This window comes from Comamonas sp. (assembly GCF_036643215.1).
In the GTDB taxonomy this organism is placed as follows: domain Bacteria; phylum Pseudomonadota; class Gammaproteobacteria; order Burkholderiales; family Burkholderiaceae_C; genus Comamonas.
Genome location: NZ_JAVXSJ010000005.1, coordinates 114,492 through 160,377 on the forward strand (window position 1 = coordinate 114,492; position 45,886 = coordinate 160,377).

The window sequence follows — 45,886 nt, forward strand, 5'->3', positions numbered from 1 at the left end:
CGAGAAGCACGTCAGCAAGATGGTCTTCATCGGCATCGACCTGCCTCAGGACATCCTGCGCCAAGGCCTGGATCAGTGCCTGGTGTAACTGCTTGAGAGCGAGGCTGGACCAGCAGTCCGGCATTGCTGACAATGACTGACGGCCTGCATTGCAGGCCGTTTTTTTTGTTTGAAATTTCTCGCAAACTGCTCTGGATATGGACGACGTCAGTTTTTGAAATTGTGGGGTATGTGCAACGGTTGGAGGATGAGTCGGCGGTCGTGGCTACAATGCCGCCCCTAAAGAGGGTGTTAGTGCAATCTTGCTCTGCAAGGACACTGTACTGTGAGGAGACAGGACATGAACACTGTGAAAACCAAGCAACCCAAGGCTGCGGCCAAAGCCGCGGCCACTGCTTTGCACACTGGTGATGCCGGGTCCTCTTTGGCGGGTATGGCTGCGGACAAAGCGCAGCTGGCACCCGGGGCACAGGGGAACTCTTCCAGCTCACCCCAACCCAAACGATCTGCAACGCTTCCTGCGCGGCAGCCTGAAACAGATGTTCCGCCCCTGGCTCCAATCAGCGCCAAGGCAGCGGTAACCCAAAGTGATAAGAAAGCTATGACCAACACAAAGCAAGCCGCGATCAAGAAGGATCCCAAGCTGGCCAATGCCTGGAAAACCAAGTCGGTGGAGGAATTGACCGATGCTGAGGTGCTGGCCATGTCTGACGACGACTACATGAACGATGCCCAGCTGGCTTACTTCCGCCGCAAGCTGGTCACGCTCAAGAACGACATGCACACGAATGCCGGTGAAACCGCAGAAAACCTGCGTGAAGACACCGTGGTGGTCCCCGACCCAGCAGACCGTGCCACGATCGAAGAAGAGCATGCTCTGGAGCTGCGTACCCGCGACCGCGAGCGCAAGCTGCTCAAGAAGATCGATCAGTCCATCGCCCGTATTGATGCAGGCGATTACGGATATTGCGACGAAACTGGCGAGCCTATCGGTGTAGGTCGACTGCTGGCACGTCCCACGGCTACACTGTCGCTGGAAGCCCAGCAACGCCGTGAACTCAAGCAGAAGATGTACGGCGATTGATTTGCATCAAATGTTGATGGGGCTGCAGGCATCAAAGTAGAGGACCATGGCTAAAGAAGAAAACAAATCGGGAGGATTGCTGTCCAAGGTGGCGCGCTTTGTGCGTCACCCGACCGTCAATTGGTCCGAATTGGAGAATCTGGACCAGGACAGCGACGAGAGCCAGTACAGCAAGCAGGCGCTCAAGGAAATGCTGGAGCGCAAGCGCCAGAATGACTTTGTGCGCAAGCGTGAATTTGAGCAGCTGCGCAAGATGCGTCAGGCGCAGCTGTCCAAAGCATCGGTTACCGCCAGAGCTCCGCTTGAGACGCCGACCCCATTAGCTGCATCGAGCTTCTTGCAGACTGCGCAAAACTCCATTCTTGGAGAGCGAGCAGACACCATCAAGAAAATTGATGAAATCGAAGCGCAGATGGCCCAGCAATGGTGGCGCGGCAAGCAGGTCGCAGACGCGGCCACCATGCCGCTGCAGTTGCCAGAGGGCGGCAACGCCATGCCTTCGATCTTCAAGGCACAGCCTCCCGTGCCGGAAAGCTCACTGCCCATGCTCAGTGATGCCTTGCCCAGCGATTTCGCGCTGCCTCTGCCCGGTAAAGGCATCAAGCCTTTGCGCGGCGACACAGATTTTTCCCCTGGCTTTGCATCGACCGAGGTCTCCGCCCCGGCAGAAGTCGGCATGGTTCCGCCTTCCTTTGTGCGTTTTGAGCATGATGCGGAGCTGGAAGATGCGGCCATTGTTTTTGCCAGCGGCGATAACGAAGGGGCCGAGGCCAGCCTCAAGGCCCTGATTGCCCAGCGTACCCAGGGCGCGCCTTCGCAGTTGCCGGTATGGCTGGCTTTGCTGGACATGTACCGTGCGGCGGGCATGCAGGCTCAGTTTGAAGACGCGGCCATGGACTTTGTGGCGCGCTTTGGACGCTCCGCACCGCAATGGTTTGCCATGCCGCAGCAGGCAGGCAAGCTCAGCGAAACAACACCAGAAGCACCTCAGGCAGGCTTTCACTGGCCTGCGCCAGTGCAACTGAGCGAATCCAGCCTCAGGGCTTTGCAGGTCAGCAAGGCGCGCAGCCCTGGCCCGTGGGTCATGGACTGGAGCGCCCTTGAGGTGATTGACCCAGCCGTGAAGGCTCCGTTGCTGGAAGCCGCCGAGGAATGGTCGGCTCAAAAGGGTCAACTGGTTTTTGCAGGCCATGAGCGACTGCTTTCCGTGCTTGGCAAACATGCTCCTTCGGGTGACCGTGCGGTTGATCAGGACTGGTGGCATTTGCGACTGGCCATGCAGCGCCTGATGCATCTGCAAGATGATTTTGAATTGACGGCGCTGGATTACTGCGTGACCTACGAGCTGTCGCCGCCATCCTGGGTTGACCCTGTCTGCGGCTATGCGAACGAAGGCCAGGATCAAAAGCGTGCCTATCAGGACAGTCTGTTGATGGGCCCTGAGACGATTCAGCCGAACATGCTCTGGAAAGAGCGCAAGCCACGCTTTGCGCTGCAGGGTGTGATTGACGGCGATGCTCTGCCCTGGCTCAGTGAAGTGCAGGGCAAAGCCAAGCTGGGCGAAGCCCTTGCCATTGACTGTGCACGACTGGTACGCATGGACTTTGCGGCCGCAGGATCGGTGCTGAACTGGGCTGCGCAGATGCAGGAGCTGGGCCATGTGCTGCAGTTCAGCCAGTTGCACCAGTTGCTGGCCGTGTTCTTCAATGTCGTTGGCATTCAAGAGCACGCGCAGGTGATTCCTCGAAAAGACTGACACCCTCTGCGGCGTTTTGCGCCGTCCCCCTTTCGCGAAGGGGGCGCCATCGCCGCGAGGCGGCTCTGGTGTTACGCAGCGCCGTTTTTGGGTGGGCACTTGCTTCAAATTTAATTTATTTTGGCTCTTGAGGTCGCCGTAGCTTGCCCCATCTGCAGCAGATGGAACAGTTTCACGGCACCACCATCATTAGCGTGCGCCGCCAGACTCCCGAGGGCGTACAAGTCGCTATCGGTGGTGATGGTCAGGTCACATTGGGTCACATCGTCATCAAGGGCACGGCGCGCAAGGTACGCAAGCTCTATCACGGCAAGGTGCTGGCGGGTTTTGCGGGTGCGACCGCAGACGCTTTCACGCTGTTTGAGCGCTTTGAAGCCAAGCTGGAAAAGCACCAGGGCAATCTGACCCGCGCAGCGATTGAGCTGACCAAGGAATGGCGCACCGACCGCGTGCTGCGCAAGCTCGAAGCCATGCTGGCCGTGGCCGATGCCACCACCTCCCTGATCATTACCGGCAATGGCGATGTGCTTGAGCCCGAGCAAGGCATTGTGTCCATCGGCTCCGGCGGCGCCTATGCGCACTCGGCCGCCAAGGCTCTGCTCAACAACACCGAGCTGTCGGCCGAAGACATTGTGCGCAAGTCGCTGGCGATTGCCGGTGAGCTGTGCATCTACACGAACATGAATCACACGATTGAGACGCTGTAAGCGCTTTATCTATCTAATTTGATAGCTGCTTGCGCTTTATTGATAAGCGCTAGCGGCCATTTGACTGAGAAAATCCCATGTCTTCTGCCATGACTCCCCAGGAGATCGTCTCCGAGCTGGATAAGCACATCGTCGGCCAGCACGGTGCCAAGCGTGCCGTGTCGATTGCGCTGCGTAACCGTTGGCGCCGTCAGCAGGTGCCTGATGGCCTGCGCCAGGAAATCACGCCCAAGAACATTCTGATGATTGGCCCCACCGGCGTGGGCAAGACTGAGATTGCTCGCCGACTGGCTAAGCTGGCGGACGCTCCATTCATCAAGGTTGAAGCAACCAAGTTCACTGAAGTCGGCTATGTGGGCAAGGATGTGGACGCCATCATTCGTGATCTGGCCGAGGTCGCTGTCAAGCAGACCCGCGAGTCGGACATGAAGAAGATGCGTGCCCGCGCCGAAGATGCGGCCGAAGATCGCATTCTCGATGTGCTGGTGCCGCAAGCCCGCACCGGAGAGGTGACGGCCGATAACACCGCCCGCCAGGTTTTCCGCAAAAAGCTGCGTGAAGGCCAGCTCGATGACAAGGAAATCGAGATCGATATCGCAGAGCAATTGCCCCAGGTGCAGATCATGGGTCAGCAGCCGGGCATGGAAGAAATGGCCGAGCAGCTGCGCGGCATGTTCAGCCATATGGGCCAGGAAAAGCGCAAGACCCGCAAATTGCCTATTAAAGAGGCGCTGAAGCTGCTGACCGACGAAGAAGCCGCGAAGATGGTGAACGAGGAAGATGCCAAGACGCGCGCCATCGCCAATATGGAGCAGAACGGCATCGTCTTCATCGACGAAATCGACAAAGTTGCTACGCGCCAGGAAACCAGTGGCTCTGATGTTTCGCGCCAAGGCGTGCAGCGTGACCTGCTGCCATTGGTGGAGGGCACGTCGGTGTCCACCAAGTACGGCGTGGTCAAGACCGATCACATCTTGTTCATCGCCTCGGGTGCGTTTCATCTGTCCAAGCCCAGTGATCTGATTCCTGAGCTGCAAGGGCGTTTCCCCATTCGCGTGGAGTTGGAATCGCTGTCGGTTCAGGACTTCGAGGCGATTCTCATGCAGACTCACGCCTCGCTGGTCAAGCAGTATCAGGCGCTTCTGGCGACTGAAGGTGTGACGCTGGAGTTCAAGCCTGACGGTATCACCCGCCTGGCCACGATTGCCTTTGATGTGAATGAGCGTACCGAGAATATTGGTGCGCGCCGTCTGTCAACGGTGATGGAGCGTCTGCTCGACGAGGTCAGCTTTGATGCGGCCAAGCTTTCGGGTCAGACCGTGACCATTGATGCTGCTTATGTGAATCAACGTCTGCAGGTGCTGAGTCAGGACGAAGATCTGTCGCGCTTTATTCTTTGAAGTCCTGAGCGCTTGATTCGAGCTGCCCGCCTGTGCGGGCAGTTTGCATTTGTAGGAGAAGGAGCAGAGTTAATCAGTTCCTTACATTGAATTGCTTGGTTGCAATTGACGCACCGAATGAGAGTCCACATGCATTGAGTTTGCTAAGTGCTTGTAAAGGAAAGGTATTTTCAAAATGAGCCTTTTCTTTTTCACTCTAAGTGCTTGATTTCATTGCAAATAATTGTTCCTTTGCGTTTGGAATACCCTGAAATTGCTGATACAGTGCAAAAAAGTGCAATTAAGTGGTGAAAGCTGCCCTCGTACCTGCTTTTTAAGGAACGAGTGGCTCCAGATGACCGGAGTAATTAGCCGTGTTTCAAGGGGCGTCTTCGCTGAATATCGATGGAAAGGGGCGGCTGTCTGTGCCGACCCGGCATCGTGACGCCCTTTTGTCGATGGCTGAAGGTCAGGTCACCTTCACCAAGCATCCCGATGGTTGTCTGTTGCTGTTTCCGCGGCCTGAGTGGCTGCAGTTTCGCGAACGTGTCGCGCAACTGCCGATTACCGCTCAGTGGTGGAAGCGCATTTTTCTGGGCAACGCGATGGATGTGGATATGGACGCGACCGGCCGACTGCTGATCTCGCCTGAGTTACGTGAGGCTACAGGTCTGACCAAAGAGGTCTTGATGCTGGGCATGGGGGCGCATTTCGAGGTCTGGGATAAGACCACTTATGAAATGCGCGAAGCGGAAGCGCGCCAGCAACCGATGCCGGCGGCTTTCCAGGATTTTGTTTTGTAGGAAGAGCTTGTGAATCAGCCGTTGCAACATATCACCGTCTTGCTTGACGAGGCCGTGGACGCCCTGTTAGGTGGTGCTGCTCAGCCGCCCGCGGGCCAATGGGTGGATGCAACGTTCGGCCGGGGAGGTCATTCCCGGCTCATATTGCAGCGATTAGGGCCGGATGGCCGACTGGTTGCGTTCGACAAAGATCCGGACGCAATCGCTGAAGCGGCGCGCATCACCGATGCGCGTTTTTCGATTCGGCACGAAGGATTCAGTCACCTCAATGAACTGCCCGAAGGCAGCGTGCAAGGGGTGTTGATGGATCTGGGCGTGAGTTCGCCCCAGATTGACAACCCGGACCGGGGCTTCAGCTTCCGCTTTGATGGCCCTCTCGATATGCGCATGGACACCACCCGTGGCCAGAGCGTGGCCGAGTGGCTGGAAGACGCGGAAGTGCAGCAGATTGCGGAGGTGATACGTGATTACGGCGAAGAACGGTTTGCTGGCCCCATTGCAAAGGCGATTGTTGCTAGGCGCGAAAGCCAGGGGCCATTGCGCACCACCGGTGAGCTTGCCCAGCTCGTGGCTGGCCAAGTCAGGACCCGCGAAGCTGGGCAGAATCCGGCTACACGGACCTTCCAGGCTCTTCGGATTTTCATCAATGCCGAACTTCAGGAGCTTGAACAAGCGCTAGAAGCAAGCCTGCGCGTGCTGGCACCCGGCGGGCGTCTGGCCGTGATCAGCTTCCACTCACTGGAAGACCGCATCGTCAAGCAGTTTATCGCCAAGCACTCCAAGGAGGTCTATGACCGCCGTGCTCCGTTTGCACTGCCCACTCCCATGCGCCTGAAGGCGCTGGACCGCATCAAGCCCAGCGCTGCTGAAGTCGACGGCAACCCGCGTTCACGCTCTGCCGTGATGCGTGTGGCTGAGCGCACCGAGGTGCCTGCATGATGCACCGCCATGCCGCTCAGTGCATGGCTGCGGGAGGGCTGCCGTGCTGCGCATAAACCTGCTGCTGCTGCTGGCGGTGATGATGAGCGCCATTTTTCTGGTGCATACCCAGTATGAGTCGCGTCGGCTTTTTACCGAGCTGGATCGTGCCGAGAATGAGTCGCGCCGTCTGGCAACAGATCAGCTGCGACTGCAGGTGGAAAAACGTGCGCAGGCCACGCCTCAGCGCATCGAGACACTGGCGCGTGACAAGCTGCAGATGAAGCAGGCTTCGCCAGCTATTACCCAGTACGTGCAGGAAGGCTCCGCAACCGGAGCCACGGTGCAATGACGCGCAGTGTTCTCTACACCACCAGCCCTTTGCTGGCATCCAAGACTCCGCTGTGGCGCAGCAAGTTCATTGTGGCTGCGCTGGCGCTGGGCTTTGTGGGCCTGGGTGCGCGCGCGGCCTATGTGCAGGTGTATGCCAACGATTTCTTCAAGCGCCAAGGCCTAGTGCGCTTTGCGCGCACGCTGGAGTTGCCGGCCAACCGTGGCCGCCTGCTGGATCGCAATGGCCTGATTCTGGCGTCCAGCGTCCCTGCGGCCAGCATCTGGGCTATTCCTGAAGATTTGGACCTGAAGGACCCCGAGGTTCAGGTAAAGCTCAAGGACGTGGCCAAGCTCATGGACATGCCCCTGAAGACTTTGATGGAGAAGCTTGACGTTGAGGACAAGTCCTTTGTCTGGGTCAAGCGGCAGCTGGACTGGGATGTGGGCCAGAAGATTGTGGCGCTCAATATCAAGGGCATCTACAACCGCAAGGAATACAAGCGCCAGTACCCCGAAGGGGAGTCGGCTGCGCACATCGTTGGCTTCACCAATGTGGAAGACCATGGTCAAGAAGGCATGGAGCTGGCCTTTGACAAGGATTTGGCCGGCAAACCCGGCTCGCGCCGCGTTATCAAGGATAGGCTGGGCCGCGTGGTCGAAGGCGTGGGCGATGAAGTGCCGCCGCAGGATGGTCAAGACATTCAGCTGTCCATCGACAGCAAGGTTCAGTACTACGCCTACCAGAAGCTCAAGCAGCAAGTTGAAGTGAGCAAGGCCAAGGCTGGCAGCGTGGTAGTGATGGATGCACACACCGGCGAATTGCTGGCACTGGCCAACTATCCCAGCTACGACCCCGGACATCGTAAGAATCTGACGGGCGAGCAGTTGCGCAACCGCGCGCTGACCGATACGTTTGAGCCCGGCTCGACCATGAAGCCCATTACCGTTGCGGCGGCGTTGGAGCTTAAGCGAGTCAAGCCTTCCACCATTATTGATACCGCACCCGGCCGCTATACGGTGACGGGATCGACCATCACCGACACGCACAACTATGGCGCGCTGACGGTGGAGGGCGTGATCCAGAAGTCCAGTAACGTGGGTGCGACCAAGGTCGCGCAAAAGCTCTCGCCACAGGAGATGTGGGAGTACTTCAGCGCTCTTGGCTTTGGCCAGAAGCCACAAATCCAGTTTCCCGGTGCGGTCTCAGGCCGCCTGCGTGCCTGGAAGACCTGGAAGCCGATTGAGCAAGCCACCATGTCTTACGGCTATGGCTTGTCGGCCTCGCTGTTCCAGATGGCACGCTCGTACACCGTGTTCTCCAATGACGGGAACGTCATTCCATCCACGATTCTGAAAACGAACGAACCGCCCGTGGGCGTGCGCGTGATCTCTAAAGAAAATGCGGCCGCCGTGCTGCACATGCTGCGCCTGGCGGCAGGCCCTGGCGGAACAGGCCAGAAGGCTCAGGCCGAGGGCTACACCATTGGTGGCAAGTCCGGTACGGCCCGCAAGCAGGTCGGTAAAAACTATGCAGCCGGCAAGTACCGCGCCTGGTTCACTGGCATCGCCCCTATCGACAAGCCTCGCATCATCGTGGCCGTGATGGTGGATGAGCCCACCGCTGGTTCTTACTACGGTGGTACCGTCGCCGGCCCTGTTTTTGCCGATGTAGTGCAGCAGACGCTGCGTTTTATGGGCGTACAGCCCGACAAGGAAGTCAAGCCTCTGATCGTGGCTGCGCCGCCTGAGGAGCCTGTGCTATGAGCACTCTGATTCAAACACTGAACAACGCAGCCGAGGCCGTAGCCTGGCTGCGTACCCGCGTGCAGGGCGACCTGCAGACTGATAGCCGCAAGGTCAAGGCGGGCGATGCCTTTATCGCCTGGCCGGGCGCTGCCACCGATGGCCGTGCTTATGTCGCCAAGGCACTGGAGCTGGGCGCTGTCGCCGTGCTGGTAGAAGCCGATGGCCTTGAAGCCTTTGATCTGAGCAGCGACAAGGTTGCCGCACTCAAGGGCTTGAAGGCAGCCACCGGCCTGATTGCCGACGAATGGTTTGCGCACCCCAGCCGCGAATTGGACGTGCTGGCCGTGACCGGCACCAATGGCAAGACCACCACGGCCTGGTGGCTGGCTCATGCACTATCAAAAGTGAAGCTGAATGCGCGCACTGGCTGTGCGCTGGTGGGCACTTTAGGTGTTGGCGTGCCGCCTGCACTCGAGTCGACGGGTATGACCACGCCCGACCCGGTGCTGCTGCAGCGCGTCTTCCGCAGTTATGCCGATCAAGGCTTGGCTGCCTGCGCAATTGAGGCTTCGTCCATTGGCATCGTCGAGCATCGCCTGGACGGCAGCCAAATTCGCGTGGCGCTGTTCACCAACTTCACCCAAGACCATCTGGACTACCACGGCAGCATGGAGGCCTACTGGCAAGCCAAGGCCCAGTTGTTTGACTGGCCGGGTCTGCAGGCTGCAGTGGTCAATATTGATGATGCCCATGGCGCTAAGCTGTGGGCTAAGTTGCAGGCCAAGCCGCTGGATGTGTGGAGTGTCTCCATTCAAGGCCCGGCACGTCTGCAGGCCAAGGACATTGGTCTGGGTGATGAAGGCCTGAACTTCACCGTGATGGAAGCGGGTCATAGCCTGCGCATGAATACGCGTCTGGTTGGCCAATACAACGTCTCCAATCTGCTGGGTGTGCTGGCGACCTTGCGCAGTCTGGGTCTGTCTCTGGAAAAGGCCGTGGCCGCCTGCGCCGATCTGGAGCCCGTGCCTGGTCGCATGCAGCAAATTGCCAAGCCCGATCTGCCGCTGATTGCCGTGGATTACGCCCACACCCCCGACGCTCTCGAAAAAGCCTTGCGTGCGCTGCAGCCTGCGGCGCAGCAGCGCGGCGGCAAGCTCTGGTGCGTGTTTGGCTGTGGCGGTGACCGCGATAACAGCAAGCGCCCCTTGATGGGACAAGCTGCGCAGGCGAATGCCGACTGCGTGTTCGTCACCAGCGATAACCCGCGCAGCGAAGTACCTGAAAGCATCATCGACCAGATCTTGGCCGGCATGCAGCAGGGCGAGACATTGCATGTTCAGGCCGATCGTGCAGCGGCCATTGCTCACGCCATTGCTCAGGCCGACGCGCGCGACGTAGTGCTGATTGCAGGCAAGGGACATGAAGATTACCAGGAGACGAAGGGCGTTCGCCAGCCGTTCTCCGATATGGCCGAAGCGCAAAAAGCGCTGACAGTCCGTGAAGGAAAGATACGGTCATGATGACCCTGGCAAAAGCGCTGGAGCTGATCCAGACGCATATCCCCCAAGCACGCCTGATCGGCGACGGCAAGGTTGTGCTGACGCGCGTGCACACCGATACGCGCACGCTGCAAAGCGGGGATTTGTTCGTAGCCCTGAAGGGCGAGCGTTTTGACGCCCATGATTTTCTGCCGCAGGCTAAAGGCTCGGGTGCTGTAGCAGCGCTGGCCAGTCATGGTCTGGCGCAAGCGGGTCTGTCCGGCATTGAAGTGCCCGACACCTTGCTGGCGCTGGGCGCACTGGCACGCGCATGGCGTGCACAGTTTGATCTGCCGCTGATTGCCGTGACCGGCAGCAACGGCAAGACCACCGTCACACAGATGATTGCCTCCATTCTGCGCACGCATGTGGGCGGGACGGGGGACGCAGCGCTGGCCACGCGTGGCAACTTCAACAATTCCATCGGCATGCCGCTGAATCTGCTGCGCATGTCGGGTGAGCACCGCATTGCCGTGCTGGAAATGGGCATGAACCATCCCGGTGAAATCGCCGAGCTGGCTGCCATTGGCCAGCCCACGGTGGCGCTGGTGAACAATGCCCAGCGTGAGCACCAGGAATTCATGCACACGGTGGAAGCCGTGGCGCGTGAAAACGGCTCGGTACTGAGCTTTCTGCCCCAAGATGGCGTGGCTATCTTCCCCGCAGGCGATGAATACACGCCGCTGTGGACTGAACTGGCCGCAGGCCGTCCCTGCCTGATGTTTGGTGAAGCCGCCGATGGCGCGCAGGTTTTTGCCACGGATGTGGCATGGAAAAACGGCGCCTGGAGCTTTTTGCTGAACACCTCGCAAGGCAGCGCCGCAGTGCAGCTGCACATTGCAGGTCGTCACAACGTGGGCAATGCGCTGGCCTCAGCCGCTTGCGCCCATGCCGCCGGCGTGCCGCTGGCTGCTATTGCGCAGGGTCTCTCAGGCTTTGAGCCGGTGACGGGTCGCTCGCGTGCGCTGGCGGTGCAGATCAATGGCCAGAGCGTGACCGTGGTGGATGACACCTATAACGCCAACCCCGACTCTGTGGCGGCAGCGATTGCCGTGCTGGCCGAGCTGCCCGCACCGCGCCTGCTGGCGCTGGGTGACATGGGCGAGGTGGGTGACAACGGCCCGCAATTCCACACCGAAGCGGGTGCGCTGGCCAAGCAGGCTGGCATTGAATATTTGTACACGCTGGGCGCACAAAGCGCGTTTGCAGCTACTGCCTTTGGCAGCGGCGCTCAGCATTTTGAGAGCATGACTGCCTTGCAACAGGCGGCATGCGAGGTCTTGCCCAGTCTGGGCAGTGTGTTGGTCAAAGGTTCACGGTTCATGAAGATGGAGCAAGTGGTGCAGGCTGTGCAAGCCTGTGCAGACAAGGAGCAGGGCAACTGCGGGGAGAAAACTGCATGCTGCTGATGCTCGCTCAATGGTTGCAGGGCATCTCGCCCGAGTTCGGTTTTCTGCGCGTCTTCCAGTACCTGACGCTGCGCGCAGTGCTGGCCGCCGTCACGGCCTTGCTGATTGGTTTGATCATCGGCCCCAAGGCGATTCGCATGCTGACCGCACTCAAGATCGGTCAGCCCGTGCGTGGCTACGGCATGGAGACGCATCTGGTCAAAAGCGGCACTCCCACTATGGGCGGCGTGCTGATTTTGTTCTCTATCGCTGTCTCTACCCTGCTGTGGTTTGACCTGTCCAACCGCTTTGTCTGGATTGTGCTGCTGGTCACACTGGGCTTTGGCGCAATTGGTTGGGTGGACGACTGGCGCAAGGTCGTGAACAAGGACCCCGAGGGCATGCGCTCGGGTGAAAAGTATTTCTGGCAGTCCGTCATCGGTCTGTTGGCTGCGCTGTATCTGGTGTTCTGTATTTCCGAGAACAACAATGCCGAAGTCTTCGGCTTGTTCATCTCCTGGGTACAGTCCGGCTTCTCTATGGACTTGCCGCCCAAGGCGGGTCTCATGGTGCCGTTCTTCAAGGAAGTCAGCTACCCGCTGGGTGTGCTGGGCTTTATCGTCATGACCTATCTGGTCATCGTGGGTGCCAGCAATGCGGTCAATCTGACTGACGGCCTTGATGGTCTGGCCATCATGCCGGTCATCATGGTGGGCACGGCGCTGGGCATTTTTGCCTATGTGACGGGTAACGCCACTTATGCCAAGTACCTGCTGTTCCCCAGCATTCCCGGCACGGGCGAGCTGATGGTGTTCTGCGGCGCCATGGCCGGGGCCGGTCTGGCCTTCCTCTGGTTCAATGCTCACCCCGCTCAGGTTTTCATGGGTGACGTGGGTGCTCTGGCACTGGGCGCCGCTTTAGGCACCATCGCCGTGATCGTGCGCCAGGAAATCGTGCTGGCCATCATGGGCGGCATTTTTGTGGCCGAAGCCGTGTCCGTGATGCTGCAGGTGATGTACTTCAAATACACCAAGAAGCGCTATGGCGAAGGCCGCCGCCTCTTGAAGATGGCTCCTTTGCACCACCACTTTGAAAAGAGCGGCTGGAAGGAAACGCAGGTTGTGACCCGCTTCTGGATCATCACCATGCTGCTGTGCCTGCTGGGTCTGTCGACCCTGAAGCTGAGGTAATCGCCATGCAGGACGAAGACCTCAAGCACGGCGATCAGGCTCTGATGCAGGAGTCGGATGATGCTATGCAAATGCAAGCACCTGACGCTCATCTGCAAGCGACTTCAGAGGCAATTGCTGCTGAAATGAATGAATTTGAGGCGGTGGCTGCTACTGAAGTTGAAGCAGTGCAGGTGGCTCCAGCCGTCGCTGAAGGTCTGCGCTCGGCTGTAGATGCCGAGCCGATTCCTGATATCTCCACCTTGACGGCCGCCAGAGATGCTGCGGCTTTTGTGGCTCAAATTTTTGCCGACCCCAGCATCTCCGATGCAGCAGACGGCGAAGTCACGCAGGCCCAAGAGGAGCCCGAAGTGGCTGAAGCTGAAGTGGTCGATTTGCCGCCCGTGCCTGCGCTGTGGCCTCAAGGCGCAGCCCAGCATCTGCAGGGCCAGCGTGTACTGATTCTGGGTTTGGGAATTTCGGGCATCGCCATGGCGCGCTGGTGCGCGCGCGCCGGTGCCGATGTCACCGTGGCTGATACGCGCGAGACGCCGCCCTTCTTGCCTGCCCTGCAGGCTGAGTTGCCCGGCGTGCGCTTTGTCGCCGGTGAATTCACTGCCGCTCTGGTCGATGGCCAGAGCCTGAGTTCCGTTTACCGTTCGCCGGGCTTGAGCCCTGCAAGTGTCGCCTCCGTTTTTAACGCTGCGCGCAGTATTGGCCTGCCCACTGGTGGTGAGCTGGATCTGTTCGCCTTCGCCCTCAAGGGTCTGCGCGAAGCCCATGGATACGCGCCCAAGGTGCTGGGCATTACTGGCACCAATGGCAAGACAACGGTCACATCGCTGACCGGCCAACTGCTGGAAAACGCCGGTTTATCTGTGGGTGTGGCCGGCAATATCGGCCCGACTCTGCTTGATACGCTGTCCCAGCGCATTGACGCCGAGACCCTGCCCCAAGCCTGGGTGCTGGAGCTGTCCAGCTTCCAGCTCGACGACTTGAACGTGGGAGACAAGGGCTTTGCACCCACGGCGGCCACGGTGCTCAATATCACGCAAGACCATCTGGACTGGCATGGTGGCATGCCAGCCTATGCGGCAGCCAAGGCTCATGTCTTTGGCGAGCAGGGCCTGATGGTGCTGAATCGCGAAGACCCTGTGGTCATGGCCATGCTGCCCGCCGCAGTGCCCGTTCCCGGCAAGCGCGGCAAGACCTTTCAGCGTGCCTATGTCACTTTTGGCGGTGACATGCCGCGCCGCCCCGGCGACTTTGGCCTGGAAACGGTCAACGGCATGACCTGGCTGGTGCGCGCCCATGAGGCCGATGAAACCAGCAAGGGCAAGCACGCCGACGACCTGCACATTACCCGCCTGATGCCTGCCGATGCACTGCGCATTCGTGGCCGTCACAACGCCATCAATGCCTTGTCGGCACTGGCGCTGGCAACGGGTGCGGGCTGCAATCTGGCTCCGCTGCTCTACGGCCTGCGTGAATATCGTGGTGAGCCGCACCGTGTGCAGCCCATTGGCCGCGTGAGCGATGTCGAATACTTTGACGACAGCAAGGGCACGAACGTGGGTGCCACTGTGGCTGCTCTCATGGGTCTGGGCCCTGATCACCGCATCGTGGTGATTCTGGGTGGTCTGGGCAAGGGGCAGGATTTTGCACCGCTGGCTGCACCGGTTTCGCGCTATGTGCGCGCTGCGGTGCTGATTGGTCAGGATGCGCCTCTCATTCGTGAAGCCCTGGCCGACTGCGGCGTGACGCTGGTGGATGCGACCACCATGCAGGATGCAGTGCAGCATGCTGCCCGTCTGGCCCACGCCAACGATGCCGTGCTGCTCTCGCCCGCCTGCGCAAGCATGGACATGTTCAAAGACTACGCGGACCGCGCCCACCAGTTTGTGGAAGCGGTACGTGAGCTGGCACTGGACACCGGCCAGCAACTGGAGGACGGTGCATGACTGCCGCCTTCCTGACCAGCCTCTCCGGCCGTATGCGCTCGTGGTTTCGCAGCGCTGAGGACAAACCCATTGACGTACTTCCCGTGCGCGTGGGCGGGCCGTTGTATGACCGACCCACTCGCACGCCGGCCAGCGTGCTGGGGCTTGATCAGGCATTGATCTGGGTCGTCATCGCCTTGCTGTCCTGGAGTCTGGTCATGGTCTATTCGGCATCAATTGCGATGCCGGATAACCCGCGATTCGGCAAGATTCAGCCCTATCACTTCCTGCTGCGCCACACCATGTCTATCGGCATGGCATTCGTGGGCGCTCTGCTGGCCTTCCAGGTGCCCATGAATGTCTGGGAGAAGGTGGCGCGCAAGCTGTTTGTTGTTTCCATTCTGTTGCTGGTTGCGGTGCTGATTCCGCATGTGGGCACGGTGGTCAACGGCGCGCGGCGCTGGCTGTCGCTGGGCATCATGAACTTCCAGCCGTCCGAGCTGGCCAAGTTCTCCATCTTGATCTATGCAGCCGACTACATGGTGCGCAAGATGGAAGTCAAAGAGCGCTTCTTCCGCGCCGTGCTGCCCATGGGACTGGCCGTGGTTGTGGTTGGCGTGCTGTTGCTGGCCGAGCCTGACATGGGCGCTTTCATGGTGATCGTCGTGATCTCCATGGGCATTTTGTTTCTGGGCGGCGTGAATGCACGCATGTTCTTCATCATCGCGCTGCTGGTAGTCGCTGCGTTCGCCATGATTATTGCGACCTCGGAATGGCGTCGCGAACGTATTTTTGCCTACCTCGATCCATGGGATGAGAAGCACGCGCTGGGCAAAGGCTACCAGCTCTCGCACGCGCTGATTGCCATTGGCCGCGGTGAAATCTTTGGTGTCGGTCTGGGCCGCAGCGTGGAAAAGCTGCACTGGCTGCCCGAAGCGCATACCGACTTCTTACTGGCCGTGATTGGTGAAGAGTTCGGCCTGATTGGCCTGCTGGTGATTGCCGCCGTCTTCTTCTGGCTGACCCGCCGCATCATGCTGATCGGCCGCCAGGCCATTGCCCTTGACCGTGTGTTTGCCGGGCTGGTGGCTGAGGGCGTAGCGATCTGGATGGGCTTTCAGGCCTTTATCAACATGGGTGTAAATCTTGGCGCGCTGCCAACCAAAGGCCTGACTCTTCCGTTAATGAGTTTTGGCGGTTCGGCCATTTTGATGAATTTGATTGCGATAGCTGTTGTGCTCAGAGTTGATTACGAAAACAAGCTGCTGATGAAGGGAGGCCACGCATGAGTCTCCCGCTCTCTAAAAACAAGCAACGCACTGCGCTGGTCATGGCGGGTGGCACGGGTGGTCATATCTTCCCCGGTCTGGCTGTGGCGCAAGAGTTGCGTGCGCGCGGCTGGAACGTGCACTGGCTGGGCGCGCCCGGCTCCATGGAGTCGCGCATCGTGCCGCCGCAAGGCTTTGCACTGGAGCTGATCGAGTTTGGCGGCGTGCGCGGCAAGGGCATCAAGACCCTGCTGCAGCTGCCGTTCAAGCTGCTCAAGGCTTTCTCTCAGGCGCGTGGCGTGATCCAGCGCGTGCAGCCCGATGTGGTCATCGGTCTGGGGGGCTACCTCACCGTGCCCGGTGGCCTGATGGCCGCTATGTCTGGTGTGCCTGTGGTGCTGCATGAGCAGAACTCTGTAGCCGGCATGGCCAACAAGGTGGTGGCCAAGGTTGCCAAGCGCGTGTTCACTGCTTTCCCCAAGGTGTTGGCCAAGGGCGAGTGGGTGGGCAACCCGCTGCGTCAGCCGTTTCTGGAGCAGGGTGCACCCGCCCAGCGCTTTGCAGGCCGCACTGGCACGCTCAAGCTGCTGATCGTAGGTGGCAGTCTGGGTGCGAAGGCGCTGAACGAGATCGTACCCAAGGCGCTGGCCCTGATTCCTGCCGACCAGCGCCCTCAGGTCACGCACCAGAGCGGTGCTGCGCAGATCGATGCACTGCGTGCCAACTATCAGGCGGCTGGTGTGCAGGCTGAGCTGACTCCCTTTATTGATGACACGGCCAAAGCCTTTGCTGAGGCGGATGTCATCGTCTGCCGCGCCGGTGCCAGCACCGTGACCGAGATTGCCGCCGTGGGCGCCGCCGCGGTTTATGTGCCCTTCCCGGCAGCGGTGGATGACCACCAGACAAGCAATGCCCGTTTTCTGGTCGATGCCGGCGCTGGATGGTTGATGCCACAAAGTACTCTGAGCCCCCACGGGTTGGCTGAAATGCTACAAAATATGCAGCGCGCTACGCTGTTGGAGCGCGCTGAACTCGCGAAGAAAATGCAAAAGATTGATGCCACTGAAAAAGTGGTCGCCGCTTGTGAGGAACTGGCCGCATGAAACACGCCATTCAACACATTCACTTTGTCGGTATTGGTGGCTCCGGCATGAGCGGTATTGCAGAGGTTCTGCATAACCTTGGTTACGTTATTTCGGGCTCCGACCTGGCTGATAGCGCCACGCTGCGCCGCCTGTCGGGTCTTGGCATCAAGACCTTTGTGGGTCATGCGGCCGAGAATATTTCGGGCGCTGATGCGGTGGTCACATCGACCGCCGTGCAGGGTGACAACCCCGAAGTCGTGGCCGCCCGCGAGAAAAAAATCCCCGTCGTGCCCCGCGCGCTGATGCTCGCTGAGCTCATGCGCTTCAAGCAAGGTATTGCCATTGCAGGCGCGCACGGCAAGACCACGACCACCAGCCTGGTGACCAGCGTGCTGGCTGAAGCCGGTCTGGACCCCACGTTTGTGATCGGCGGCAAGCTCAATAGCGCTGGCGCCAATGCCAAGCTGGGCCATGGCGACTACATCGTGGTCGAGGCTGATGAGTCCGATGCATCCTTCCTGAACCTGCTGCCCGTGATGGCGGTCGTCACCAATATTGACGCCGACCATATGGAAACCTACGGTCATGACTTTGGCCGTCTGAAGCAGGCGTTTGTTGATTTTCTGCACCGCATGCCCTTCTATGGCCGCGCCATCCTGTGTCTGGATAGCCCTGCGGTGCGAGAAATTTTGCCCAAGCTGGCCCGCCCGGTGACGACTTACGGCTTTGCCGAAGACGCTCAGGTGCGCGCCATCAATGTGCGAGCCGAAGCCGGTCGCATGTGCTTTACGGTCAAGCGCTGCCTGGGCGAGCAAACCTACCCCGATCTGGATGTGGTGCTGAGCCTGCCCGGCGAGCACAACGTGCTCAACGCGCTGTCTGCCGTGGTCGTGGCCATGGAGCTGGAAATTTCCGACGAAGCACTGTTGCGTGCGCTCGAAGGCTTCAAGGGCGTGGGCCGTCGCTTTCAGCGCTACGGCGATTTGCCTGCCAGCAATGGTGGCGTGTTCACCGTCATTGACGACTACGGTCACCACCCGGTTGAAATGGCGGCCACGCTGGCTGCTGCACGTGGCGCTTTCCCCGGTCAACGCCTGGTGCTGGCCTTCCAGCCCCACCGCTACAGCCGCACGCGCGACTGCTTTGAGGACTTTGTGAAGGTCATCGGCAACGCTGATTCCGTGTTGCTGGCCGAGGTCTATGCCGCTGGCGAAGCGCCGATCGTGGCGGCTGATGGTCGCTCACTGGCCCGCGCACTGCGCGTGGCTGGCAAGGTCGAGCCTATTTTTGTGGAAGACATTGCCGATATGCCGGCGGCCATTGCGGCCAATGCGCAAGGCGGCGATGTATTGCTGTGCATGGGTGCAGGGTCTATTGGTGCCGTGCCTGGGAAACTGGTTGAAATGCTTCAAAAACAAGAGCTGGCTGCGCCCGCTGGGAGCGCGCAATGAGCACATTTGGCACAAACATTGATGTGAAAGCACTGGGCAAGGTTGCCGTGCTGATGGGCGGTCGCTCGTCCGAGCGTGAAGTCTCGCTGATGTCGGGCGCTGGTGTGCTGGCAGCGCTGCAGTCCAAGGGAGTGGATGCCCACAAGTTTGATCCGGCAGAGCAGACGCTGGACCAGCTCAAGGTGCAAGGCTTCGACCGCTGCTTTATCGCGCTGCATGGCCGCTTTGGTGAAGACGGCACGGTGCAGGGCGCGCTGGAGTTGCTGGGCATTCCTTACACCGGCTCGGGCGTGATGGCCTCGAGCATTGCCATGGACAAGGTCATGACCAAGCGCATCTGGCGCTTTGAAGGCCTGCCCACACCGGACTGGCGCATGGTGGCATCTGCTGAAGAAACCCGCGCTGCGTTTGAAGCTCTGGGTGCGCCCATGATCGTCAAGCCCGCACGTGATGGCTCCAGCATCGGCCTGACCAAGGTGATGAATGCTGACGAATGTGCCAAGGCCTATGCGCTGGCCGCACAGTACGACGCAGAAGTGCTGTGCGAGGAGTTCATCACGGGTGATGAAACCACTTGTCCCGTGCTTGGCACGGGTGCCAAGGCTGGCGCGCTGCCCGTGATTCGCATCGTGGCGCCCGAAGGCAACTACGACTATCAGAACAAGTACTTCACCGACACCACGCAGTACCACTGCCCCAGCGGTCTGCCGACAGATGAAGAGGCAGAGATCCAGCGCATTGTGGAAAAAGCCTTCCGCACGCTGGGCTGCCGTGGCTGGGCACGTGCCGACATCATGATTCGCGGCAGCGATCGCAAGCCTTTCTTGCTGGAGATCAATACATCGCCGGGCATGACAGGGCATTCTCTCGTCCCCATGGCTGCGCGTGCCTCCGGCGTGAGTTATGAAAACCTGTGCTTGGGCATTCTGGCCATGAGCGCACTGGATGGAGACGCGGAGAAGCCATGAACCGCAGCCAGCCCACATCTGTCGTCCCGTTCGACGTCAAGCTCATGAACATCACCGCCACGGTCATGTTCATGGGTTGCTTGGCCGCGTGCGTGATGACCGTGGGGTGGTGGTTGATGCGAACTCCGGCCTTCAATATTGGCCGCATCGTGGTGGAAGGTGAGCTGGTGCACAACAACGCCGTGACGCTGCGCGCCAATGTGGCGCCCGTGCTCAAAGGCAACTTCTTTACCGTGGACCTGAAGGCGGCTCAGCATGCCTTCGAGCAAGTGCCCTGGGTTCAGGAAGCGCAGGTGCGCCGTGAATACCCGAACGGCCTGCGCGTGTCTCTGAAAGAGCATGTGGCCGAGGCTTTCTGGGGCCCGGAGACCAGCACCGGTCTGGTCAACAAGGCCGGTGAAGTGTTTGAAGCCAACCTGGGTGAACTGGACCGTGAAGGCCTGCCTCGCTTGCAAGGGCCTGAAGGCTCGGCCCCGCGCGTGCTGCAGATGTACCACTCGCTGGCTCCAGCCCTGAAGCCACTGCATGTAGGGCTGGACAGCCTGACGCTGAATGCACGTGGCAGCTGGGATGCTGTGCTGGACAACGATGCTCAGATTGAACTGGGCGGCGGCACGACGGAAGACGTGCTGCTGCGCGTGCAGCGCCTGGTGCGCACACTGCCTCAGATCACCTCTCAATACCAGCGCTCGGCTGCGGATCTTGCATCCGCTGATTTGCGCTACGAAGACGGCTATGCCTTGCGACTCAAGGGCGTAACCACTGGATCCTCAGCGCCGGCACCCGCCAGGCCCAGACGATGAACCGGAGCAGGAACGCAGCTATGCAAGGCGCACATAAAGACAAGACGGAACTTACCGAGGGCGGATGCTGATATGGCAAGAGAATACAAGGATGTGATCGTTGGGCTGGATATCGGCACAGCCAAAGTCATGGCTGTGGTGGCTGAGGTTCTGTCCAATGGAGAGCTCAAGCTGGCAGGTCTGGGTGTAGCGCCCAGCAACGGCCTCAAGCGCGGCGTGGTTGTCAACATTGACGCTACCGTGCAGAGCATTCAGCAGGCCCTGAAAGAGGCCGAGCTGATGGCTGACTGCAAAATTCAGCGGGTCTGTACCGGCATCACGGGCAGCCATATCCGTGGCCTCAATTCCAGCGGCATGGTGGCCATCAAGGACAAGGAAGTCTCGTCCACCGATATGGCCCGCGTGATGGAAACCGCCAAGGCCATCAATATCTCGTCCGACCAGCGTCTGCTGCTGGTGGAAGCGCAGGAGTTCGTCATTGACGGCCATGAAGTGCGCGAGCCCATCGGCATGAGCGGCATTCGCCTCGAAGCCAAGATTCATATCGTGACCGGTGCGCAAAGCGCTGCCGAGAACATCATCAAGTGCGTGCGCCGCTGTGGCCTGGAAGTAGAGCAGTTGCTGCTCAACCCACTGGCATCCGCCCAAGCCGTGCTGACCGACGACGAGCGTGAGCTGGGTGTGGCGGTGGTGGATATCGGTGCGGGTGCGACCGATGTGGCCATCTTCACGGGGGGCGCTATTCGTCACACGGCCGTGATTCCGATTGCCGGTGATCTGATCACCAGCGACATCGCCATGGCGCTGCGCACGCCCACCAAGGATGCCGAAGATATCAAGGTCGAAAGCGGCTATGCCAAGCAACTGCTGGCCGACCCCGATGCGCAAGTCGAAGTGCCGGGCCTTGGCGACCGCAGCCCCCGCATGATCAGCAAGCAGGCGCTGGCGGGTGTGATTGAGCCGCGCGTAGAAGAAATTTTCTCGCTGGTGCAGCAAGTCATCCGCGAGTCGGGCTACGAAGAAGTACTGTCCTCGGGCATCGTGCTCACCGGCGGCAGTGCCGTCATGCCCGGAATGATCGAGCTGGGCGAGGACATCTTCCTCAAGCCTGTGCGCCGTGGTCTTCCTAAATATTCGGGTGCGCTGGCCGACATGGTTGCCCAGCCCCGTGCCGCCACCGTGATGGGCCTGCTCGATGAAGCACGCCTGGCACGCATGCGCGGCTACAAGGTGGCCCAGAAGAGCGGTTCCATGAAGACTGCTTTTGGCCGATTCAAGGACTTTATCGTGGGGAACTTCTGACATGAACCCTCATCGCATGTTCATTACCGGGCCCCCTTCGATAGACTTTTTTCGGTATCGAAGGCGACGACAGCCAACGCCTCACGTTTCGACGATTTCTTTTCCACAGCAGCGACAAACCACCACTAGAGAACAGGAGCATCACCATGCCTATCGACATGATTGAAACTGAAGAATTCAACCAAGGCACGCAGATCAAGGTGATCGGCGTCGGCGGCGGCGGCGGCAACGCCGTTGACCACATGATTGAGCGCAGCGTGCAAGGCGTTGAATTCATCACGGCCAATACCGATGCTCAAGCTCTGCTGCGCAGCCGCGCCCATCGCACCATCCATTTGGGTGGCAGCGGCCTGGGCGCAGGCAGCAAGCCTGAAAAGGGTCGTGAGTCTGCTGAGCTGGCTGTGGACGATATTCGCGCTGCGATTGAAGGCGCGCACATGCTCTTCATTACAGCTGGCATGGGTGGTGGTACGGGTACCGGTGCTTCTCCCGTGATCGCTCGAGTGGCCAAGGAGATGGGCATTCTGACGGTGGGTGTGGTGACCAAGCCTTTCGACTGGGAAGGCGGTCGCCGCATGCAAAACGCTGACAACGGCCTGGCCGAGTTGGAAGCGAATGTGGACTCGCTGATCGTGGTGCTCAACGAAAAGCTGCTCGACGTGCTGGGTGACGATATCTCCCAGGATGAGGCTTTTGCCCATGCCAACGATGTTCTGAAGAACGCCGTGGGCGGTATTGCCGAAATCATCAACGAGTACGGCCATGTGAACGTCGACTTTGAAGACGTGCGCACCGTGATGGGCGAGCCTGGCAAGGCCATGATGGGTACCGCCAAGGCCGCAGGCCCTGACCGTGCCCGCATTGCTGCCGAGCAAGCAGTGGCTTGCCCACTGCTGGAAGGCATCGATCTGTCTGGCGCCAAGGGCGTGCTGGTGCTGGTGACCGCCGCTAAGGGCAGCCTGAAGCTGTCCGAGTCGCGTCTGGCCATGTCCACCATCAATGCCTACGCTTCGCCTGATGCACACGTGATCTACGGCGCTGCCTACGACGACTCGCTGGGTGACGAAATCCGCGTGACCGTGGTGGCAACCGGCCTGTCGCGCCCCAACGTGCGTCGCCAGAACATTCAGGTGGTGCAGGGTGGTTTGCGCACGGGTACTGACAACGTTGCAGTGGGTCTGCCTCCTATCGGTGGCATGGACTACGGCACAGCCAACACCAATGTGCCCAGCGTCTGGCGCACCAACCGCACTCAGGCTTCGGAGCGCGTGAGCGCACTGGCGTCTGGCGGCATGGATGATGTGGAAATCCCCGCATTCCTGCGCAAGCAGGCTGACTGATCGTTGGTCACCCCCTGAGGCGCTTTGCGCCTTCCCCCTCTCTCGCTTCGCGGGAGGGGGACGACACCCTAGGTGCGGGGCTGCCCTTCCTTGGTGTCTCTGACTTCGAGTACGCCAGTGTTTGAGAGTCAGCCGTAAGGTCCTCTGGTGCGTTAAGCAGCGAGCCCTCCATCAATTCGCTGTATCGCAGCGATTAAGACAACCCTGGGTGGGCCTATGCCTTCTCGGGGTTGTCGCATTTAAAATAACGACATGCTTCAGCAACGCACCATCAAGACTATTTCCCGTGCCGTAGGCGTGGGCCTGCACAGCGGCCAGCGTGTCGAGTTGACACTACGCCCTGCCCAGCCTGATACCGGCATCGTGTTTCGTCGCGTGGATTTGCCTGAGCCTGTGGAAATTCCTATTTCTCCCGAGGCCGTGACAGATACGCGCATGGCTTCCACCATCGGCACCGGTGGTGCCAAGGTGCATACGGTGGAGCATCTGATGTCGGCCATTGCCGGTCTGGGCATCGACAACATCTATGTGGACATCACGGCTGAAGAAGTGCCGATTCTGGATGGATCATCTTCGTCCTTCGTGTTTTTGCTGCAAAGCGCAGGCATTGAGCTGCAAAAAGCCCCCAAGCGCTTTATCCGCATCAAGAGCCCGGTTGAAGTGCGCGAAGGTGAAGGCCAGAGCTTGAAGTGGGCGCGTTTTGACCCTTACCACGGCTTCAAGCTGCGCTTTGAGATCGACTTTGCTCATCCTGCGGTGGATTCCACGGGGCAGTGTGTGGAGTTTGATATGGGGCTGGACAACTACACCCGCGACATCGCCCGTGCCCGCACCTTTGGCTTTACCAAGGATGTGGAAATGCTGCGCAACAACGGTCTGGCATTGGGCGGTGGGCTGGATAACGCCATCGTCATGGACGACTACAAAGTCCTCAACAGCGATGGCCTGCGCTATGACGACGAGTTTGCCAAACACAAGATTTTGGATGCCATCGGAGACTTGTACCTGATCGGCAAGCCCATCCTTGGAGCCTATAGCGCCTTTCGTTCAGGCCATGGCCTGAACAACAAGCTGCTGCGGGCCATGATGGCTCAGCCCGAGACCTGGGAGATCGTGACCTTCGAGAACGAGCGTCAGGCACCTCAAGGCTTTGCTCTGCCGGCGCAGGCCTGGTGAGCGAGACAGCATGCTGATCTTTCGCTGGCTGGCCACGCTGCTGATTCTGGCTTCGGCTTTGAGCTTTGCCTTCTATCTCGGGACTGGTCAGCAGTCGTACAAGCGTCTGGGATTTTTGCTGTTCAAGTGGACGGTGATTGCCGGTTTGGCCTTTTTTGCCGTGATGTTTGTGGGGCGCGTGATCTAGGCATTGGCGATATGCTGATGTTTATGCATTTGAAATGCATAGCTGTCAGTGCTTGATACATAAGCGCTACAGCTGTATTTGCTTTGTAAAGCGCAGGCAAAAAAGCGGTAAAAGACCCTAGTTCGGCTTGCCGCTGGGCGTGATTTGGCGAAGATGCAGGCATGGCCTCGAAATCTGTTGAGTGCCTTGCTTCAGAAAGGAAAAATTATGTCCCGCCTGACCTCTCGCATTCTTTCCGCCTCCGTCGCTGCCTGTCTGGGTCTGGGGAGTCTGGCCGTTCAGGCTCAACCCGGCCCGCCTCCCGGCCATGGTTCGCAAGACATGCGCCATGGCGGTCGCCATGATGACCGTGGTCGCAACAACGACAACCAGCGCCGTGACGATCGCCGTTATGACGACCGCCGGGCTGATAACCGCCATGACCGCCGTGGCGCAGGCCCTGACCACAACTGGCAGCGCGGCTACCGCGTGCCGCCCCAGTACCGCTCGCACCACTATGTCGTCAACGACTGGCGCGGTCACCATCTCTCGGCTCCTCCGCGTGGCTATCAATGGGTACAGAACGGCAGCGACTATCTGCTGATCGGCATTGCCACGGGTGTGATCGCCTCCATGGTGCTGGGCAGCTATTAAGAAGCTGAATGAGCAATAAAAAAGCCGTGGTGAGCCACGGCTTTTTGTGTCTGGGTATCAAAACCGCACGGCCTAGTTTAGAGGCTGTCGTCCCCTCGGGACGAAGCTGAAAGCGGCGCAGGGGGAATCAATAAACTCTTCCGCCCTTGAACATTGCGTGCTGCTTGCGCTGCAGATCGGTGGATTTGGCCATCAAGCTCATGGCCGCATGGGCGTGAGCATGGGTAATGGCCAGCCCCAGTGCATCGGCGGCATCGGTGCCGGGCAGGCCGGGCAGCTGCAGCAGGCGTTTGACCATTTCCTGAATCTGATTCTTCGCCGCACGGCCATGGCCGGTCACGGCTTTCTTCATCTGCAGGGCGGTGTATTCAGACACAGGCAGGTTGGCATTGACCAGTGCCGTCAATGCTGCGCCGCGTGCTTGCCCCAGCAGCAGGGTGGACTGGGGGTTGACGTTGACGAAGACGATTTCCACCGCAGAGCAATCAGGGCTGTAGCGTGAAGTGACTTCCGAAATGCCGTCAAACAGCACCTTAAGGCGACCTGGAAGATCGCCCAGCTCCATCTTGTTGGTGCGTATGGTGCCGCTGGCTACATAGCTCAGGCGCTGGCCTGCCATGTCGATAACGCCAAAGCCCGTGGTCTGCAGACCGGGGTCGATTCCTAGAATTCGCATGGTTTGAATGTAGCGCTTCTCAAGGGGCGGTCACCATCGGTATGTATCTTGCAATAGTGCGGGTGCGCTGAGCCAGATAACGCGACTGTGGCATTTTTTCAAAGCGCTTGGGCGCAGGCAGCATGGCGGCCAGCCGGGCTGCCTCACTGGCGCTGAGCTGGGCGGCGCTTTTGCGAAAGTAGTGCTGGGCAGCAGCCTCGGCACCAAACACGCCATGGCCCCATTCCACATTGTTGAGATAAATCTCCAGAATGCGCTGCTTGCTCAGCATCAGCTCCAGCAACTGGGCCAGCAGCAGCTCTTGCCCCTTGCGCAGAAAATTACGCTCGCCAGACAGCAGCAGGTTCTTGGCCAGTTGCTGGGTGATGGTGGAGCCGCCATAGACCTTGGCCGGTTTTCCGCTATCGCTTTGCCCTGCCTTGGCTTCTGCCTTTGCGTTGCGCTGCCAGGCCTTCTGGATCGCATCCCACTGCACGCCGTGGTGATCCATAAAGCCAGCGTCTTCAGACGCAATCACCGCACGCGTCAAATTGCTGGAGATTTTTCCGTAGTCCACCCATTGCTGGCGCCAGCGCAGACCGTCTTCGCTATGGGCCAGCTGCCACGCTTCAGAGCGCTGATAGGTTGTGGATTCCGGGTCAAGCCAAGCCATGACTGCGATACGTGCTACAAAAAATAATTGCAGCAGCAAAGCTGCGCAAAGCACCAGCAGGAGCAGACGGGCAAAGGCTTTCATAGCGAACAGGCTGTATTAACGCGCTGCTTCGGTTTGCTGCAGCTCTCGTAATTCAGCCAGGACTTGAGTCGATGGCGGGCGCACGCCGCGCCACATGGCAAAGGATTCAGCGGCTTGCTCCACCAGCATGCCAAGGCCGTCGCGGGCTAGCGCGCCATGGCTGCTGGCCCAGTCCAGAAAATTCTGAGCAGCGGGGCCATACATCATGTCGTAAGCCAGAGTGCGTGCGTGCAGCACGCTGGCGGGCGCGGGCACATCAGCCCCGGCCAGGCTGCTGGCGGTGGCGTTGATGACGATGTCGAAGCATTGGGTTAAATCGGCTTCTAGCGCTTGTCTGTCAAGCGATACCAGCTCTACTTTATGTAGCGCGGCAATGGCTGCATGCTGCGCAATCAGGGCCACGGCCTTGGCCTGTGTGCGGTTGGTGACGACGATGCGGCGCGGCTGTTGCTCAATCAGCGAGCCCAGTGCCCCAGCGGCTGCGCCACCTGCCCCCAGCAGCAGCACATCGCACCCGGCAATCGGTATGCATGCGTTGCGGGTGATATCGGCCACGATGCCCAGACCATCGGTGTTGTCAGCATGAATGCCGCTGGCGCTGAAGACCAGGGTGTTGGCCGCACCAGCCAGACGCACACGTTCGCTGGCGCTGGTGGCCAGCTCGGCCGCTTGCAGCTTGAAGGGCACGGTGACGTTGCAGCCCTTGCCACCGGCGGCGGCGAAGTCCTGCACAAAGGCGGCAAAGCCGTCGAGCGCGACCAGTGCGCGCTCATAGCTCAGTTGCTGGCCTGTCAGTTCAGCAAAGCGGGCGTGAATCCAGGGGGAGCGGCTATGGGCAACGGGGTTGCCTGCAACGCAGTACGAGTCGGTGATGGCGGTCATGAAAGTCGGGGCTGCCGCAGCAGCCGCTGGTGATGCGGGTAGAGGGCAGCCGGGGGCTTAGTTCACGTTGGTTTCCAGCGTCTGGTCGCGGGTGAAGCGAAAGCGTGAGACCACAGCGATCTGATCGGCCTTGGTGCGCATGGCTGGGCCGAAGTGGCCGTAGGGGCCAGCGGCGCGGGCAATGGCTTCGGCACGGGTATCCAGCATACGGTTGCCCGAGCCTTCTACCACTTCGGAGGACAGCACGCGGCCATCATGGTTCACGGTCAGCACAAGGACCAGCTCGCCGTAGAGCTTCTGGCCCTTGCTTTCGGGGAAGTTCTCTGTGCCCTTGTCTTCCACCTTGCGGCGCAGCGCGTCGTAATAGACGGCATACACGGCTTCCTTGGTCGCGGGGCTGATGTAGCGCTTTTTGGGGCGAGCGTTCTCGGCGTTGATGCGCTTTTCAATCTCGGCCAGCATCTTGATGAGCTGCAGCCGTTTTTCTTCCTGCGATTCCTTGGCCGGATTCTCGGCGTTCAGGCGCGGGTCCATGGGTGGCAGCGCGGCGACCTGCTGGCGCAGCTGGGTCAGCAAATGATGTTGCTGCTCCTCCATGGCGTCGAGCTGGCGCTGCTTTTCCTCAAAATCATCGCCCACAGCCGTGAGGGCCGAGTAGGGCATGGGGCTGGTGGCCCGGCCCTTTTCCGCATCGCCGCCGCCGGCCAGCGAGGTCTGGGCAATGGCCGCAGCCTTGTCCGGTATCTCGTTGGCACGGGCGTTGACCAGAATCACTTCCAGTGGCGTGTCCTGAAACACGCGCTCGAAGTTCTCAGGGTCTACAAACCGGATGGTCAGCAATACGGCATGTACGGCAATCGACACGCCCAGCGCCAGCTGCAGCGTACTCAGTCGTTGAAGAGAGGAGGGCAGTTTCACGGCGGCGTCAGGGCGATGGTGAGTAGAGGTCAGGACTGTGGCTTGTCGGCAGCAGGGGCTTCGGCGTCGTTCATGTCCACCGCAATGGCGATTGGGCCGGCCACGGTGTCGTCATCGTCTTCGCCGCTGTCGTCACCTTCGGCCTGTGCATCGGCGCTGGCATCCAGACGTTCGATCAGCGTGCCGGTGATGTCCAGCGAGATTTCGTCAATCTCGCCGAGCTTGATGCGGATATGTGCACCACGCGGCAGGTTTTGCGCGCCCAGCACAGGCAGCACCAGCGGCAGATTGTCGGCGCGCACCAGGAAAGAGCCATTGGGGCCTTCCTTGAAGACGCTGGCCGTCAGTTCGGTAATGCCGTTCTGCTCCAGATACTTGAGTGTCCAGAAACGCTCCATGCCGGCCTGATAGCCGTTGTAGGCGCTGTAGGCTCCGTCAAAGCTGCTGATGATGCCGAACAGCTCAGCATCCTTGGGCTTGAAGGGCGCAGCCAGTGCTGCCGTCTTGCCGTTGCGGGCGCAGGCAATGATCTGCCACTGGTTAACCAGGTCCACATAGCGGCGCAGCGGCGAGGTGGCCCAGGAATAGGCCTTCACGCCAATACCTGCGTGGGGCAGCGCCTTGGTGCTCATGCGCACCTTCATGCCGGGGGCCAGGCTGGCCTGGCTGCGGTAGATGCCGGGCACACCGTGCTCGGCCAGCATCAGGCCCCAGGTGCTGTTGGCCACAATCGCGGCTTCGGCCACGATCAGGTCCAGCGGCGCGCCGCGCTTGCGCACGGAGATTTGCACCTGCTCGTTGCCATTGGGTTCGGCGCCGTCGTTACCGACGAGTCGGAAGTTGTAGTCTGGGCGGCTGAAGTTCTCGGGCTTGCCACGAACCACTTCGCGGTTGGCCTTGAGGAATTTGGACCAGCGCTGCAAAAATGTGAGATCCTTGCGCTTGTTCAGCAAGGACTCTGGCGTGTTTTCGACCTCAATCGACGGATCGCTCAGCCACTCTTCAGTCACGATGTGGTCGAGCTTGTCGTAGCGGAAGTTGACATCCACGGGCACGCGCTCAAGGCGGGTTTCGCTGGCGACGGTCTCCAGCGTTTCCTCGTTGATGGTCACGTACAGCGACACGGCGGGGTTGGCGCGGCCTTCATCCAGCGTGTAGATCTGCACCACCTCATCGGGCAGCATGGTGATCTTGTAGCCGGGCATGTAGACCGTGGACAGGCGGTTGCGGCCCAGCTTGTCCAGATCGCTGCCGGGCGTGATGGCCAGGCCGGGGGCTGCAATGTGAATACCCACGGAGACGGTGCCCGTACCCAGACCTGTGACGGACAGGGCATCGTCGATTTCGGTGGTGGCCGAATCGTCGATGGAGAACGCCTTGACATCGGCCAGAGGCAGGTCTGCAGGTGGCTGGGGCGCTTCCAGAGCCGGGAAGCCCGTGCCCTTGGGGAAGTTGTCGAACAGGAAGCGCTTCCAGTGGAACTGGTAGGCCGAGTCGATGGCGCCTGCGCGGTGCAGCAGGTCCAGTGGTGCCATGCGGGTGGCGCGGCTGGCCTCGACCACGGCCTTGTATTCAGGCGCGTTCTTGTCAGGCTTGAACAGAATTTTGTAGAGCTGCTCGCGAATGGCCTGAGGGCATTCGCCGCGGCCCAGTTCTTCGGCCCAGCCGTCAATCTGCGCCTGAATCAGCTTTTTCTTTTCAATGGCGGCCAGCGCCTGCTGCAGGATTTCAGCGGACGCTTTCTTGAAGCGGCCCTTGCCTGCGCGGCGGAAGTAGTGCGGTGCATCAAACAGGCAGAACAGCGCGCCAGCCTGCTGCGCCAGCGTGGCAGATTCGGAAAAATAGTCGCGCGCCAAGTCGGCAAAGCCAAACTCTTCATCGGGCGCAAATTCCCAGGCCAGATCCAGATCGATCTCGCTCGCCAGTGCCTGGCCCTGGGCCATCAGCTCGGCGGGAGCCGGTTTCTCGAACTTGAGCAGGATATTGGCGGACTTGACCTTGACCCGCTTGCCCGAGTCCAGTTCGACTTGGGCAGAGGATTCGGCTTCAGAGAGGATGCGTCCGGCCAGAAATTTGCCGGCTTCTTCAAACAGTGCGTGCATAGCCGTGTATTTTCCCACGAGCGGACGACCTGGCGTGGTCTGAATTCCTGGTTGAGCTCAAGCCAGGGTCAGAAATTCTTCCACGCGGCTCAGGTATTCCTCAAAATTAGACAGGGCATGATCGCCCCCTTCCTGCACTAGTTGCAGGGCGTGGGGGTAGCGTTCACTCATTTCTGTCCAGTCCAGTACCTCGTCGCCCTGGGCGATCAAAACCATCTCCGGGGCTGCTGGCGTCATGCTGCGGGTGTCTAGAAGGCGCAATTCATCGATGTATTCAGGGCGAAAGAAGAATTTTTCTTCCGGGTCATGCCAGCTGGCCTGCTCGCCAATGTATTTCTCCAGATCGCGGGCCGGGTTTACGGCTGGGTTGATCAGCACGCTCTTGCAGCGGGCCAGTTGCGCCACCCAGCTGGCGTAGTAACCGCCCAGCGATGAGCCCATGACGGCCATGCTCTGGCGCGGCCAGTTGGCAATGCCTTCGGCAATCAAAGACGCGGCATCGCGCGGGGAAGGCGGCAACTGCGGGCACCACCAGCGCACTTTTGGGTGCTTGGCGCTGACGTAGTCCGCCATGATGCGGGCCTTGTTGGATTGAGGGGAGGAGCGAAAGCCGTGCAGATAAAGCAGGTGGGTGGTTGTCATGGCGGCAATCTCCTCTCGTAAATAAAACAGCTTTTCAGTCCTGAGCATTGTGGACTGTTTACGCCTTAGCCTATCAGCGGGGAAGGCCTGTAGCGGGATGAATGAGGTGCATCAGTAGTGAGTCGTCAGCAAAGCTCAACCTTGCAACGCGCACGGTGGTCTGCTCCCCCGATAATTGCCGCCCATGTCCGCCATCGAATTCGATAAACCCTCGCTGTTGCAGCGCATTGTTCCGCTGTTTCGCGGCTTTGACTTCCTGCTGCTTTTGTTTATAGCCATGCTGGCGGGGGCCGGGCTGCTGGCCATGTACTCGGCGGGCTTCGATCACGGTACGCGGTTTGTGGATCACGGGCGCAACATGCTGATTGCGGCGGGCCTGCTGTTTTTGCTGGCGCAGATACCGCCGCAGCAACTGATGAAGGTGGCGGTGCCGCTGTATGCCGTGGGCGTGGCGCTGCTGGTCGCTGTGGTGCTCTTTGGTATTACCAAGAAGGGGGCCACGCGCTGGGTGAATGTGGGCGTGGTGATTCAGCCCTCTGAGATTTTGAAAATTGCCACGCCGCTGATGCTGGCGTGGTGGTTTCAGCGCCGCGAAGGCAATTTGCGTGCTTCAGACTTTGCCATTGCCTTTGTGCTGCTCATGGTTCCCGTGGGGCTGATCATGAAGCAGCCTGACTTGGGCACTTCGCTGCTGGTGATGGCTGCGGGCCTGTCCGTCATCTTCTTTGCGGGCCTGCCCTGGAAGCTGATCGTGCCGCCTGTGGTGCTGGCCGTGGTCGGCATCTTTCTCATCGTCTGGTTTGAGCCGCAGCTCTGCGCTGACGGCGTGAGCTGGTATCTGCTGCATGACTACCAGCGCACCAGAGTCTGCACACTGCTGGACCCCACGCGTGACCCGCTGGGCAAGGGCTTTCACATCATTCAGGGCATGATCGCCATCGGCTCGGGCGGTATCTGGGGCAAGGGCTTCATGGCCGGCACCCAGACCCACCTCGAATTCATCCCCGAGCGCACCACCGACTTCATCTTTGCGGCCTATTCCGAAGAGTTCGGGCTGGTGGGCAATCTGTTCATCATCGTTGGCTTCTTGCTGCTGGTCTGGCGCGGCCTGGCGATTGCCATGCATGCGAACTCGCTGTTTGGTCGCCTGATGGCCTCCGCAGTGGCCATGATTTTCTTTACCTATGCCTTTGTGAACATGGGCATGGTCAGCGGCATTCTTCCCGTGGTGGGCGTGCCTTTGCCCTTTATCAGCTATGGCGGCACCGCCATGGTCACGCTGGGGCTGGCGCTAGGTGTGCTGATGTCGGTCTCGCGGGCGCAGCGTCAGTTACCGGGCGGTGATGGGCATATTCCCCATGGGTAAAAATCCGGGGAAAACTAACTGCTATTAAAAAAGAAGCTGCTAGCGCTTATCTATAAAGCGATAGCGCGTGATTTGACTCTGATTTAATGAAGCGAGGGCGCTTTTAGATCATTGAAAATTGTTAGTAGTTCCCTTTGACCTATTGCCTGGAGTGTAAACAGCGTTTACAAACGACTCTGGAGGGGCCAGAAGACCGATCATGCGGGAGCGGCAAAGGCCCAAGGGGCTTCTGTGATGCAATGCGGGCAGCACAGAAACCTGCGCGAGTGAATAGAGCGGAATGTTGTCCAGCCTGGTGGGGGGACATTCCGCTCTTTTTTATGGTGCATCCACCAACGCGTCAGGACTTGTCGCTATCTCTACAATGTATCCATGATTTCCCGCGAACCCACCATCGAACGCTTGGCCACGGCCCGTCAGTTGCTGCTTGAGCCTTTCGGCCTGGACGAAACCCATCTTGCGCGCGCGCTTGCCGAAATTCGCTCGCACCAGGTGGATGACGCCGATCTCTACTTCCAGTACACCCGTGCCGAAGGCTGGAGCCTGGAAGAGGGCATCGTCAAGACCGGCTCCTTCTCTATTGATCAAGGCGTGGGCGTTCGCGCTGTCAGCGGCGAGAAGACGGCTTTTGCCTATTCCGACGATATTTCCGAAGCTTCCTTGCTGGATGCCGCACGCACCGTGCGCTCCATCTCCAGCGCAACCCAGACACGCCGCGTCAAGGCTGGCGTCCAGAAGATTGCGCAAAGCCGCTCTCTCTACCCTGAGCTGGACCCCATCAGCACGATGGACAGCACGGCCAAGGTCGAGCTGCTAGGCAAGGTGGAAAAGCTGGCTCGTGCCAAGGACCCTCGCGTGGTGCAGGTCATGGCCGGCCTGGCCAGCGAATACGATGTGGTGATGGTCGCCCGTGCCGATGGCACGCTGGCCGCTGACGTGCGACCGCTGGTGCGCCTGTCGGTCACCGTCATTGCTGAGCAAAAGGGCCGCCGTGAGGTGGGCTCTTCCGGCGGTGGCGGTCGCTTTGGTCTGGCTTACTTCAGCGACGAGCAAATCACCCAGTACGTGGATGAAGCCGTGCACTCCGCACTGGTCAACCTCGAATCACGCCCCGCGCCTGCGGGTGTGATGACGGTGGTGCTTGGTTCGGGCTGGCCCGGCGTGCTGTTCCATGAAGCCGTCGGCCATGGTCTGGAAGGCGATTTCAACCGCAAGGGCTCCAGCGCCTTCAGCGGCCGCATTGGTCAGCGCGTGGCCGCCAAGGGCGTCACTGTGCTGGACGACGGCACGATCCCCGACCGCCGTGGCTCGCTCAATGTGGACGACGAAGGCCACGTCAGCCAGCGCAATGTGCTGATTGAGGACGGTATTTTGAAGGGCTACATTCAGGATTCGATGAATGCCCGCCTCATGGGCGTCAAGCCCACGGGTAATGGCCGCCGTGAAAGCTATGCGCACATCCCTATGCCGCGCATGACCAACACCTACATGCTGGGTGGCGATAAGGACCCGCAGGAAATCATCGGCTCCATCAAGAAGGGCCTGTACGCCAGCAACTTCGCCGGTGGGCAGGTGGACATTACCAGCGGCAAGTTTGTGTTCTCGGCCAGCGAAGCCTATTGGGTGGAAAACGGCAAGATCCAGTACCCCGTCAAGGGCGCGACCATTATCGGTAGCGGCCCAGAATCGCTCAAGCACATCAGCATGATCGGCAACGACATGCGCCTGGACTCCGGCGTGGGCACTTGCGGTAAGGAAGGCCAGAGCGTGCCTGTGGGCGTGGGCCAGCCTACGCTGCGCATCGATGGCCTGACGGTCGGCGGAACGGCCTGATATGGTACTTTTCGGCGGCTTGCCCGCTGAAATGCTCAACCCCGCTCTGCATGGCAGGCCGGGGTTTTGTTATTTCTGGGTTCTGGAAATGCTTGAAAAGAGCGGTTTCTCAGGGTATTGGATGGCTAAGCGATAAATATTGCGGCTTCGCTGAAAAATTGCATTGATTTTGGAATAAATCGTTTTCAAATCAATAAAATTCTAAAAAAATTAAAAAAACGCAAAAATATTGCGTTTGAAAATAGTTTAAGAAATTCCTGTATTCAGAGGAGAAGTGTTTTTTAAACAAGACTTTTGCGCCTGCCGCTGATGTTGCATTGCAAAAGAGCTGTGCTACATTGAAAGACATGCAAACCCAACGCGCTTATTTCTTTTACTTTTGGCTCTCACCCCAGGCGGCTGAGAGGTAATAGCGCGCACCCCGCAAACACCTCCCAAAAAACCGCCGAAGCTGCAAAGCCCGGCGGTTTTTTTATGCCCACGTTCCAGCTCCCCCGGTTTTCAAAGATCAAAGACTTCACGAAAGATTGCCATGACTGCTCTGAACACTTCCGCCACTGACTCCTGGTATCGCACCGGTTCTCCCAAGACAGGCCAGACCGATGACGCACGTATCAAGGACATCACAGTGTTACCCCCTCCAGAGCACCTCATTCGCTTCTTCCCCATCTGCGGCACTGCCGTGGAGACGTTGATCAGCGACACCCGCCGCAGCATCCACAACATCATGCGTGCCGAGGATGACCGCTTGCTGGTCATCGTCGGCCCTTGCTCGATTCACGATCCTGCTGCTGCTCTGGAATACGCCCGCCGCCTGGCCGTGGTGCGTGAGCAGTACAAGGACACGCTGGAAGTGGTGATGCGCGTGTACTTCGAGAAGCCCCGTACCACGGTGGGCTGGAAGGGTCTGATCAACGACCCCTACCTGGATCAGAGCTACCGCATCGATGAAGGCCTGCGCATTGCACGCCAGCTGCTGATCGACATCAACCGCTTGGGCGTGCCTGCTGCCAGCGAATTTCTGGATGTGATCTCTCCCCAGTACATCGCCGACCTGATCAGCTGGGGCGCGATTGGTGCCCGTACGACGGAAAGCCAGGTGCACCGCGAGCTGGCTTCGGGTATCTCGGCGCCTATCGGCTTCAAGAACGGCACAGACGGCAATATTCGTATTGCAACAGACGCTATCCAGTCCGCTAGCCGTGGTCACCACTTCTTGTCGGTGCACAAGAATGGTCAGGTTGCCATCGTGCACACTGGCGGCAATCAAGATTGCCACGTCATTTTGCGCGGCGGTAAGACGCCTAACTATGATGCGGATCATGTGGCAGCAGCCTGCAAGGATCTGGAAGCCGCAGGTCTGACGCCTACCTTGATGGTGGACTGCAGCCACGCCAACAGCAGCAAGCAGCACGAGCGCCAGAAGGATGTCGCCCGTGACATCGCTGCTCAGATCGCCGGTGGCTCGAACAGCGTGTTCGGCGTGATGATTGAAGGCCACCTGGTCGGCGGTGCCCAGAAGTTCACCCCCGGCAAGGACGAGGTCAGCAAGCTGACCTATGGCCAGAGCATTACCGATGCCTGCCTGAACTGGGATGACTCTGTGGCCACGATGGAAGAGTTGTCGCAAGCCGTGCTCCAGCGCCGTCAGGCTGCGCTGGCTGGCGTTAAAGAAGCTGAAGTCGCAGCCTGATCTGCGCGCCTTGCTTGAATGAAACAGGCCACAAGACAATCGCGTCTTGTGGCCTGTTTGCTTATCTATAGGGTTATATAAATCAGGTGCTGGCTCAGTGCTTGGCGTCTGGAGCGGATTCGGGGGTCATCTCGCAGCCGTTGAGGGTTGCATCAATGCGGTTGATGAGACGCAGCAATTGACCTTTGTCGAAGTGGGTGTGCTGCTCCCACTCATGGCTGGCTAGCGGGTAGACATGGCTTTGATGAGGCAGGGCGCCCTTGGCATCCATCAGGGCGCGCAGGCGCGGAATGTAGACCCACTGCAGCCATTCGTGCAGCTTGAGGGTGTCATACATAAAGGGCGTTGTGGACTCCAGCGCCTTGGGATCAGGAGCTACTGCTGACCAGAGTCTCTGGGTTTGCAGCTCAACTTCCAGTTGCTGCAGGTTCTCGCGCAATTCTTGATAGATGTTTTCAGCGGTCATGGTCATGGGCTCCTGAAGGCGTTGCTGTGCGGCGCACAAATAAGCTGCCAAGTATGTAAGTGCTCTCGTTGAAATTTCAAGCCCGCTCTGACGGGGCTCAATAACAATGGAGTTACGGTTTCTTAATAGGGGTTGAAAAAGACACTTTTGCCCCTATATTCATACCAAGTATGCACTCGGTGCTATCAAATTAATTGGTTATTCACCACTGCGCACACCATTTTTCTGTAACCGCTGTGATGTCTGGTTGATCTTGCTAGGGCCTGCACTGGTTGCCGCAGCTGTTTGCAAGCTGTCAGCTTGCAGCGTCTTCAGCCCCTCGGCCACTATTAAGCTGTGGTCATAACAACGAATGGTGCAACAGTCACCAGAAGTGAGAGGAGATATATGCGTAGTGAAGTAATCGTGGTTTTGGGTGATGACCTGGAATACCGGGTCGATACCCAGTCTCTGCCGACGGTGAGCTCGGATGAAGGTCGTCGCTGGCTGGATCAGCAATTTATCTCGCTCGAATGCGAGCCTTTGCGAGCCACCGGTAAGGTGCTGCTGGCCGACAAGCTGGTCGTCGTCGCGCGTGAAGCGCGTAATCGCCCCGAGTTGTTTGAGAGCCCAGACTGGCGCAACACTTATGCGGTGGCCGCTCAGGCAGTGCTGTCCAAGCCGCTGATTCGGGTGGATGTGCCGGCGATGTCGATTAGTTATTAAGCTCCCCCTGAGCCGCTTTGCGGCTTCCCCCAGAGGAGGACGGCATCTTCGCCGCGAGGCGGCTCTTGCTCGGTGCCTTGGGTTGTGGCTGTGCCAAGAAAAATGCCCGTTGATTTCTCAGCGGGCATTTTTGTTTCTGGCTTACTTCAGCGCTTCGAGCAGCTTGGCGTGGATGCCGCCAAACCCGCCGTTGCTCATGCCGACGATATGGTCGCCGGGCTTGGCCGCTGCGGTGATCTGGGCGATCAAGGTGTCGATATCGCCAGCGACTTGAGCACGCTTGTCGGGGCCTACGCCCATGGATTCCATGGCTTCTGCGGCATCCCAGTCCAGCCCGGCGGTATGGCAGAAGACGAGATCAGCGCTTTCCAGCGACCAGGGCAGCTGGCTTTTCATGGTGCCCAGCTTCATGGTGTTGCTGCGGGGCTCGAAGACGGCGAGGATGCGGGCATTGGGGCCGAGCTTGCGGCGGAGGCCGTCCAGCGTGGTGCGGATGGCTGTGGGGTGGTGGGCAAAGTCGTCATAGACCTCAATGCCGTTCACGGTGCCGCGCAGTTCCATGCGGCGCTTGACGTTCTGAAAGCGTGACAGGGCTTCGCAGGCGACTTCGGCGCTTACGCCCAGATGGTCTGCGGCAGCAATGGCTGCCAGCGCGTTGAGCTGGTTGTGCACGCCAGTCAGCGACCAGCTCAGCTGGCCCACCTTTTTGCCATGGCGCAGCACGGCGAAGTCGCTGGGGTCGCCTTCGGCGCTGAAATCGCTGACGGCAGAGCCGAAAGCGCGCACTTCGCTCCAGCAGCCTTGAGTCAGCACGCGGGTCAGGCTTTCTTCCAGGCCATTAGTCACTACGCGACCGGTGGAGGGCACGGTGCGCACCAGATGGTGGAACTGGCGCTCAATGGCGGCCAGATCATCAAAGATGTCCGCGTGATCGAATTCGAGATTGTTCAGCACGGCCGTGCGAGGGCGGTAGTGCACAAACTTGCTGCGCTTGTCGAAGAAGGCCGTGTCGTATTCATCGGCTTCAATCACAAACACGGGCTCGTTGCCCATAGGGCCGGGGCCGGTCGTGGGGCGCTTGAGCGCGCCCAGACGGGCGGAGACACCAAAGTCCAGCGGCACACCGCCCACCAGAAAGCCTGGTTGCAGGCCTGCGCATTCCAGCACCCAGGTCAGCATGGATGTGGTGGTGGTCTTGCCGTGCGTACCCGCGACTGCCAGAACATGGCGACCGCGCAGCACATGTTCCGCCAACCACTGCGGGCCGCTGGTGTAGGCGGCACCGGTGTCCAGAATGGCTTCCATCAGCGGGAATTTGGGTGAGCCGTCGGGCAGGTGCTTGCGGCTGACGACGTTGCCGATCACATACATATCGGGCTTGAGCGCGATCTGATCGGCGCCATAGCCCTCAATCAGCTCAATACCCAGCTGGCGCAGCTGATCGCTCATTGGCGGGTAGACGCCCGCATCGCAGCCCGTCACCTTATGACCCGCTTCACGCGCCAAGGCGGCCAGACCTCCCATGAAGGTGCCGCAAATGCCCAGAATATGAATGTGCATGGCCGGGGATTCTACGTTTGCGCGCAGGCCCTGAGGGCGATCTATCGATTGCGCAGGCGCTGCCAGTAACCTTTCTTATCAAATTGATAGCTGGTTGCGCCTTATTTATATTAGTTTGAAAGTGTTTTTACTTTGAGGATGAGATCTATCAAGCGCTGCCAGCTATCAAAACATCAGCCTTGTGCGGAATAGGCCAAAGTGCCCGCGCTTTCATGGGCCACAATGTCTGCAAATGACCCGCGTTGCACACCGCTGCGGGATCTACGGAAGAGCGCGCTATGAGTTTGGATAATTTGACGGCTGAAATCGCTCAGACAGCGGCCCGCATCGTGGTCGAAGAAGGGTTGGAGTGGGGCCCGGCTAAGCAGCGCGCCGTGCGCCAGCTGGCCTTGCCCAGCCGCACCGCGCTGCCCGATAACGACCAGCTTGAAGAGGCGGTGCGTGAATATATAGAGCTGTTCTGCGGCGAAACCCAGCCGCGAGAGCTGCTGGCGCTGCGCGAGCTGGCGCTGGTCTGGATGGACCGGCTGCAGGAATTTCGCCCGCATCTGGCCGGGGCAGTCTGGCGCGGTACAGCCACGCGCTTGTCCGATATTTATCTGCAATTGTTTTGCGATGACTCCAAGTCCGCAGAAATTGCTTTGATCAACAACCAGGTGAACTACGAGCCGAGCACTGTGACTGGCTTTCAGGGTAAGCCGGTCGAGGCACTCTCCATCCACTCCCTGTGCAAACCGATCAATGAAACCGTGGGCGTGCACCTGATGGTGTATGACCATGACGATATGCGCGGCGCCATGAAGCCCGATAGTCGAGGACGCAGCCCGCGTGGCGATGCCAAGGCTCTGCGCAAGCTAATGGAGGAGAGTCGTGATGAGTGAGATGCCAAGCCCTGATTCGCAAGGCAAAAGGCGCAACCGCCGCCTCTGGTTGACGGCCTCTGTCGCTGGCGTGGCCGCTGCTGCGGGTGCGGGCTTTGCATGGTTGCGCAGCCAGCCGCAGGCCATGGGCCCCAGCGCTGAAGCGCAACTGTGGAGCCAGGTTTTCGAAACGCCTGACGGCAAACCGTTCGCCATGGCCGACTTCAAAGGTCGCCCAGTTCTGCTCAACTTCTGGGCGACCTGGTGCCCGCCTTGCGTGAAAGAGCTGCCCATGCTCAGTGAATTTGCGGCCAAACAAGGTGCTCAGGGTATTCAAGTAGTCGGCTTGGCCGTTGATAAGTCTGAAGCGGTGCAGCGGTTTCTGCAGCGCCAACCTGTGCAGTTCCCCGTCGGTATTGCCATGCAAGGCGGGCTAGGGCTTACCCGAACCCTGGGAAATTTGCAAGGTGGTCTGCCGTTCACGGTTTTGTTCGACAGCCAAGGTCAAGTCAGGCAGCGTAAAATAGGTGAACTTTCCAGCGAAGATCTGGCGAATTGGAGCAAATAGAGCGAATGAACATTGCTCTTGTCGTCAGAAAAGTGTAGGTGAGCAAAATTCCCTGGTGACGTTATTGAAAAATATCCGCCAATGCGCGCAGAAGGCCGAATTTGAGGTAAATTCGCGCCCTGTTTAGAATTACGTCGCTGGAGCTCCCATGGATTTGCGAAAACTCAAGACCCTCATTGACCTGGTGTCCGAATCGAATGTGTCGGAACTGGAGATCACCGAAGCAGAGGGCAAAGTCCGTATCGTCAAGAGCGAAGGTGTGGTGCAGCAGCAGTACGTTGCCGCCCCCATGCAGGTAGCCCCCATGATGGCCGCCCCTGTTGCAGCAGCTGCCGCGCCCGTCGCCGCAGCACCTGCCGCAGCCGCTGTGGAAGGTCATGTCGTCAAGTCGCCCATGGTTGGCACTTTCTACCGCGCTTCCAGCCCAGGCGCCAAGGCCTTTGTGGATGTGGGCAGCCAGGTCAAGGAAGGCGACACGATCTGCATCGTTGAAGCCATGAAGATCCTCAACGAGATCGAAGCCGACAAGAGCGGCACCATTGTTCGCGTTCTGGGTGAAAACGGCCAGGCGGTGGAATACGGCCAGCCTCTGTTCGTGATCGAGTAATAGATCATGAGGCGTTGCATGCAGCTCGCATTGCAGCGCCGAGGTGCGCTAGCCACTGGCTGCGCGACTGGGTCATTGGCAGTGGTCTGCGCTGAGGCGCAGGCAACAAGCTGCGAGGAACTTCATGTTTAAGAAAATTTTGGTTGCCAATCGGGGCGAAATTGCCCTGCGCATCCAGCGCGCTTGTCGTGAGCTGGGTATCAAGGCGGTGATGGTTTATTCCGAAGCCGACCGTGATGCCAAGTACGTCAAGCTCGCCGACGAAGCCGTGTGTATTGGTCCAGCTCCCTCGGGACTGAGCTACCTCAACATGCCGGCCCTCATCTCGGCTGCCGAGGTGACGGACGCCGAGGCGATCCACCCCGGCTACGGCTTCCTGGCTGAGAACGCTGATTTCGCCGAGCGCGTTGAAAAAAGCGGTTTCACCTTCATTGGCCCGACACCTGAAAACATCCGCACCATGGGTGACAAGGTCTCGGCCAAGCAGGCCATGATCAAGGCTGGCGTGCCTTGCGTGCCCGGCTCGGACGGCGAATTGCCCGACGATCCCGCACTCATCAAGCGCATTGCCAAGGCTGTGGGCTACCCTGTGATCATCAAGGCCTCCGGTGGTGGCGGTGGTCGCGGCATGCGCGTGGTGCACACCGAAGCCGCTCTGGTGAACGCTGTGCAAATGACCAAGGCGGAAGCTGCAGCAGCTTTCGGCAATCCTGCGGTCTACATGGAAAAGTACCTGCAAAACCCACGTCACGTGGAAATTCAGGTGATTGCCGATACCTTCAAGAACGCCGTTTATCTCGGCGAGCGCGACTGCTCCATGCAGCGCCGCCACCAGAAGGTGATTGAAGAAGCACCGGCTCCAGGCATTCCCCGCAAGCTGATTGAGCGTATCGGTGAGCGCTGCGTGACCGCCTGCAAGAAGATCGGTTACCGCGGTGCGGGCACTTTCGAGTTTCTGTACGAAAACGGCGAGTTCTACTTCATCGAGATGAACACTCGTGTGCAGGTCGAGCACACCATCACTGAAATGATTACGGGCATCGACATTGTGCGTACTCAGATCATGGTGGCGGCCGGCGAGAAACTGCCATTCACGCAGCGCCAGATCGAATTCAAGGGCCATGCCTTTGAATGCCGTGTGAATGCTGAAGATCCCTACAAGTTCACTCCTTCGCCTGGCCGCATCACCATGTGGCATGCCCCCGGTGGCCCTGGCGTGCGCGTGGACTCGCATGTGTACAACAACTACTTTGTGCCGCCTAACTACGACTCGATGATCGGCAAGATCATCACGTATGGCGATACCCGCGAGCAGGCTATTGCCCGCATGCGCACCGCGCTGCTGGAGACGGTGGTTGAAGGCATCAACACGAATATTCCGCTGCACCAGGATCTGATGGTGGACGCGAAGTTCATTGAGGGTGGCACGAACATCCACTATCTGGAAGAGTGGCTGACACGCCGCAACCCTTCCAAGCGATGAGCGGGCATTTGCCGCTTTGACCTCTCATGCTGGCCTCTGGTAACGGAGACCAGCATTTTCGTTTTTCAGGAAACTACGGTTTACCCAGGCAGATCGAGGCATGGCCTTGCATCTCGCACTGTGTAGGCCCATGAAAGGATTGGCCATGTACGAGCTGAGCCTGTTGTGCCCGGAGGACCGGGTTGAAACTATGAGCGACGCGCTGGATGCACTGGATGCACTGAGCGTGTCCGTTGAAGATGCTGACGCGCAAACAGATGCCGAGCAGGCGCTGTTTGGTGAGCCTGGCATGCCTGCGCCCAAGGATGGCTGGCAGCGCAGCCGTGTGATTGCGCTGTTTCCAACCGAAGCTGCGGCTGTGGAAGCGCGCGAGCTGCTGCAACCGCAGGACTTTTTTGAAGGCTGCAAGATTCTGGCCGTCAAGCCCGTACCCGATCAAGATTGGGTGCGCCTGACGCAATCGCAGTTCGAGCCCGTGGACATCACGCCCGAGTTCTGGATTGTGCCAACCTGGCATGAATTGCCCGAGCAGGCCAAGGTCAGCATTCGCCTTGACCCCGGTCTGGCCTTTGGTACCGGTACCCACCCCACGACCCGCATGTGCCTGCGCTGGATTGCACGCCAGCCCAAGGGGACGCTGGGCCGCACGCTGGACTACGGCTGTGGCTCCGGCATTCTGGCCATTGGCGCAGCCAAGTTTGGCGCGACTGAAATCGACGCAGTGGATATCGACCCTGCGGCGGTGGAGTCCACCAACTACAACAGCAGCGCCAACCACGTGCAGGTCACTGCAGGTTTGCCTGATGCGGCTGGCGGTACATATCAGACTGTGCTGGCCAATATTCTGGCAACGCCGCTCAAGGTGCTGGCCCCGCTGCTGTGCGGCCGTGTGCAGGCTGGTGGCAATCTGGTGCTGGCCGGTATTCTGGAGCGTCAGGCTGACGAGCTCAAAGAAGCCTATGCCCCCTACCTCAAGCTTGAGGTGGCCGATAGCCAGGACGGCTGGATCTTGATGACCGCCCAGCGCGCCGCCTGATCCTGATACATGCCCGCACCCCTTACCGGGTGCGGTTTGTTGCTGCCTACAATTGCAATCCGATGAGCCAAGTTACCCGTTGCCCCTCCTGTGGAACCCGCTTCAAAGTGGTTGCAGACCAGTTGCGCATCTCGCAAGGCTGGGTGCGCTGTGGCAGGTGTCAAAGCGTATTTGATGCATCTCAGGACTTGCAGACCGTGTCCGATGAATTGCTGGAGCCTAAAGCTCAGCAGCCAGCGGTGCAGGCCCCTGCTGAGCAGCAAGAATCAGTGCAGAAGCAAGATGCAGCTGAAGCATCGAATGCTCCTGTTTTAGAAGCGTCTAGCGCTGATGAGGAAAGGGCTGTAGCCTCATATGATTCGATCCTGGCTTCTGAAGAAGCGCAAGATGTGGAGTCTGCCGAGGTCGATGCTGCACTGGAGCAGGCAGCGGAAATAGATGATCAGGAGGCGGCTCAAGTCCCACCTGAATCGCCTGCAGCGCCTGAACCGGAGTCCGATTCTTCGCCTGAAGCCGCAGAAGAGCAGGAGGCTGCAGAGCCTTCGTTTGTCGATCAGGCGCGTCCTCTGGTCGCAGATGATGAGTCGCAGGTTGAGTCGGTGCAAGCTGAACAGGACAAGTCACCGCTTGCCCCTGAATCAGACCCCGACGCACAGGAAGATGCGGCGGTAGAAGTCGTATCGGCGGATGCTCTGCTATCCACCCATGTGGATGAGCCAAAGCTCGTTGCTGCTGTATCGCTGCCTGTTGATGCAGATGCGAAAAAGGGCGATGGCAAAGACGCGGACGAACATGGGGATGAGGATGAAAAATCTTCGTCTGAAAGTGATGAGCCCGGCTTTGTGCGCGAAGCGCGACGCAAGGCCTTCTGGCAATCCACTGGCATGCGCGCTGTGTTGGTGCTGGGTTCTCTGGCCGCTGTGGCGGGTGTTGCAGGTCAGTATGCATGGCAGCAACGCGATGCTCTGGCGGCGCAATACCCAGCGCTGACGCCGGTTCTGACCCAGGCGTGCAGCCTGGCTGGTTGCGAGCTGCAGGCGCGGCGCCAGATTGCCGATGTGGTGATCAGCGGCTCTGGCTTCAAGCAGCTGGCCGATGCGCAACAGTACCAGTGGAGTTTGACGCTGGAAAACCGCTCCGATTTTTCCGTGGCAACGCCCATGGCCGAGCTGACGCTGACCGATGCGCAGGACAAACCGCTGCTCCGCCGCGTGATCGATCTCAAGCCGCTTGGTGCACCAGAGCAGTTGCAGGCCCACCAGGAGTGGAGCGTCAGTGTGTCTGTTCAAGTGCAGGAGCTTGATGCCCCCGTGGCCGGCTACCGTGCACTGGTTTTTTACCCCTAATCAATTTCTGAAAGAGAAAGCGCCATGGCTGCTTTGATCTGTGGATCGCTGGCATTCGACAACATCATGACCTTTGAAGGTCGTTTTGCGGACCAGATTCTTCCTGACCAGCTGCACATTCTGAATGTGTCGTTTCTGGTGCCTACGCTGCGCCGCGATTTTGGTGGTTGCGCCGGCAATATTGCCTACAGCCTGAAGCTGCTGGGCGGTGACGCACACCCCATGGCCATGGTGGGTAGCGATGGTGCTGACTATGTTCAGCGCTTCAAGGAGCTGGGCATTGAAACCCGCCACGTGGGCCAGCTGCAGAGCACGCACACGGCTCAGTGCATGATCATGACGGACCGTGACAACAACCAGATCACGGCCTTCCACCCCGGCGCCATGATGCAGGCGCACGAGAACCAGATCACGGCCGATATGGCTGCTGAGGTCAAAGTCGGCATCGTCGCTCCTGATGGTCGCCAGGCCATGATTGATCACGCAGCGCAGTTCAAGGCAGCTGGCATTCCGTTTGTGTTCGATCCCGGTCAGGGCTTGCCCATGTTCAATGGTGACGAGCTCAAGGCCTTTATCGAGCAGGCCGACTGGGTTGCAGTGAACGACTATGAAGGCAAGATGCTCAGCGAGCGTACCGGCCTGAGCTTTGCGCAAATCTCGCAGCAAGTGCGGGGCCTGATCGTGACGCTGGGTGCCGAAGGTTGCGAAGTCTGGCAGAGCGGTGAGAAGACGCTGGTTGCCCCTGTGAAGCCTGCTGCGGTGGTGGACCCTACCGGTTGCGGCGATGCATGGCGCGGTGCCTTCCTGTTTGGCCTGGAGCGTGGTTGGGATCTGGTGCGCTGCGCCGAACTGGGCAATCGCATGGGTGCGTTGAAGATTGCGAACCGTGGCCCGCAAAACTATCAGCTGGACTTTCAGCCTTGATACCTTGGTCAGTGCACGCAGTGTGCTGACATCAGGCATGTAAAAAAGCCCGACTCTCGCAAGCGAGATCGGGCTTTTTTATTGCGTGCAGGTCAGCGAGCTGGTTAGGGCTTGTTACCTGTGGGGAAGGGCCATGCAGCTTGAGGTGCAAGGCGAGTCTGAGCCACAGGTGCTGCAGTTTCTGCCACGGCATTTGCGGGAGCAGGTGCGGCAGTTGCTTTCTTGGCAGCAGTCTTTTTAGGAGCTGCAGCCTTCTTGGCGGGAGCAGCTTTGGCAACGGTTGCAGCCTTCTTAGGTGCAGCAGCCTTGACAGCAGTTGCAGCCTTCTTAGGTGCAGCGGCCTTAGCAGTCGTTGCAGCCTTCTTAGGAGCAGCGGCCTTAGCAGTCGTTGCAGCCTTCTTAGGAGCAGCAGCCTTGACAGCAGTTGCAGCCTTCTTGGGAGCAGCGGCCTTAACAGCAGTTGCAGCCTTCTTGGGAGCAGCGGCCTTGACAGCAGTTGCAGCCTTCTT

42 protein-coding genes and 1 pseudogene (1 of these 43 running past the window's edge) are annotated in these 45,886 nt (G+C 59.4%); 34 read left to right on the forward strand and 9 right to left on the reverse strand.

Annotation, left to right across the window (positions count from 1 at the left end):
- From RSF91_RS05805 to RSF91_RS05915, 23 genes are all read left to right on the forward strand, one after another.
- Positions 1-88, forward strand: partial view of a CobW family GTP-binding protein gene (locus RSF91_RS05805; RefSeq protein WP_332567525.1) — the 3' end only. Its footprint begins 1,034 nt before the window's first position; only the last 88 of its 1,122 coding nucleotides appear in the window; its start codon lies off the left edge, out of view; the stop codon is at positions 86-88.
- A 252-nt stretch (positions 89-340) separates the two neighbouring features.
- Positions 341-1,084 carry an RNA polymerase-binding protein DksA gene (gene dksA, locus RSF91_RS05810; protein WP_332567526.1) on the forward strand — a complete coding sequence of 248 codons (744 nt, stop codon included), beginning with the start codon at positions 341-343 and terminating at the stop codon, positions 1,082-1,084.
- Positions 1,085-1,130: 46 nt separating this feature from the next.
- Entirely contained in the window at positions 1,131-2,840 is a 1,710-nt protein-coding gene (locus RSF91_RS05815) for an STAS domain-containing protein (RefSeq protein ID WP_332567527.1), read from the forward strand.
- A 161-nt stretch (positions 2,841-3,001) separates the two neighbouring features.
- Positions 3,002-3,547, forward strand: a complete 546-nt coding sequence (gene hslV, locus RSF91_RS05820) for an ATP-dependent protease subunit HslV (RefSeq protein ID WP_099737814.1) — start codon at positions 3,002-3,004, stop codon at positions 3,545-3,547.
- 77 nt (positions 3,548-3,624) lie between these two features.
- Positions 3,625-4,947: an ATP-dependent protease ATPase subunit HslU gene (hslU, locus tag RSF91_RS05825; RefSeq protein WP_332567528.1), complete on the forward strand. Its 1,323-nt coding sequence runs from the start codon at positions 3,625-3,627 to the stop codon at positions 4,945-4,947.
- Positions 4,948-5,300: 353 nt separating this feature from the next.
- Positions 5,301-5,729, forward strand: coding sequence for a division/cell wall cluster transcriptional repressor MraZ (gene mraZ, locus RSF91_RS05830; protein ID WP_332567529.1), 429 nt, complete (start codon positions 5,301-5,303; stop codon positions 5,727-5,729).
- Positions 5,730-5,738: 9 nt separating this feature from the next.
- The gene (gene rsmH, locus RSF91_RS05835; protein WP_169107407.1) at positions 5,739-6,668 is read left to right on the forward strand and encodes a 16S rRNA (cytosine(1402)-N(4))-methyltransferase RsmH; all 930 of its coding nucleotides are present in this window, start codon (positions 5,739-5,741) and stop codon (positions 6,666-6,668) included.
- Between the two features lie 43 nt (positions 6,669-6,711).
- On the forward strand, positions 6,712-6,999 hold the full coding sequence (ftsL, locus tag RSF91_RS05840; RefSeq protein WP_099735707.1) for a cell division protein FtsL: 288 nt from the start codon (positions 6,712-6,714) through the stop codon (positions 6,997-6,999).
- Positions 6,996-8,744 carry a peptidoglycan D,D-transpeptidase FtsI family protein gene (locus RSF91_RS05845; RefSeq protein WP_332567530.1) on the forward strand — a complete coding sequence of 583 codons (1,749 nt, stop codon included), beginning with the start codon at positions 6,996-6,998 and terminating at the stop codon, positions 8,742-8,744. The genes ftsL and RSF91_RS05845 overlap by 4 nt, the downstream gene beginning before the upstream one ends.
- On the forward strand, positions 8,741-10,246 hold the full coding sequence (locus RSF91_RS05850) for a UDP-N-acetylmuramoyl-L-alanyl-D-glutamate--2,6-diaminopimelate ligase (protein ID WP_332567531.1): 1,506 nt from the start codon (positions 8,741-8,743) through the stop codon (positions 10,244-10,246). The genes RSF91_RS05845 and RSF91_RS05850 overlap by 4 nt, the downstream gene beginning before the upstream one ends.
- Complete coding sequence (locus RSF91_RS05855) at positions 10,243-11,673, forward strand: UDP-N-acetylmuramoyl-tripeptide--D-alanyl-D-alanine ligase (RefSeq protein WP_332567532.1); 1,431 nt, start codon at positions 10,243-10,245, stop codon at positions 11,671-11,673. Before RSF91_RS05850 ends, RSF91_RS05855 begins: the two co-directional genes overlap by 4 nt.
- Positions 11,664-12,842 (forward strand): phospho-N-acetylmuramoyl-pentapeptide-transferase, encoded by a 1,179-nt coding sequence (mraY, locus tag RSF91_RS05860; RefSeq protein ID WP_332567533.1) that lies wholly within the window; start codon positions 11,664-11,666, stop codon positions 12,840-12,842. The genes RSF91_RS05855 and mraY overlap by 10 nt, the downstream gene beginning before the upstream one ends.
- Before the next feature lie 5 nt (positions 12,843-12,847).
- Positions 12,848-14,782 (forward strand): UDP-N-acetylmuramoyl-L-alanine--D-glutamate ligase, encoded by a 1,935-nt coding sequence (gene murD, locus RSF91_RS05865; RefSeq protein WP_332567534.1) that lies wholly within the window; start codon positions 12,848-12,850, stop codon positions 14,780-14,782.
- On the forward strand, positions 14,779-16,050 hold the full coding sequence (gene ftsW / locus RSF91_RS05870) for a putative lipid II flippase FtsW (protein WP_332567535.1): 1,272 nt from the start codon (positions 14,779-14,781) through the stop codon (positions 16,048-16,050). Before murD ends, ftsW begins: the two co-directional genes overlap by 4 nt.
- A complete protein-coding gene (murG, locus tag RSF91_RS05875; protein ID WP_332567536.1) occupies positions 16,047-17,132 on the forward strand; it encodes an undecaprenyldiphospho-muramoylpentapeptide beta-N-acetylglucosaminyltransferase in 1,086 nt (361 codons plus the stop codon). Before ftsW ends, murG begins: the two co-directional genes overlap by 4 nt.
- Positions 17,129-18,565: a UDP-N-acetylmuramate--L-alanine ligase gene (murC, locus tag RSF91_RS05880; RefSeq protein WP_332567537.1), complete on the forward strand. Its 1,437-nt coding sequence runs from the start codon at positions 17,129-17,131 to the stop codon at positions 18,563-18,565. Before murG ends, murC begins: the two co-directional genes overlap by 4 nt.
- A complete protein-coding gene (locus RSF91_RS05885; RefSeq protein ID WP_332567538.1) occupies positions 18,562-19,533 on the forward strand; it encodes a D-alanine--D-alanine ligase in 972 nt (323 codons plus the stop codon). The genes murC and RSF91_RS05885 overlap by 4 nt, the downstream gene beginning before the upstream one ends.
- On the forward strand, positions 19,530-20,336 hold the full coding sequence (locus tag RSF91_RS05890; RefSeq protein ID WP_332567539.1) for a cell division protein FtsQ/DivIB: 807 nt from the start codon (positions 19,530-19,532) through the stop codon (positions 20,334-20,336). Before RSF91_RS05885 ends, RSF91_RS05890 begins: the two co-directional genes overlap by 4 nt.
- 72 nt (positions 20,337-20,408) lie before the next feature.
- Entirely contained in the window at positions 20,409-21,638 is a 1,230-nt protein-coding gene (ftsA, locus tag RSF91_RS05895) for a cell division protein FtsA (RefSeq protein ID WP_099735718.1), read from the forward strand.
- Positions 21,639-21,784: 146 nt separating this feature from the next.
- A complete protein-coding gene (gene ftsZ, locus RSF91_RS05900) occupies positions 21,785-22,978 on the forward strand; it encodes a cell division protein FtsZ (RefSeq protein ID WP_332567540.1) in 1,194 nt (397 codons plus the stop codon).
- Positions 22,979-23,230: 252 nt separating this feature from the next.
- Positions 23,231-24,154 (forward strand): UDP-3-O-acyl-N-acetylglucosamine deacetylase, encoded by a 924-nt coding sequence (gene lpxC / locus RSF91_RS05905; protein WP_332567541.1) that lies wholly within the window; start codon positions 23,231-23,233, stop codon positions 24,152-24,154.
- Positions 24,155-24,164: 10 nt separating this feature from the next.
- Positions 24,165-24,341: a hypothetical protein gene (locus RSF91_RS05910; protein ID WP_332567542.1), complete on the forward strand. Its 177-nt coding sequence runs from the start codon at positions 24,165-24,167 to the stop codon at positions 24,339-24,341.
- A gap of 207 nt (positions 24,342-24,548) precedes the next feature.
- The gene (locus RSF91_RS05915; RefSeq protein WP_332567543.1) at positions 24,549-24,974 is read left to right on the forward strand and encodes an RcnB family protein; all 426 of its coding nucleotides are present in this window, start codon (positions 24,549-24,551) and stop codon (positions 24,972-24,974) included.
- 127 nt (positions 24,975-25,101) lie between these two features.
- Here RSF91_RS05915 and ruvC read toward each other — a convergent pair whose 3' ends face one another.
- Genes ruvC through RSF91_RS05945 form a run of 6 tightly spaced genes read right to left on the reverse strand, consistent with a single transcriptional unit; the run spans position 25,102 to position 30,930 of the window.
- A complete protein-coding gene (gene ruvC, locus RSF91_RS05920) occupies positions 25,102-25,650 on the reverse strand; it encodes a crossover junction endodeoxyribonuclease RuvC (protein WP_099735722.1) in 549 nt (182 codons plus the stop codon).
- Between the two features lie 19 nt (positions 25,651-25,669).
- Positions 25,670-26,386 carry a monofunctional biosynthetic peptidoglycan transglycosylase gene (gene mtgA, locus RSF91_RS05925; RefSeq protein WP_332567544.1) on the reverse strand — a complete coding sequence of 239 codons (717 nt, stop codon included), beginning with the start codon at positions 26,384-26,386 and terminating at the stop codon, positions 25,670-25,672.
- A gap of 15 nt (positions 26,387-26,401) precedes the next feature.
- On the reverse strand, positions 26,402-27,268 hold the full coding sequence (gene aroE, locus RSF91_RS05930; RefSeq protein ID WP_332567545.1) for a shikimate dehydrogenase: 867 nt from the start codon (positions 27,266-27,268) through the stop codon (positions 26,402-26,404).
- A 57-nt stretch (positions 27,269-27,325) separates the two neighbouring features.
- Positions 27,326-28,186, reverse strand: a complete 861-nt coding sequence (locus tag RSF91_RS05935) for an energy transducer TonB (RefSeq protein ID WP_332567546.1) — start codon at positions 28,184-28,186, stop codon at positions 27,326-27,328.
- A gap of 29 nt (positions 28,187-28,215) precedes the next feature.
- Positions 28,216-30,288, reverse strand: coding sequence for a ribonuclease catalytic domain-containing protein (locus RSF91_RS05940; protein ID WP_332567547.1), 2,073 nt, complete (start codon positions 30,286-30,288; stop codon positions 28,216-28,218).
- 57 nt (positions 30,289-30,345) lie between these two features.
- Entirely contained in the window at positions 30,346-30,930 is a 585-nt protein-coding gene (locus RSF91_RS05945) for a YqiA/YcfP family alpha/beta fold hydrolase (RefSeq protein ID WP_332567548.1), read from the reverse strand.
- Between the two features lie 184 nt (positions 30,931-31,114).
- Here RSF91_RS05945 and rodA point away from each other — a divergent pair, with 184 nt between their 5' ends.
- The 3 genes from rodA to RSF91_RS05960 all read left to right on the forward strand — a co-directional run bounded on the left by rodA (position 31,115) and on the right by RSF91_RS05960 (position 35,822).
- Complete coding sequence (rodA, locus tag RSF91_RS05950; protein WP_332567549.1) at positions 31,115-32,296, forward strand: rod shape-determining protein RodA; 1,182 nt, start codon at positions 31,115-31,117, stop codon at positions 32,294-32,296.
- Between the two features lie 372 nt (positions 32,297-32,668).
- Entirely contained in the window at positions 32,669-34,129 is a 1,461-nt protein-coding gene (gene tldD, locus RSF91_RS05955; RefSeq protein ID WP_332567550.1) for a metalloprotease TldD, read from the forward strand.
- Positions 34,130-34,661: 532 nt separating this feature from the next.
- A complete protein-coding gene (locus RSF91_RS05960) occupies positions 34,662-35,822 on the forward strand; it encodes a 3-deoxy-7-phosphoheptulonate synthase (protein ID WP_332567551.1) in 1,161 nt (386 codons plus the stop codon).
- Between the two features lie 94 nt (positions 35,823-35,916).
- Here the strand turns inward: RSF91_RS05960 and RSF91_RS05965 are convergent, their stop codons facing one another.
- Positions 35,917-36,288, reverse strand: a complete 372-nt coding sequence (locus tag RSF91_RS05965; protein WP_332567552.1) for a YqcC family protein — start codon at positions 36,286-36,288, stop codon at positions 35,917-35,919.
- Between the two features lie 387 nt (positions 36,289-36,675).
- On the opposite strand from RSF91_RS05965, the gene RSF91_RS05970 reads away from it, so the two are divergent.
- Positions 36,676-36,993 (forward strand): hypothetical protein, encoded by a 318-nt coding sequence (locus tag RSF91_RS05970; protein ID WP_332567553.1) that lies wholly within the window; start codon positions 36,676-36,678, stop codon positions 36,991-36,993.
- A gap of 141 nt (positions 36,994-37,134) precedes the next feature.
- Here RSF91_RS05970 and mpl read toward each other — a convergent pair whose 3' ends face one another.
- Positions 37,135-38,553 carry a UDP-N-acetylmuramate:L-alanyl-gamma-D-glutamyl-meso-diaminopimelate ligase gene (gene mpl, locus RSF91_RS05975; RefSeq protein WP_332567554.1) on the reverse strand — a complete coding sequence of 473 codons (1,419 nt, stop codon included), beginning with the start codon at positions 38,551-38,553 and terminating at the stop codon, positions 37,135-37,137.
- A 278-nt stretch (positions 38,554-38,831) separates the two neighbouring features.
- Here mpl and RSF91_RS05980 point away from each other — a divergent pair, with 278 nt between their 5' ends.
- From RSF91_RS05980 to RSF91_RS06010, 7 genes are all read left to right on the forward strand, one after another.
- Positions 38,832-39,434, forward strand: coding sequence for a hypothetical protein (locus tag RSF91_RS05980; RefSeq protein WP_332567555.1), 603 nt, complete (start codon positions 38,832-38,834; stop codon positions 39,432-39,434).
- 1 nt (position 39,435) lies between these two features.
- The gene (locus tag RSF91_RS05985; RefSeq protein WP_442878806.1) at positions 39,436-39,981 is read left to right on the forward strand and encodes a TlpA family protein disulfide reductase; all 546 of its coding nucleotides are present in this window, start codon (positions 39,436-39,438) and stop codon (positions 39,979-39,981) included.
- 148 nt (positions 39,982-40,129) lie between these two features.
- Positions 40,130-40,588, forward strand: a complete 459-nt coding sequence (gene accB, locus RSF91_RS05990; RefSeq protein WP_332567557.1) for an acetyl-CoA carboxylase biotin carboxyl carrier protein — start codon at positions 40,130-40,132, stop codon at positions 40,586-40,588.
- Between the two features lie 124 nt (positions 40,589-40,712).
- Positions 40,713-42,071 carry an acetyl-CoA carboxylase biotin carboxylase subunit gene (gene accC, locus RSF91_RS05995; protein WP_332567558.1) on the forward strand — a complete coding sequence of 453 codons (1,359 nt, stop codon included), beginning with the start codon at positions 40,713-40,715 and terminating at the stop codon, positions 42,069-42,071.
- 145 nt (positions 42,072-42,216) lie between these two features.
- On the forward strand, positions 42,217-43,107 hold the full coding sequence (prmA, locus tag RSF91_RS06000; RefSeq protein WP_332567559.1) for a 50S ribosomal protein L11 methyltransferase: 891 nt from the start codon (positions 42,217-42,219) through the stop codon (positions 43,105-43,107).
- A gap of 62 nt (positions 43,108-43,169) precedes the next feature.
- A complete protein-coding gene (locus RSF91_RS06005; RefSeq protein WP_332567560.1) occupies positions 43,170-44,453 on the forward strand; it encodes a DUF3426 domain-containing protein in 1,284 nt (427 codons plus the stop codon).
- 24 nt (positions 44,454-44,477) lie between these two features.
- Positions 44,478-45,377, forward strand: coding sequence for a carbohydrate kinase family protein (locus tag RSF91_RS06010; protein WP_332567561.1), 900 nt, complete (start codon positions 44,478-44,480; stop codon positions 45,375-45,377).
- A gap of 104 nt (positions 45,378-45,481) precedes the next feature.
- On the opposite strand, the pseudogene RSF91_RS06015 reads toward RSF91_RS06010, so the two are convergent.
- A pseudogene (locus RSF91_RS06015) lies at positions 45,482-45,886 on the reverse strand (hypothetical protein); the annotation flags it as partial.

Excerpts from the sequence above, each read along its gene's own strand:
- dksA (WP_332567526.1), top strand. The coding sequence starts at position 341 with ATGAACACTGTGAAAACCAAGCAACCCAAGGCTGCGGCCAAAGCCGCG.
- RSF91_RS05815 (WP_332567527.1), top strand. The coding sequence starts at position 1,131 with ATGGCTAAAGAAGAAAACAAATCGGGAGGATTGCTGTCCAAGGTGGCG.
- hslV (WP_099737814.1), top strand. The coding sequence starts at position 3,002 with ATGGAACAGTTTCACGGCACCACCATCATTAGCGTGCGCCGCCAGACT.
- hslU (WP_332567528.1), top strand. The coding sequence starts at position 3,625 with ATGTCTTCTGCCATGACTCCCCAGGAGATCGTCTCCGAGCTGGATAAG.
- RSF91_RS05845 (WP_332567530.1), top strand. The coding sequence starts at position 6,996 with ATGACGCGCAGTGTTCTCTACACCACCAGCCCTTTGCTGGCATCCAAG.
- RSF91_RS05850 (WP_332567531.1), top strand. The coding sequence starts at position 8,741 with ATGAGCACTCTGATTCAAACACTGAACAACGCAGCCGAGGCCGTAGCC.
- RSF91_RS05855 (WP_332567532.1), top strand. The coding sequence starts at position 10,243 with ATGATGACCCTGGCAAAAGCGCTGGAGCTGATCCAGACGCATATCCCC.
- mraY (WP_332567533.1), top strand. The coding sequence starts at position 11,664 with ATGCTGCTGATGCTCGCTCAATGGTTGCAGGGCATCTCGCCCGAGTTC.
- murD (WP_332567534.1), top strand. The coding sequence starts at position 12,848 with ATGCAGGACGAAGACCTCAAGCACGGCGATCAGGCTCTGATGCAGGAG.
- ftsW (WP_332567535.1), top strand. The coding sequence starts at position 14,779 with ATGACTGCCGCCTTCCTGACCAGCCTCTCCGGCCGTATGCGCTCGTGG.
- murG (WP_332567536.1), top strand. The coding sequence starts at position 16,047 with ATGAGTCTCCCGCTCTCTAAAAACAAGCAACGCACTGCGCTGGTCATG.
- murC (WP_332567537.1), top strand. The coding sequence starts at position 17,129 with ATGAAACACGCCATTCAACACATTCACTTTGTCGGTATTGGTGGCTCC.
- RSF91_RS05885 (WP_332567538.1), top strand. The coding sequence starts at position 18,562 with ATGAGCACATTTGGCACAAACATTGATGTGAAAGCACTGGGCAAGGTT.
- RSF91_RS05890 (WP_332567539.1), top strand. The coding sequence starts at position 19,530 with ATGAACCGCAGCCAGCCCACATCTGTCGTCCCGTTCGACGTCAAGCTC.
- ftsA (WP_099735718.1), top strand. The coding sequence starts at position 20,409 with ATGGCAAGAGAATACAAGGATGTGATCGTTGGGCTGGATATCGGCACA.
- ftsZ (WP_332567540.1), top strand. The coding sequence starts at position 21,785 with ATGCCTATCGACATGATTGAAACTGAAGAATTCAACCAAGGCACGCAG.
- lpxC (WP_332567541.1), top strand. The coding sequence starts at position 23,231 with ATGCTTCAGCAACGCACCATCAAGACTATTTCCCGTGCCGTAGGCGTG.
- RSF91_RS05910 (WP_332567542.1), top strand. The coding sequence starts at position 24,165 with ATGCTGATCTTTCGCTGGCTGGCCACGCTGCTGATTCTGGCTTCGGCT.
- RSF91_RS05915 (WP_332567543.1), top strand. The coding sequence starts at position 24,549 with ATGTCCCGCCTGACCTCTCGCATTCTTTCCGCCTCCGTCGCTGCCTGT.
- ruvC (WP_099735722.1), bottom strand. The coding sequence starts at position 25,650 with ATGCGAATTCTAGGAATCGACCCCGGTCTGCAGACCACGGGCTTTGGC.
- mtgA (WP_332567544.1), bottom strand. The coding sequence starts at position 26,386 with ATGAAAGCCTTTGCCCGTCTGCTCCTGCTGGTGCTTTGCGCAGCTTTG.
- aroE (WP_332567545.1), bottom strand. The coding sequence starts at position 27,268 with ATGACCGCCATCACCGACTCGTACTGCGTTGCAGGCAACCCCGTTGCC.
- RSF91_RS05940 (WP_332567547.1), bottom strand. The coding sequence starts at position 30,288 with ATGCACGCACTGTTTGAAGAAGCCGGCAAATTTCTGGCCGGACGCATC.
- RSF91_RS05945 (WP_332567548.1), bottom strand. The coding sequence starts at position 30,930 with ATGACAACCACCCACCTGCTTTATCTGCACGGCTTTCGCTCCTCCCCT.
- rodA (WP_332567549.1), top strand. The coding sequence starts at position 31,115 with ATGTCCGCCATCGAATTCGATAAACCCTCGCTGTTGCAGCGCATTGTT.
- tldD (WP_332567550.1), top strand. The coding sequence starts at position 32,669 with ATGATTTCCCGCGAACCCACCATCGAACGCTTGGCCACGGCCCGTCAG.
- RSF91_RS05960 (WP_332567551.1), top strand. The coding sequence starts at position 34,662 with ATGACTGCTCTGAACACTTCCGCCACTGACTCCTGGTATCGCACCGGT.
- RSF91_RS05965 (WP_332567552.1), bottom strand. The coding sequence starts at position 36,288 with ATGACCGCTGAAAACATCTATCAAGAATTGCGCGAGAACCTGCAGCAA.
- RSF91_RS05970 (WP_332567553.1), top strand. The coding sequence starts at position 36,676 with ATGCGTAGTGAAGTAATCGTGGTTTTGGGTGATGACCTGGAATACCGG.
- mpl (WP_332567554.1), bottom strand. The coding sequence starts at position 38,553 with ATGCACATTCATATTCTGGGCATTTGCGGCACCTTCATGGGAGGTCTG.
- RSF91_RS05980 (WP_332567555.1), top strand. The coding sequence starts at position 38,832 with ATGAGTTTGGATAATTTGACGGCTGAAATCGCTCAGACAGCGGCCCGC.
- RSF91_RS05985 (WP_442878806.1), top strand. The coding sequence starts at position 39,436 with ATGCCAAGCCCTGATTCGCAAGGCAAAAGGCGCAACCGCCGCCTCTGG.
- accB (WP_332567557.1), top strand. The coding sequence starts at position 40,130 with ATGGATTTGCGAAAACTCAAGACCCTCATTGACCTGGTGTCCGAATCG.
- accC (WP_332567558.1), top strand. The coding sequence starts at position 40,713 with ATGTTTAAGAAAATTTTGGTTGCCAATCGGGGCGAAATTGCCCTGCGC.
- prmA (WP_332567559.1), top strand. The coding sequence starts at position 42,217 with ATGTACGAGCTGAGCCTGTTGTGCCCGGAGGACCGGGTTGAAACTATG.
- RSF91_RS06005 (WP_332567560.1), top strand. The coding sequence starts at position 43,170 with ATGAGCCAAGTTACCCGTTGCCCCTCCTGTGGAACCCGCTTCAAAGTG.
- RSF91_RS06010 (WP_332567561.1), top strand. The coding sequence starts at position 44,478 with ATGGCTGCTTTGATCTGTGGATCGCTGGCATTCGACAACATCATGACC.